Below are 55,485 nucleotides of genomic sequence, written 5' to 3' on the forward strand. Positions count from 1 at the left end.
CCTCGCGACCTATGAAGGCAAGCCGTCGCCGGTGCCGCCCGCCGCGGCGCCGACGCCTCCTCCGCCCGCCCCTGCAACCGCCGCGCCGAAATCCTGACGATGATCACCACCGCCGCCCCCGAATTCGCCGCCCACTTCCCGAACGGCGGCCGTCTCGCGGGCCTCGACGTCGGCACCAAGACCATCGGCGTCGCCTTCTGCGACACGAACTGGAGCTTCGCGACCCCCGACAAGACGATCATCCGCAAGAAATTCTCGGTCGATCTCGAAACGCTGAAAGCGCTCATCGCGCAGCATAATATCGTCGGCCTCGTCGTCGGCCTGCCGCTCAACATGGACGGCACCGACAGCCCGCGCACCCAGAGCACCCGCGCCTTCGCGCGCAACCTCGCCCCACTTGCCCTGCCCCTCCTCCTCTGGGACGAACGCTGGTCGACCGCCGCGGTCGAACGCGCGATGATCGCCGCCGACGTCAGCCGTGCCAAGCGCGCCGAACGCGTCGACAGCGCCGCCGCCGCCTTCATCCTGCAGGGCGCGATCGACGCGCTGATCCGCCAATAGCGCCGCGCGGTTGAACGAATTTATCGTCTATTGGCTGGTCGCGGCGAACCTAATCGGGTTCGCGCTGATGATCCTCGACAAGAAATTCGCCCAAGGCGGCGCGCGGCGCATTTCCGAAACCACCCTGCTCGGCTGGGCCCTCCTCGGCGGCGCCATCGGCACCTTCGCCGCCTCGCGCCTTGTCCGGCACAAGACGCGCAAACAGCCCTTCGCAACGCAGATGATCGCGATCCTGATATTCGAACTCATCATGCTTGCGCTCTGGTCGTCGGGATTATTGCTCCCGTTCGCTACCTCCGCGCTTGCCAGAATCGCCCCGCCTGCGTAGACGCTCGGCTTTAATGACAAGCTCCACACTCCGACCCGCCAGCGACTATCCGCCCGGCGGCGATGCCTTTCGCCATCGCCACCTGATCGGCATCGCCCAGCTCACCCCGTGGGAGATTTCCTACGTCCTCGACGCCGCCGAGGAGTGGGTCGACCTGAACCGTTCGGGCGCGGCCAAGCATGACGACCGGCTCGCGGGCCTGACGATCATCAACGCCTTTTTCGAAAATTCGACGCGCACTTTGCTGTCGTTCGAAATCGCCGGAAAACGCCTCGGCGCCGACGTCGTCAACATGCACGCCGCACAGTCGAGCGTGAAGAAGGGCGAGACGCTGATCGACACCGCGATGACGCTGAACGCGATGCGCGCCGACGCGATGGTGATCCGTCACGGCAGCTCGGGCGCGGTCCAGCTCATCGCCGACAAGGTCGACTGCCCCGTGCTCAACGCGGGCGACGGCCGCCACGAACATCCGACGCAGGCGCTGCTCGACGCGCTCACCATCCGCCGCCGCCTCGGCCGCGTCGAGGGGCTCACCATTGCCATATGTGGAGACGTCCTCCACAGCCGCGTCGCACGCTCGAACATCCTCGCGCTCACCCTGCTCGGCAACGAGGTGCGCGTCGTCGCGCCGCCGACGCTCACCCCGCCCGCGATGGAGCGGATGCACGTGCGCTGCTTCACCGACATGGACGAAGGCATCAAGGACGCCGACGTCGTGATGATGCTCCGCCTCCAGAACGAGCGCATGGACGGCGCTTATCTGCCCAGCGCGCGCGAATATCATGCACTCTACGGCCTCACGCCCAAACGCCTCGAAAAAGCGAAGCCCGATGCCATCGTCATGCACCCCGGCCCGATGAACCGCGGGGTCGAGATCGACAGCAATGTCGCCGACGATCCGGTCCGCTCGACGATCACCGAACAGGTCGAAATGGGGGTCGCCGTGCGCATGGCCTGCCTCGACATCCTGACGCGCCGCAAGCGGGGAGTCGTCGGATGGAACTGAAACCGCTCCACATCGTCAATGCGCAGCTCATCGACGGCGACACGCCGCGTCCGGGCAGCCTGCTCGTCGCGAAAGGCCGCATCGCCGCGCTCGACCCGACCGAAACCCCCGACGGCACCGAGACAGTCGACGCCAAGGGCCAATGGCTCGCCCCCGGTATCATCGACCTCGGCGTCTTCGCGACCGACAAGCCCGCCTTCCATTTCGGCGGCATCACGCGCGCCGCGCTGATGCCCGACAACGGCCCGCTCGACGGCGCCGGGCTTGTCGAACGCGCCGCGAAAGGCGGCAAACCGGACCTCTGGGTCCACCCGCTCGCCGCCGCCACGAAAGGTCTCGCAGGCAGCGAACTCGCCGAAATCGGCCTGATGAAACAGGCGGGCGCGCGCGCCATCGCCACCGGCCGCAGCCGCATCGCCGACAGCGGCGTGATGCGCCGCGTGCTCGCCTACGCCGCCTCGCTCGACCTCGTCACGATCATCCACGCCGAGGACGAAGGCCTCACCGCCGGCGCGGTCGCGACCGACGGCGAAATGGCAACGCGCCTCGGCCTCGCCTCCGCCCCCGCCATCGCCGAGGCGATCGCAATCGCGCGCGACCTCGCGCTCGTCGAGGAAACCGGCGCGCCCGTCCATTTCCGGCAGGTCACCACCGCGCGCGGGCTCGACCTGATCCGCGCCGCCAAGGCAAAGGGCCTGCCCGTCCTCTGCGGCATCACCCCCGCACATCTTTTGCTCTCCGACACCGCGATCGGCGATTTCCGCACCTTCGCGCGCCTGTCGCCGCCGCTCCGCTCGGAGGACGATCGCCACGCGTGCCTCGCCGCGATCGCCGACGGCACGATCGACATCCTCGCCTCGGGCCACGACCCGCGCGGCCCCGAGGACAAGCGCCTCCCCTTCGCCGAGGCGCTCCCCGGCATGGCAGGCGCCGAAACTTTGCTCGCGCTTGGGCTGGGTCTCGTCCGCGACGGGCATATCTCGCCGGGCCGCCTCTTCGAGCTGCTCGCCGGCACACCCGCCTGCCTGCTCGGCGTCGACGCCGGCAAACTCGCGGTGGGCAAGGAAGCCGACCTCATCCTCATCAACGAAGGCGCGCCCTGGCAGGTCGACGCGAAGAAGATGGCCGCATGGGCGGGCAACACCCCCTTCGACGGCATGCCCGTACAGGGGCGCGCGACAATGATGTGGAAGGGCGGCCAGCGCATCCGCTGATCCGGGCTTTATCTCGCTGATTTAATTCGATACCCCTCCCGCGGGGGATCGATAATCAGCGAGGTTGACCCGATGCGCCGTCTTGCCGTTCTCACCGCCGCCCTGCTCGCCCCCGCCGCCGCGGCACAAATGACACCCGTTCAGGGCATCCCTTGTGCACAGGGCCTCCCCTGCAACGCGCCGCCGCCGCAGGTGCTGCAACAAATGTATGGTGACGCACGGCCCCCCGCCCCGCCGGGACAAATCATCCCGTTTGCGCAGGAAAAACAGGATTATGTCGGCGGCTATATGGTCAACAGCTTCGCCGCGATCGCCTTCTGGCGCTCGGCATCGGGCCAGCCCGGCTATAGCTATGGTGCACTGCGCGGCGACAGCCGCGAACAGGCCGAGCAATATGCAATGACGGCATGCCGCGAGGCCGGGGGCCAGGGCTGTGTCGTCGGGCTATGGGGCGGCAACGGCCATTTCGCGATCGCACGCGACAAGGAGGGGCAATATTATGCCGGCTTCGCAGGCACACCCGGCGGCGCGAAGCGCTCGGTGATGGACAGCTGCAAGAGCGCGGGCGCCAAGTGCAAGGTCGTCGAGACGCTCGAAAGCATGCCCTATTTTTTCCGCTTCTGATCGCCGCGGCGCGCGCGCCCAAACAAATGAAGCCCGCCGGCAAAGCCGACGGACTTCAAGAGAGCAAGATGGCCTTGGTTCCACCTTCCTCGGGTCGCACCGCCTGAATGACCGATTCGGTTGATTCTTTCGCTACCCACCTGGGTAGGAGACAGAAAATTTTCATTTTATCGCATTGCGCTTGCCTTCGCGCCCTGGCTCCTATCAAATGAGGGTGCTGCGGGTCTTCTGGGGGGAAGTGCATGCAGAGCGATCAGGGACCGACCTTTCCGTCCGACCATAATGCGCCGGCCGAATGGGAAGTGCTCAATGCGCTGATCGGCGAAATCTACGATTCGGTGCTCCATCCCGAAAGCTGGAACGAAACCCTCGCCCGCATCACCGGCACGCTCTGTCCTCTGAGCTGGGAAGCCGCCTTCATCCTCTGGGAATCGAACAGCCCGCCGAGCGGACGCTTCGTCGCCGCGACCGGCCTCGCTGCCGGGGTGCAGGAAATCTACACCGCCGTCTATGCGGGACACCATCCCTGGTCGCGCAAGCTGATGCGCTACGGCAATGGCAGCGTCGTCGATAGCTACGACATCATGACGCGCGAGGAATTTCTCGAGACCGAATTTTTCCGCAATTTCCTCGCGCCGTGGGGCATAGACCGCATGATCGCCGTCCTCCTCGACAAGCGCGGCAGCGAGCGGCTCGGGCTGATGTTGCCCGGCCCCGGCGACCGCGATGTCGAGCGCCTGAAACGCGGCCTCCGCGTCCTCGCCCCGCATATGCAGCGGGCGATGCGGATCAGCGACCGCATCGCGACGCTCGACTTGGCCGCGGGTGCCGCGCGTGCCGCGACCGACGCCGCGCCCTTTGCGATCTTCAGCCTCGACGACCAGCTCAATATCCTCGCCGCGAACAGCCGCGCCGCGCGCTACGAAAAGGCGGGTTTCATCCGCACCGCGCACGATCGCTTCGCCTTCACCCACCCGCCCAGCCAGAAGCAATTGCTCGATCTGGTCAGGAGCGAGGCGCCCTCCGGGGTCGCCTTCCAGGCGCTCGGCCCCTCGGGCAAGGAATGCCCGGTGCTCGTCGCGCGCGTCACGCGCCAGTCGGCGCAGCAGCTCGGCGGCGTCCGCCTCGGCGCCTCGCTGATCGTCACCCTCGGCAGCGCGCCGGGCGAAACCCCGGTCGTCGAAATCGATCGCGTCGCGCAATGGTTCGGGCTGACCCCCGCCGAAGCCCGCCTCGCCGTCGCGCTCGCCGCGGGCGACACGCTACAGGACTATGCGGCGCTGCGCGCGGTCAGCGTCAACGCCGTCCGCTTCCTGCTCAAAGGTATTTTCCGCAAGACGGGCGCCACGACGCAGGCACAACTCGTCGCACAGCTCGCAAGACTTCCGGCACCGGGCAGCGAGAATTAGGCCGCGGCGCGCAGCGCCCTCGCCCGCGACGCCAGGCGGAACAGCGGCACCGTCAGCGTCGTCGACACCAGCGCCAGTGTGACAAGCACGGCAAAGACCGTCGGCGTAATCAGCCCCGCCTGCACCAATATCGTCGCCGCGACGATCTCCATCAGCCCCTTGCACTGGAGCAGCAGCCCCAGCCGCGTGCGCTCGGACGCGGGCATATCGCGCGCAGGAGGCATCAGATGCACCGCTGCCAGCTTCGACAGGCCCGCGAGCACCAACAGCAACAGCGCAACGCCGAGCGCCCCCGCCGTGACCACCGCACCGTCGATGCTCAGCCCCCGATGCGCAAAGAACAAAGGCGACAACCCGAACAGCGCAATCTTGCCCAGCCCTTCGGGCCGCAGCCGTTCGGCGAGCGGCTTCGGGGTCAGCACCCCAGCGAAATAGGCGCCGAGCAGTTCGTGAAGCCCCAGAACATTCGTCGCCCACGCGCCCGCCGCCAGATAGGCAATCCCGAGCGCGACGGTGATCGCGGCATGATCGGGCAAAGGACGAACCAGACGCCCGCGCAGCATAATCATCACCGCGAACACGCCGACCGCGCCGACCTGCGCCAGCCCGCCCGAAAAGACCGCGCCGCCCTCGGCCCCGTGAAGGAACAGCAAAACCGCCAGCCCGATCCACAGGATCGCATCGTCGAGCGCAGCGATGCGCAGCGACAAATTACCCAGCGGCCGGTCCGCCAGCGGCAGTTCGCGCACGATCCCGACGAGCACCGGCAGCGCGCTGACCGCAAGGCAAAGCCCGATCGCGCCCGCCGACAGCCACGGCGAAACCCCCGCCGGCCGCACCAGCACCGCGTCGATCGTACCCGAAAGCGAAACGAGCAAACCGACGAGAAACGGTAAAGCCAACGCGATCAGCGCCGTACCGACCACCCGCCCATCGAGCGTTGGTGCATGATCGGCGGTCACCCGCGTCTCCAGCCCGGCGCTGAACGCCAGCGCCAGCACGCCCAGCCACCCGATCGTCTCGCCCCATTCGGACGGACCGAGAACCGCCTTGTCGAACCCGAAGCGATCCGCGGCAATCGCCACCGCGAGCCCGGTCAGGATCGGCAGCACCGCCATCGGCACCGCCCCGCGCACCAACCGCCAGCAAAGCACCGGCACGACGAGGAAGCAGAGCAAGTCGATCAGGAACGTCATCGGCACGAAGCTATCCCCCGGACCGGCGCTGGACAAGCGTTATGTGAACGTTCCCTTGTGTAGAGTACCAGTGACGGCCAGGGACCGTTTTGGGGTGGAGAGCTGTCGTTTGAGTAGTGCTCGAATATCCCCTCCCGCCTGCGGGAGGGGCAGCGAGGCTTGCCAGCTTGCTGGCTAGCCGCGCGGGGTGGGCCATCGCAACGTTGCTGCCCACCCCCGACCCCTCCCGCAAGCGGGAGGGGAGATTGCGGCAGTTCCCGGTCGAAAGCAGCCACGTCCTCTTCCCGTTCGTGTCGAGCGAAGTCGAGACACCCATCGACGCAACGCCTAGCCCGAGGGGCATCTCGACTTCGCTCGATGCGAACGGGTTAGGTAGTGGATCGGCCGCAACCGGTCGAAACCCGTCGCAAACCCCATGCATACAAAACATAAAGAGGCGCGGCCCCCCGGCCGCGCCCCTCCCCCTTATCCGGGTTAATTTGTTTAGCGCGAAGCGAGCCGCATCGGGCCGGCTTTCGACGCCCACTGGATCGTCTCGCCGCCGCCCATCGCGCGGACGAAGCAGGTCTGACCCTGCGCTTTCAGCTCGTTGCACAGGCTCGACGCGTCGGCGCGCGTCGCGAGGCCGTTGACCGTCAGGCGATAGAAATTGCGGCCGTTCACCGTCGCGGCGTGGCTCGACGCGGGGAAATTGGCCAGAATGGCGTTGCGCTTTTTCAGGCTGCCCCATTTTTCCTTCGCGATGCCCAGGCTGTCATAGGCGCCGAGCTGAACCGCCCAGCCGGTGGGCTTTTTCGCGTCGAAGCCCATCGCCTTGGGGATCAGCACCGTCGCCAGTTCGATCGCCTGCTTCTGCGCAGGGCGGATACGCCCTTCGCCCGCGACGCGCGGTGCGGCGCGATAGGGCGCGGCATCGGCCAGGATCACTTCGCCCGCTCGTTTCGGCTGCGGCAATTCGGTGACCGGCACGACACCATCGACGCCGCGTTCGGGCATCGGCAGCTCGACGCTGCGGATCGTGCTCGAAGCATCCGCCATGACGGGCGGCGGCGGCGCAAAAGCCGCGACCGGCGCCGGATCGGCGCTGGCGAGTTCTACCGCGGGTTCGGCGGCGGCCATCTGCGTGTCGCCGAAATTGCTAAGCGCGAGGCGCACCGGCATGCCGGCATCCTGCTGCGCCGCCGTGCCGATCAGGCTCGCGATGCGGACCTGCGCGTTCGGCTGCGCGGCCAGCTTCGACCATTCGGCCATCCGCCCTTCGAGCTTGGCCGCCGACAGATCCTGCGACGCGATGATTCGCGCCTGCGCCCAGCGGTCCGACAAGGCGAGCGCCAGCGCAAAATTCTGCCGCGTCCGGGCGTCGGCGCCCTTGGCGCGTGCCGCTTCGTTCAGCACATAGATCGACCCTTCGGCATCGCCCGCGAGCGCGAGGGCCAGCCCCAGGTCCGATGCCGGCACCGTATCGCGATGCTCGGTGAGCAGCGCGATGGCCTGCTGGTTCTTGCCCTGCGCGATCTGCGCCAGCGTCAGCGACAGGATCGTGTTGCTGTCTGCCGCGCCGAGTTCCATCGCCTCGGTCAGCGCCGAGGTCGCCGACGCAAAGCGGCCGTTGTTGAGATAGGCCTGACCCAGCAACGCACGATAGCCGGCGTCGCGCGGGCTGCCCGCCACCGCGGCTTCGGCCAGGCTGACGGCCTTGCTCGGCTTGCCTGCTTCCAGCGCGACGCGCGCGTCGCTCGCCGATTTAGCGGCGACCGCCGGCTTGCCCGCGGCGCGCGACGGCGCATCGGCCATCTTGCCCATGCCGCTGCATCCCGTGGCGGCGCCCAGGACAAAGCCCGAAACAGCCAGTTTCATCAGCATCTTGCGGTTCATGTCTGGGTCCCCCTCTTATGCTTTCAGCGCTGCGTGCGGCGCATCGGGCGCGCGGCGGGCAAACGGCTCGCCATCGCGTCGATTTCGGGCAGCGACGACAGATATTCGTCGAGCAGATCGGTCAGGATCACCTGCGACGACCGGTTCGTCACCGCACTCGCAAGGCGCAAGCGCAGATGGCGCTCGGCGTCGAGACGCAATGTGAACGCCGCCTTTTCGCGGGCGCGGAGGACGCGCGGCGCCTTTTCCTTCTTCGGCGCCGGTTCGGGTCGCGCTTCGACCTTGCGCGCCACCGCGGCGACGCGCTCGATCAGCGATTCCTGCTGGCGGACGATTTCCGGAACTTCGGGTGCTTCGGCCCCAAACTGCTCCGGACCAGACTGGTCGGCGCCATAATCGTCGTTCAGCCCGGCGCGTTCGGCGGCGAACTCGGCGCCATATTCGGGCACGAGCTCATGACCGGCGCTGTCGTCGACCGCATGTTCGGCCTCGACATTGTGCGCCAGCACCGATCCGGTGAGAAGCGGCTTCAGATCGACCAGCCGCGCGGGTTCGGCCGACTGGTCGGGATCGACATCATAGCCCATGTCGTTCCAGCCGAGATCGTCATAGCCCATGCTGTTCATGGTTGCGGGGCCGCTGCCGAGCGGCTGGCGGCGCATGGCGGGACGCGCTCCGCCCTTGCGGGCAAGGAGGCCGGCGCTCAGCGATGCGAGAGGTTTTGGTTCGCCCATGGTTCCCGAGCTCCCCTTCACTGGCCAGCGACGCGGCGGCCGAAGCCACCACCCATCGGGCGAACCGCACCATAATTCCCCTGTGTCGGGGCAGGCGCGGCAAATACGGTCCGGCGGAAATTCTTTTCGAGGCGATCGTTCATATAAGTCCACAACTGGCGGATTTCGTCGGCGGAGCGCCCGTTGGGGTCGACTTCCATCACGGTGCGGCCGTCGATCATCGACGCCGCATAATCGGTACGGTGGTGCAACGTGACCGGCGCGACCGTGCCGTGCTGCGACAGCGCGACAGCGGCCTCGCTGGTGATTTTCGCTTTGGGAGTCGCCGCGTTGACGACGAATACCAGCGGCTTGCCGGCGCGTTCGCACAGGTCGACGGTGGCGCCGACGGCGCGCAGGTCGTGCGGGCTTGGGCGGGTCGGGACGACGATCAGTTCGGCGACCGAAATCACGCTCTGGATCGCCATGGTGATCGCCGGCGGCGTATCGATGACCGCCAGCTTAAAGCCCTGTTGGCGCAGGATTTCGAGGTCGGATGCCAACCGGGCGACCGTGGTCTGGGCGAACGCCGGAAGGTCGGTCTCGCGCTCGTTCCACCAGTCGGCGAGCGAGCCCTGCGGATCGATGTCGATCAGAACGACGGGGCCGGCGCCCGCAAGCTGCGCCTGCACCGCCAGGTGCCCCGACAGCGTGGTCTTGCCCGACCCGCCTTTCTGTGAAGCCAATGCCAATACGCGCACTGCGTTTACCCCCTCGGAAATCCAAAATCCGGCGAAGGGATGCCATGCGGGGCGCTAAAATTGGGTTAACGATGATAAAAAGAGGGTAAACGATTTCCGCATCTTGATGGTAAACGAAACCCCAAGGTCGACTTGTCCCATAACGGATCAAATTCGGCACACCCTATTTTGTCGCTAACGCCGTGTTAGCCTATTGGCGCTATAAAGCATGTGGGGACTGCAGCCGCTCGGTGCGGCGCAAGTCATTGGAGAATAAGATGCGTTCATTCCGCACCGCCGCCCTGCTGGCCTTGCCGCTGGCGATGGCCTCGATGCTGGCGGCGCCGGCCCATGCCGACGTCAAGGATGGCGTTGATGCGTGGCAGGCCGGCAATTACCAGGCGGCGGTCGCCGAATGGCGGCCACTCGCGCTCGCGGGCGATGCCGACGCGCAATTCAATCTGGGGCAAGCCTATAAGCTCGGCCGCGGCGTTCCCGCCGATCTGGCGCAGGCCGAGGCCTGGTATCGCCGCGCCGCGAAACAGGGGCATTTGCAGGCGGAGGATAATCTCGGCCTCGTACTCTTCACCGCGAACCGCCGGCAGGAGGCGATGCCCTTCATCATCAATTCGGCCGCGCGCGGCGAACCGCGCGCGCAATATGTCCTCGGCACCGCGCACTTCAACGGCGATCTCGCGGCAGAGGACTGGCCGCGCGCCTATGCGCTGACCAAGCGCGCGAGCGACGCCGGGCTCGACATCGCGTCGGCGCGGCTTGCGCAGCTCGACAGCCTGATCCCGCTCGACCAGCGCCGCCGCGGGCTCGCGATGATTCCCGAAATCGAACGCAGCGAACAGCAGGCGCGCCTCGCCGCGGTGAACGCCGCCGCGCCCCCCGCCCCCAAGCCCGCACCGGCATCGCCGGTGAAGGTCGCCAGCCTGCCCGCCTCGACCCCCGGCACCAGCTACACGCCGCCGCCGGTGATCGGTACGCCGGCGCCCGCCGCCGTTCGCCCGTCGGCGGTGCCCGAACCGATCCGCAGCGTCGCGGTGCCATCCTCGCCCGTCGCCAGCGCCGCCGCCGCTGCCGCCGCCGAAGCGACCGCCAACGCCGTCGCCGCGACCGGCCAGGCGGGCACGACCCCCGGCACGACCTACGCCGCGCCGCCCGAAAGCGGAAAACTGCCGCCCAAGCCCGAGCCGGCAAAACCCGCGGCTGCCAAGCCCGCCGCGGAAAAACCCGCGCCCGCCAAGGCCGCCCCCGTCGCCACCGCAGCGGCCACGCCGGCGCCGGTCCGGGTCCACAGCGGCACCGCCAGCCCCTGGCGCGCGCAACTCGGCGCCTTCGGGGTCGAGGCGAACGCCCGCAATCTCTGGGCTTCGCTCGAAAAGAAGAATCCCGCCTTCGCCGGCCGCACGCCCTATCTGGTCAAGAGCGGCAAGCTCACCCGCCTCCAGGCCGGCGGCTTTGCGAACAAGGGCGAAGCCGAAAGCTTCTGTGCCGCCGCAAGCAAGGGCGGGCAAGCTTGCATGGTCGTCGACAAATAAACAGGCGGAGCCGCGCTCAGTCGGTCGTGGCACCCTCTTCGTCGACGGCGAAATCGTCGGTTGGCATCATGAAGTTGACCGTTTTGACGCAGCCCGACGCGCCCTGCGGCGAGGGGACGACGCGAGCGCTGCGCACGATGAAGGTCGCCTGCTGGCCGAAATCGGCCGACGGCTGCGCGTCCAGCACCTTCACATTGCCGATCTCGCCCCACGGCGCGACGTCGAACGAAACGATCGCCCACCCCTCAATCGCGCGCTTGCGATAGGCGGGCGGGTAATAGGTGCTCGGCCGGGTCGTCCATTCGATCTTCGTCGGACAGACGGCGTCCGCCGGGCGCATCTGCTCCTCAGCGGGCCGCTTGGGTGGGGCGAGCTTTGCCGCGGCGCGCCAATAGGGATAGAGGCACCCCGTCCGCGCACCGCGGGTAAAGCGTGAAGCCTGCACCGCCTCCACCGCCGCGGCGTCGAGTTCGGCATTGCCTGTGCTGTGCGCGACCCGTGCGTTGATCGGCCGACCCGTATCGTCGGTATCATACCCAACCAGCGACCAGTCGCGACTGCCCGGCGTCGGCGTCACCTTCGAAAAATCGGGATAGCCGCGCATCAGTGTCCCCGGGCGCGGCGTGTCGCGGCAATCGCCGACGACGCCAAAGCGGTCCCACCCCGCCTGCGGCAGTTTCGGACCGGTGGGGTGGATCGAATAGGCGACCAGATCGGCGATCGGCGCGCTCGGTAGCGGAGCGATTTTCGGCGTATAGATTATTTCGCAATTCTCGCGCTTCGGTCCTGCGGGAAAGCGGCTCGCTGCCAGCGAGGGGCCAATATCCTGCCCAAAAGGATGCCCGTCACTATTGTCGCGAACGATAGAGCGCGTCCGCCCTGTCGCATCGATCGCAAAGCGATAGGTCGTCGCCCTCAACCGTTGCGGATCCATTGTCGCCAATTCGGCTGCGGGGTGCTGCATCGCCTCACCCTGAATCGCGGCCCCGTCGCAGCGCACCTCGCCCACACTCCACGACAGCATCTGCGGCGATGGCGCCCCTCCGGGCGGCGCCGGCGGAACCCACACGGCCGACGCCGCCGTGGACAGAAGGAGCGCGCTCAAACCCGGTATCGCCATATGAAAGACCCCGCAATTTCGAGGCGCAGACTAACGCCTTTGCGGGGCCTCACAAGATTGAAAAATAACAATATTGGGGGCTATTTTCCCGCACGCTCTTCGGAAAGCCTCGTCTCCAGCTTCTTGCGCGAGCGGTCGACATAGGCGCGGCACGCGCCCGGCTTATCGTTAAACCGCCCCGTCCCCGCATTGTCGGGATGCGCCGAAATCAGTACATCGCACGGCGTCGCGTCCATCTTGCGATAGCTTTGCTCGAAACCCTTGACGATCGGTGCGCCGGCCTTCGAGGTAAAGCGATAGCCGTCCGCCGACACCGGGTTGAGGCTCGACGCAAAGACAATCGTCTTGCACGCTGTGCCCTCGCATGCCTGCCAGCGCCAGCTCATGCTCCCCATCGTGTGTCCCGGCGTCGCGACCGCGGTGATTGCCGTCTTGCCCAGCTTCAGCACCTCGCCGTCCTTGACGACGCGCAGCCGCGTGACCGCCGGCCAGCTCCCGCCATAGCCGAGCTGCGGGTCGTCCTTCGCATGGCGCCCCGACCGCAGCCCCTCGGCGCCGCGCGCGCTCGCGACCACCGTCGCGCCGGTATCGCGCGCCAGCGCGGCGAGCCCGCCGGCATGGTCCCAATGCGGCTCGGTGCTCAGAATAAATTTGATGTCTTTGGGGTCGAAGCCGAGCGTGCGGACATTGGCGAGGATCGCGGGCGCCGCCTGCGGCAGCGCGCCATCGACCAGCACCAGACCGTCGCCGGTGTCGATCAGCGCGACGCTGAGTCCGCCAAAGCCGACCAGATAGCTGTTCCCGAAGAGCTTCTCCGGCGGCAGCGGCGCCAGCCATTCCTTGGCACGCTCGACCGCCAGCGGCCGCGTCAGCGGGTCGTCTGCCACCGCCCCCGCAACCACCTGCGCGTTCGTCTCGTCAACGAGGGGCAGCGGCACATGGCTCACCCCGGCCAGCCAGGCGGCAATCGTCATCATCGCAATCATCTTCGTCTCCCTTCCCCGCCGGGATGCCAATCGCCGCGCACGGCGACAAAGCATCATTTCTCGACAAAGCCATGAGAATTTCTCATATTCTTCGTCACCCGGACTTGATCCGGGATCCATTTTTCGACGTTGCGTCAGTGGACCCCGGATCAAGTCCGGGGTGACGAGGCATGATAGGTAAAGCGTATCCATGGACCGCGCCCAGCTCCCGCTCAACGCCCTCCGCGCCTTCGAAGCCGCCGCGCGCCACCTCAATTTCACCCGCGCCGCGATCGAGCTTTGCGTCAGCCAGGGCGCGGTCAGCCATCAGGTCGCGCAGCTCGAACGCCGCCTCGGCACGCGCCTTTTCCACCGCCTGCCGCGCGGCCTCGCGCTCACCGACGAGGGGCACGCGCTTGTCCCCGTACTCGCCGAGGCGTTCGACCGCGTCGCCGCGACGCTCGACCAATATACGGGCGGTCGCTTTCGCGAGGCGCTCAAGGTCGGCGTCGTCGGCACCTTCGCGACCGGCTGGCTGCTCCCACGCCTCGACGCGTTCGCGCGCGCCCACCCGTCGATCGACCTGCGCATCTCGACGAACAACAACCGCGTCGACCTCGCGGGCGAGGCGCTCGACTATGCGATCCGCTTCGGCGACGGCGCGTGGCACGGCACCCATGCCGAGCCGCTCCTCGCGGCGCCGATGGCGCCGATCTGCGCTCCCGCGATCGCTGCGCGTCTCAAGACCCCCGCCGATCTGGTCCACGAACGCCTGCTGCGCTCGTACCGCGCCGACGAATGGGCACTCTGGTTCGCCGCCGCCGGCGTCCCCGTCCCGGTGCTCCGCGGCCCCGTCTTCGACAGCTCGGCGCTGATGGCGACCGCCGCTGCCGCGGGTCAGGGCATCGCGCTCGCGCCGCCCACGATGTTCACCCGCGAACTCGCCGCCGAACTGCTCGTCCAGCCCTTCGCGCTCACGATCGACGCCGGCCGCTACTGGCTCACCCGCCTGATGTCGCGCCCCGAAAGCGACGCGATGCAGCGCTTTCGGAGCTGGCTGACCGACGAGATCACCGCGGTATAAGCAGCAGGAAATAGACCATAGTCTACAGAAGCCCGTCATCCCGGACTTGATCCGGGATCCATTTTTCCATGCTTAGTGTTGACATCGTAAACATTATTCCTATCTGGACACCCTCAATGTTAACGTCGTCAACTTAAGCAGGAGAAATATCATGTACCACGCTATCGTCCGCCATCAGGTCCGCAAGATTTTCGACGGCCTCAGCCGCGGCGATTGGGAGTCCGCGCTCGCCGGCATGGCCGACCGGTTCGAACATATTTTCCCCGGCGACCATGCCCTCGGCGGCACCCGCCACACCAAGGCTGGCCTCCGAGCATGGTTCCAGCGCCTGTTCACCGTCCACCCCGTCCTCAAATTCGAGATCAAGCATATCGCATCGAGCGGCACGCCGTGGGACACGACCGCGGTGATCGAATGGCGCGACCGCGCGGTGATGGCCGACGGCGACACCTCTTACGTCAACGACGGCGTCCACATCATCCGCCTCCGCTGGGGCAAGATCGTCAGCCTGCACCCCTATCTCGACACGGCGAAATATGCGGCGGCGCTGAAGCGGCTTGCAGATACGGGTTTTGCCGAAGCTGGCGCTGCGCCGATCGAGGATTAAGGGCTGCATTGGGGTGGGGAGCGGCCGTTGCAGGAGCGAGCTGATTTCTCCTCCCGTCTGCGGGAGGGGCAGCGAGGCTTGCCAGCTTGCTGGCTAGCCGCAGCGGGGTGGGTCATCGCAACGTTGCTGCCCACCCCCGACCCCTCCCGCAAGCGGGAGGGGAGAAGAAACGTCGCCTACCGATCGAAACCCGCCGTCACCCGCGCAAGATCTTCTCCATCTTCTTGCCCCTCGCCAATTCGTCGATCAGCTTGTCCATATAACGCAGCTCGCGCATCAACGGCTCTTCGATATTCTCAACGCGGATGCCGCAAATCACCCCGGTGATCAGCTCGCGCGCCGGATTGAGCTTCGGCGCCGCCGCAAAGAAATCCTCGAAATTCGTTCCCTTCGCCAACTCGCTCTCCAGCGCCGCCTGACTATACCCCGTCAGCCAACGAATAATCTCGTCGACCTCGGCCTTGGTCCGCCCCTTCTTCTCGGCCTTGGTGATATAATGCGGGTAAACGCTCGCGACGCTGATCGAATAGATGCGGTGCTTGGTCATCCGTACCTCACTCGTTATGCGCCACGGCAACGCTATCGCACGACGCAAGGTTGTCGATCGACTTCATCGCAAGCCGGAAAGGTGAAGTCGGCATAAAAAGCGCCTGCGCAAAGGATGGCGCACAGCGGCGCCAGTAGCAGCCATGGCGCCAAATGAAACCAGAACAGCCCCGCCCGCTTATCGCGACTTATCGGGGCCCTTCCTGACCACATCCGGAAAAAGCTGGTGGGCTGAGCGTCGCCCGAGCGCAAGCTTTTCCAGACTGCCAGAGACGCGACCCAAGCTGCCACGGCCAGAACGATCGCGACAACGATCATCACCCCAGCACCCAGCTCCGCCGCGAATAACCCTGCGCCCACAAAAGCGCCGTCAGATCGTGATGCCGGATCACCGCCGCCGCGGCTTCGCCCGCCGACGGATGCGGATAATAGCCGATCCCCAGCCCGGCGCTCGTGATCATCGGAATATCGTTCGCGCCGTCGCCGACCGCCAGCGTCTCGGCGAGCGGCAGGCCATGCTTTGCCGCCTCGGCCTTCAGCGTTTCCAATTTCGTGGCGCTGTCGACGATCGGCTCGCGCACCGTGCCGGTCAGCTTGCCGCCTGCAATCTCCAGTTCGTTCGCGATCACCTTGTCGAACCCGATCGCCTCGCCCACCGGCCCGGCAAAGGCGGTAAAGCCACCGGACACCAGCACCGTATAGGCGCCGTGCGCCTTCATCGTCTGCACCAAGGTCCGCGCGCCGCGTGTCAGCTTCACGCGTTCCATCCGGCACTCAACCAAAGTCGATTCCGGCATGCCCGCGAGCAGCCCGACGCGCTCTTCCAGCGCGGCGCGGAAATCGAGTTCGCCCTTCATCGCGCGTTCGGTGATCGCCGCAATCTGCGGCTTCAGCCCGGCATAATCGGCCAGCTCGTCGATGCACTCGACGGTAATCATCGTCGAATCCATGTCGGCGATAAACAATTTCTTCGTCCGGTCGCCCAGCGGCTGCACGACGATGTCGAGCGAGCCATGGTCCATGAGCGCCAGTTCCTTGCGCGCGCTCACCAGGCTGCCGTGAAAGACGATATCCGCCGCGTCATGCTCGTCGATCCAGTGCGGGGCGCCGACATCGTGCCCCGTCGCCGCAAGCCGGTCGATCCCCTCGCGAACCACCTCGTCGGTCAGCTTTCCTGCTGCTATCAGCGTCGCGACGAACATGGCATCTCCTTTTATCTCGACCGCCAATGCGCGGCTGCCCGTGGCACTTATCGCCGGACCCACCGCCAGCGGCAAGAGCGCTTTGGCGGTCGCGCTCGCAAAAACGCTCAAAAACGGGATCGTCGTCAACGCCGACGCGAGCCAGGTCTATGCCGACCTCGCCATCCTCTCGGCCCGCCCGTCCGAAGACGAGATGGAGGGCGTGCCCCATCGTCTTTTCGGGCACATCGACGCCGCCGACGCCCATAACGCAGTACGCTGGGCGGAAGAGGCGCGTGCCGTGATCGCCGAAGCGCACGCAGCGGGGCAAATCCCGATCCTCGTCGGCGGCACCGGCCTCCACATGCGCACGCTGCTCAACGGTATCGCGCCGGTGCCCGAGATCGACCCCGGCATCCGCGAGGCGGTCCGCGCGCTCCCCGTGGCCGACGCGCACGCCGCACTCGCCGCGGCCGACGCGGCGGCCGCCGCGCGCCTGAACCCCGCCGACACCACGCGCGTCGCGCGCGCGCTCGAGGTCGTGCGCTCGACCGGCCGCACCCTCGCCGACTGGCAGCAAGCCATCGCGGGCGGGATCGCGGACGAAATCACCCTCGCCCCGCTGATCCTCCTGCCCCCGCGCGACTGGCTACGCGATCGCTGCGACGACCGCCTCGTCCAGATGTTCGACCGCGGAGCAGTCGAAGAAGCCGAAGCCCTGCTCGCGCGCGGCCTGAACCCCGATCTCCCCGCGATGCGCGCGATCGGCGTTCCCCAGATCGCGAGCTACCTTCGCGGCGACATCAGCCGCGCCGAAGCGCTCGAACAGACGCAGGCGGCGACCCGCCAATATGCAAAGCGCCAATATACGTGGTTCCGCAACCAGCCGCCCGGCGAATGGGCACGCCACACAAAATCACTAAACATCGATTCTATCAAGGAATTAGCAATAATATTACGTGATAAGCTGTTGACAGGATAGAATCATACACCTATTGCCCGCACCCTGTTGCAGCGCACAAGCGCTGCCCTTTTTGTATTTGGAAGGAGTTTCGTCGTGACGGAAATGAGTGGTGCCGACATGGTGGTTCAGGCGCTGGTCGACCTCGGGGTCGACACGGTGTTCGGCTATCCGGGCGGCGCGGTCCTTCCCATCTATGACGCGCTCTTCAACCATCCCTCGATCAAGCACATCCTCGTCCGCCACGAACAGGCGGCGACGCACGCGGCCGAGGGCTATGCGCGCTCGACGGGCAAGCCCGGCGTCGTGCTGGTCACCTCGGGCCCCGGCGCGACCAATGCCGTCACCGGCATCACCGACGCGCTGCTCGACTCGATCCCGATGGTCGTGCTCACCGGTCAGGTGTCGACCGCGCTGATCGGCACCGACGCCTTCCAGGAATGCGATACCGTCGGCATCACGCGCCACTGCACCAAGCATAATTATCTGGTGATGGACCCCGATCGTCTCGGCCCGATCATGCACGAGGCGTTCCATATCGCGACGCACGGCCGCCCCGGCCCCGTCGTGATCGACATCCCCAAAAATGTGCAGGTCGCGACCGGCGAATATGTGGTGCCCGAAAAGATCGCGCACAAAAGCTATCGCCCGCAGGTCGAACCCGACGCCGACGCAATTGCTGAGGCCGTAGCGATGATCGCCGCGGCCGAGCGCCCGGTCTTCTACACCGGCGGCGGCGTGATCAACGCCGGCCCCGATGCGAGTGCGGCGCTGCGCCAGCTCGTCGCGCTCACCGGTGCGCCGATCACCTCGACCCTGATGGGCCTCGGCGCCTTCCCGTCGGACGACGGTAAATGGCTCGGCATGCTCGGCATGCACGGCACCTATGAAGCGAACATGGCGATGAACCGCGCCGACCTGATCATCGCGGTCGGCGCGCGCTTCGACGACCGCGTGACGGGCCGTCTCGACGCCTTCTCGCCGGACTCGAAGAAAATCCACATCGATATCGACCGCAGCTCGATCAACAAGATCGTCCCCGTCGACCTCGCGATCGTCGGCGACGCCGGGCGCGCTCTCGATGCGATCATCGCGGGTTGGCAGGCAGCGGGCCACAACGGCCGCGACCTTGGCGAATGGTGGCGCCGCGTCGACGGCTGGCGCGCGACGCGCTGCCTCGACTTCCCCGAAAAGAAGGAAGCCGACGCCGACATCATGCCGCAACGCGCGGTGAAGGCTTTGTTCGACGCGACGCGCGGGCTCGACCCGATCATCACGACCGAGGTCGGCCAGCACCAGATGTGGGCCGCGCAGCATTTCGGCTTTTCGGCGCCCAACCGCTGGCTCACCAGCGGCGGCCTCGGCACGATGGGCTATGGCTTCCCCGCCTCGGTCGGTGCGCAGATCGCGCACCCCGACCGCCTCGTCATCTGCATCGCGGGCGAAGCCAGCCTGCAGATGAATATCCAGGAAATGGGCACGGTCAGCCAGTATCGCTTGCCGGTGAAGATCTTCATCCTCAACAATGAATGGATGGGGATGGTCCGCCAGTGGCAGGAACTCACCTATGAAAGCCGTTATTCGAACAGCTATTCGGACAGCCTGCCCGATTTCGTGAAGCTCGCCGACGCCTATGGCTGGACGGGCCTGCGCATCGACAACCTCGGCCAGCTCGAGGATGGCATCAAGAAGATGATCGAGACCCCGGGCCCGGTGATCGTCGACTGCCGCGTCGCGCAGCTCGCGAACTGCTTCCCGATGATCCCCTCGGGCGCCGCGCACACCGAAATGCTTCTCCAGCCGAGCGACGTGACCGGCACGATGGACGACGAAGCGAAAGCACTGGTCTAAAACATATGAAAATCAAAACCGAAGCCGGCGAGCGCCATGTGCTCGCCATCACCGTCGACAACGAGGCCGGGGTGCTCGCCAAGATCACCGGGCTGTTCACCGCGCGCGGCTATAATATCGAAAGCCTGACGGTGGCCGATATTACCGCCGACCACGCCCTGTCGCGCATCACCATCGTCACCTCGGGCCCGCCGCCGATCATCGACCAGATCATCGCGCAGCTCGACCGGCTCGTGCCCGTGCACAAGGTCGTCGACCTCAACGACGCGGGCGAGGCGCATGTCGAGCGCGAAATCGCGCTCGTAAAGGTCGCTGGCACCGGCGACAAACGCATCGAGGCGCTGCGCATGGCCGATGTCTTCCGCGCCAAGGTCGTCGACACGACGCTCACCAGCTTCATCTTCGAAATCACCGGGACGAGTGACAAGGTCGACCGCTTCATCGCGCTGATGCGCGAATGCGGGCTGGTCGAAGTCGGCCGCACCGGCGTCGTCGCCATCGCCCGCGGGTCGGAGGCGCTCTAGAGTTTTAACAGGAATGACGGTCCAACCTTCGTCACCCCGGACTTGATCCGGGGTCCATGGATGCCGGGTCAAGCCCGGCATGACGAAAGAAAATAGGGAAGAAGAACATGCAGGTTTATTACGATCGCGACGCCGACCAGGATCTGATCAAGGGCAAGAAGGTCGCCGTCGTCGGCTATGGCAGCCAGGGCCACGCGCACGCGCAGAACATGCGCGACAGCGGCGTGCGTGAAGTCGCGATCGCGCTCCGCCCCGGTTCGGCGACGGCGAAAAAGGCCGAAGCCGCGGGCTTCAAGGTGCTTTCGAACAAGGAAGCCGCCGAATGGGCCGACGTGATCATGATCGCCGCCCCCGACGAGCATCAGGCCAAGATCTACGCCGACGACATCGGCCCGAACATGAAGCCCGGCGCCGCGCTCGCCTTTGCCCACGGCCTCAACATCCACTTCGGCCTGATCGACGCGCGTCCCGACATCGACGTGTTCATGGTCGCGCCCAAGGGCCCCGGCCACACGGTGCGCAGCGAATATCAGAAGGGCGGCGGCGTCCCCTGCCTGATCGCGGTCGCGCAGGAAGCACAGCGCGCGGGCGCATCGGGCAACGGCTTCGCCAAGGCGCTGGCGCTCAGCTACGCATCTGCAGTGGGTGGTGGCCGCAGCGGCATCATCGAGACGACGTTCAAGGAAGAGTGCGAAACCGACCTCTTCGGCGAACAGGCGGTGCTCTGCGGCGGCATCACCCACCTGATCCAGGCGGGGTTCGAAACGCTGGTCGAGGCGGGCTACGCCCCCGAAATGGCCTATTTCGAATGCCTCCACGAAACCAAGCTGATCGTCGACCTTCTCTATGAAGGCGGCATCGCGAACATGCGCTATTCGATCTCGAACACCGCCGAATATGGCGACATCAAGACCGGCCCGCGCATCATCACCGACGAAACGAAGAAGGAAATGAAGCGCGTCCTCGCCGACATCCAGTCGGGCCGCTTCGTCAAGGACTTCGTGCTCGACAACCAGGCCGGCCAGCCCGAGCTGAAAGCGAGCCGCAAGGCCGTCGCCGCGCACCAGCTCGAAAAGACCGGCGCGGAACTCCGCGCAATGATGCCGTGGATCGCGAAGAACCAGCTCGTCGACAAGTCGAAGAACTGATCCGACACCCCCTAATTTCGTCATCCCCGCGAAAGCGGGGACCCAGCGCAAAAAAGAAGCTCACCCGCCGGGTGGCAATCTGAACGCAACGGCTGAACTGGGTTCCCGCTTTCGCGGGAATGACGATATAGGGGCTGCATGGTAAACTCTTCCGTCGACGCCCACGACACCGATCTCTCCTTCGCCTGCGACTGCGGAACCGTCACCGGCGCGATGCGCGTCGTATCGGGCGAGGGCGACCATGTCGTCTGCCATTGCACCGATTGCCAGAACCTCACGCATCATCTCGGTCACGCGCAACTGCTCGACGCGCACGGCGGCACACCGCTCTACCAGACACGCTGCGCACGGATGCGGATCGAGACCGGCCGGGAGCAGCTCGCCTGCCTCCACCTCACCGACGCGCCGACGCTGCGCTGGTACGCCGCCTGCTGCCGCACCCCGCTGTTCAACACGTTCAAGAACGGCAAGCTCCCCTTCGTCACAATCCTGACCGCCGCCTGCGATCCCGCGCGGCGCGAAAGCGCATTCGGCGCGCCGCGCGGCCATCTCTTCACGCAAGACGCGATCGGCGACGCCAGCCACATACCCAAAATGGGCACGCCGACGCTGATGCGGCGCTTCTTCGTCCGCGCGATCAAGGACATCGTCTCGGGCGAGCGGCGGCGATCGCCGCTCTTCGACGCAAAAACCCTCGCCCCCATCGCCAAACCTCACCGATTGACCGACGAAGAAAAGCTTGCCCTGCCCCATCGCTGAGCCGGCACGCGCGGGTTTGTCATTTTCATCGGATGCCCTAAGGGAACCCCGATGCCGGGTCCCTCTCCCTTCGCCGCGCACCACGCCGATCTCGCGGCGCTCGCGCATGACAGCCGCCGCCGCACCCTCGCGCCGCGCGCGGGCCGCGATTTCGCCTCGAACGACTATCTCGGCCTCGCCGATAGCGAAGCGCTCCGCTCCGCGCTGGCCGCAGGCATCGAACGCGGCCTTCCCGCAGGCTCGGGCGGCTCGCGTCTGCTTCGCGGCAATCACGCCGAGCATGAAGCGCTCGAAGCGCACGCCGCGCGCCATTATGGCAGCGAGGCCGCACTCTTCTTCCCCACCGGTTTCGCCGCCAACGCCGCACTGTTCGCGACGCTCCCGCAGCGCGGTGACCTCGTCATCCACGACGCGCTGATCCACGCAAGCGCGCACGACGGCATGAAGCTCGGCCGCGCCAGCACCATCGCCGCCGCACACAACGACGCGCAATCCTTCGACGATGCCATCACCCACTGGCGCGCAAGCGGTAACACCGGAACGCCGTGGATCGCGGTCGAAAGCCTCTACTCGATGGACGGCGACCGCGCCCCGCTCGCCGATCTCGCCGCCGTCGCCGACCGCCACGACGCCATCCTCGTCGTCGACGAAGCCCACGCGACCGGCGTCTTCGGCCCCGGCGGCGCAGGCCTCGCGCACGCCCTGCCGCGCCGCGACAACCTCATCACCCTCCACACCTGCGGCAAGGCTCTGGGCGCCGAGGGCGCGCTGCTCTGCGCCCCCGCGATTGCCACCGACTTCCTCGTCAACCGCGGCCGCCCCTTCATCTTCTCGACCGCGCCGTCGCCGCTGATGGCGTGGCTCGTCCGGCAGGCTATCGAGATCGTCGCGAACGAGCCCGAGCGGCAGGCGCGTCTCCACAGCCTCGTCCGTCACGCCGCCGAACGCCTCGTGCCGCTCGGCATCCCCGCCAGCGGCACCCAGATCCTGCCCGTGATCATCGGCGACAACGACCGCACGATGCGCATCGCGGGCAGCCTGCAGGACGCGGGCTTCGACATTCGCGGCATCCGTCCGCCGACCGTGGCACAGGGAACCGCCCGCCTGCGCATCGCCATCACGCTCAATGTTGACGAGGATAACATCGACGACATGGCGGCCGCGCTCGCCGAAGCCATGGCCGCGGCATGACGCGCTTCGTCGTCACCGGCACCGACACGGGCATCGGAAAAACCATCTTTTCCGCTGCTTTGGCGCAAGCGACCGGCACGCCCTACTGGAAACCGATCCAGTCGGGCCTCGAAGAGGAAACCGACAGCGAGACCGTCGCGCGCCTCGCCGGCGTCCCGATCCGCCCCGAAGCCTACCGCCTCATCACCCCCGCCTCGCCGCATCTCGCCGCCGAAATTGACGGCGTTAACATCGACGTCGAAACGCTCTCCCCACCCCCCGGCGACCTGATCGTCGAAGGCGCCGGCGGTGCGCTCGTCCCGGTGACGCGCACGACGCTTTACGCCGACCTCTTCGTGAAATGGCAGGTCCCGGTGATCGTCTGCGCGCGCACCGCACTCGGCACGATCAACCACAGCCTGCTCACGATCGAAGCGCTCAAGGCGCGCGGCGTCCCGATCCACGGCCTCGCCTTCCTCGGCGACGCGGTGGAGGACAGCGAGGCGATCATATCCGAGATTTCGGGCGTCCGCCGCTTGGGCCGCCTGCCGATCATCGATCCGCTGAACAGCGAAACCCTCTCGAAGGCCTTCGCCGCCGGTTTCGATCGCACGGATTTCGCATGACATCCCCCGTCTGGCACCCCTTCACCCAGCACGGCCTCGGCGACCCCATCCCGCTGATTTCGCATGCCAAAGACGCCAAACTCTACGCGCCCGACGGCCAAAGCTGGATCGACGCCATCTCGTCATGGTGGGTCACCACCCACGGCCACGCGCACCCGCGCATCATGGCCGCAATCCGCGCCCAGACCGAAAAGCTCGACCAACTCATCTTCGCCGGCTGGACGCACGAGCCCGCCGAGACTCTCGCCGCCGAACTGGTCCGCATCACCCCGGACCCGCTGACGCGCGTCTTCTTCTCGGACTCGGGCTCGACCAGCGTCGAGGTCGCGCTCAAGATGGCGCTAGGCTATTGGTACAACATCGGCGAGCCGCGCAGCCGCATCCTCGTCCTCGAACATAGCTATCATGGCGACACGATCGGGACGATGTCGGTGGGCGAACGCGGCGTCTACAACCGCGCCTGGCAGCCTTTGCTCTTCGACGTCGACACCATCCCCTTCCCTTACGAAGGTTTGGAGCAAGCCACGCTCGACGCGCTCGAAGCCGCCTGCTCGGCCAAACCCGCCGCCTTCATCGTCGAACCCTTGATCCTCGGCGCCGGCGGCATGCTGATCTACCCCGCGTGGGTGCTGGCCGAGATGCGCAGCATCTGCGCGCGCCACAATGTCCTCTTCATCGCCGACGAGGTGATGACCGGCTGGGGCCGCACCGGCACGCGCTTCGCCTGCGATCAGGCCGGCGTCATCCCCGACATCGTCTGCCTGTCGAAGGGCCTCACGGGCGGCAGCCTGCCGCTCGCGGTCACACTCTGCATCGAGCCGATCTTCGCAGCGCATTTCTCGACCGACCGCGCCAAGACCTTCTATCATTCGTCGAGCTATACCGCGAACCCGATCGCCTGCGCCGCCGCGAACGCGAACCTCGAAATCTGGCGCGACGAGCCCGTCCAGCAACGCATCGACACCCTCGCCGACGCGCAGGCGGCGCACCTCTCGCTCCTCAGCCACGACCCGCGCGCGCAAAACCCACGCCGCCTCGGAACAATCGCCGCACTCGACATCGTGGTTCCGGACAGCGGCTATCTCTCGAACCTCGCCCCGCGCCTGATCGCCTTCTATCGCGACCACGGCGTCCTCCTCCGCCCGCTCGGCAACACGCTCTACGTCATGCCGCCCTATTGCATCACGCCGGACGAACTCGCGCAGGTGTGGAGCGCCATAAAGGCATCGCTCGACGCCGTGTAAAGCGAGGCTAGGAAGCCAGCGCGCTCGCGATCCGTGCGACGAGCGCTTCGGCGCCCGCCTGATCGGCGGCGGCGAAGCGTCCGGCGACCGGGCTGTCGAGGTCGAGCACGCCGACCAGCCGGTCGCCCGCGATGACCGGCACGACGAGCTCGCTGCGGCTGTCGGCGTCGCACGCGATATGGCCGGGAAAGGCGTGGACATCGTCGACGCGCTGCGTCGCGCGAAGGCGCGCGGCCGCCCCGCACACGCCCTTGTCGAGCGGAATGCGGATGCACGCCGCCTTGCCCTGGAACGGCCCGAGCACCAGCTCCTGCCCGTCGAAGCGGTAAAAGCCCGCCCAGTTGAGATCGGGGATCGCCTGCCAGATCAGCGCCGCGATGTTCGCCATATTGGCGATGCCGTCGGGCTCGCCCGCGACGAGCGCCGCGGCGGCGTCGCCCGCCTCGGCCCACAGCGCAGCGGGATCGGTGGCGGAGAAGGACAGCGCATAGCTCATTATTCGACGCTCAGCCCCGTCCACTTCGCCGCAAAGGCATATTTGTCGGCCGCCTCGGCGATGATCTTGTCGGTCGGCTTGCCGCTGCCATGGCCCGCGCGCGTCTCGACACGGATCAGGTGCGGTTTGTCGCCCGCCTTCGCATGCTGGAGCGCGGCGGTATATTTGAAGCTGTGCCCCGGCACGACGCGGTCGTCGGTGTCGGCGGTCGTCACCAGCACCGCCGGATAGGCCGTGCCATCCTTGATATTATGATAGGGCGAATAGGCGAGCAAATTCTTGAAATCGCCTTCCTTCGACGGATAGCCATAATCGTCGACCCAGTAACGCCCCGCAGTGAAGCGGTCGAAGCGCAGCATGTCCATCACGCCAACCGCGGGCAGCGCCGCGGCGAACAGGTCGGGGCGCTGGTTGGTCACCGCGCCGACGAGCAGCCCGCCGTTCGACCCGCCCTCGATCGCGACCTGGCCCTTGCCCGCAATGCCTTGGGCAATCAGATATTCGCCCGCGGCGATGAAGTCGTCGAAGACATTCTGCTTCTTGTCGAGCCGCCCGGCGTCGTGCCACGCCTTGCCATATTCGCCGCCACCGCGCAGGTTCGCGATCGCGAGCACGCCGCCCTTGTCGACCCACGCGAGGCGGGTCGGCGAGAAGGCGGGGGTCATCGAGACGTTGAAGCCGCCATAGCCGTAAAGCAGCGTCGGCGACCCCTTGCTACGGTCGAGCCCCTTCTTCATCACGACGAACATCGGCACTTCGGTGCCGTCCTTCGATTTATAGAAACGCTGTTCGACCGAGAAATCCGACGGTTTGAACGTCAGTTTCGGCTCGGCGAAAATCTCGCTCTTCCCGGTCTGCGTGTCGAAACGATAGATCGTCGTCGGGCGCGCATAGCTCGAAAAGCTGTAGAAGGTTTCGGGGTCGCTCGACTTGCCGCCGAACCCCGTCGCCGCGCCGATGTCGGCGAGCTTGATATTGGCGATCGGCTTACCGTCCAATGCCACCATCCGCGCCTCCGACTTCGCATCGCCGAGGTAAGAGAGGATCAGGCGATTGCCGACGCGCGACGCGCCGACCAACGTCGCCTCATTCTCGCCGACCAGCTGCGTCAGCTCGCCGGGCTTCCGGATATCCAGCGACACGATGCGCCCGCGCGGCGCCCCCTTGTTGGTGACAAAGGTGAAGCGCGTGCCCTCGTTGGTCACATATTCCCAGTTGTTCGCGAAATCGTCGACGAGCACGATCGGCTTCGCGCCGGGCTTGCCCACCGGATGCAGCGTCAGCCCAAATCGTTCGTCGGTGCCTTCGGACGAGACGACGAGCAGATATTTGCCGTCGTCGGTGACGACCGCGCTGTTGTTGAGCTTCGGCTTGTCGGGGGTCGCGTGGATCAGCACATCGGCGCTCTGCGGCGTCCCGAGCTTGTGGAAATAGACGCTGTGGTTTTCGTTCAAGGACTGGAACGCCGCGCCCTCGGCGGGCTCGGGGAAGCGCGAATAATAAAAGCCGCTGCCGTCCTTCGCCCAATCGAGCGCCGAAAACTTCACCCAGCGCACCTCGTCGGACAGATCCTGCCCGGTCGCGACATCCTTGACGCGCACGATGCGCCAATCGGTGCCGCCGTCTTGCACCGAATAGAGGAGATACTTGCCATCCTCCGACGGATTCCATTCGCCAAGCGCGGTGGCGCCATCCTTGGCCCAGCTATTGGGGTCGATCAGCACGCGCCCTTCGCCCTTCAGCCCCTCACGGACATAGAGCACCGACTGCGGCTGCAGCCCGTCATTGCGCGTATAGAAATAACGCGTCCCGGCCTTGGTCGGCAGCCCGAAGCGCTCGTAATTGTATAGCTCGGTCATCCGCTTCTTGAACATATCGCGGCCGGGCAGCGTCTCCAGATAGCTGTCGGTGACCTTGTTCTGCGCCGCGACCCAGTCGGCGACCTTCGGATTGACGCGGACGTCATCCTCCAGCCAGCGATAGGGATCGGCGACGTCGACCCCGAACTGCGGATCGACCGTGTCGCCGCGTGCCGTATCGGGATAGGCCAAGGCCTTGGCCGTCGCCGATGCCGCCGCGGCATCGGCCGCCTGCGCTGCACCCGGAATCATCGTCAGGAGGGCCAGCGCCAGCGGCGCGGACGGGGTTTTACGGGGCATGGCAAGGCGACCTCTTTTCTGGGGAAATTTTCGTGCGCCGATATGTAAGCATCGGCAAGAGACGGGCAAGGGGATTTGATGGCGGCCCGAACGGCAGGCGTGGGCTTCTCTGAAGTACGTGTCGGCCGCCTTTACCGAATCTCCGTCGAGAAGAGTCGTTTGAAATCGCCGAGCGGTATGCCCTCGGCCCGGAAACGAAGTTTCCGGCGGATTTTCTGAAAGTTGTTCAGCCACGGCAATCGCGTGCCAATGCCCTTCGTCACGCGGTCTCTCGTCAAATGGATTGCGACGCTCTTAACCGCGTGCCCGGGACCGAATGTCGCGGAAAAATCGTCAGGCAGGACGCGCCGGATCGAGGCCGGATCCGCTGTATCACCGAAGACCGCAATGATCGGATATTCGGCCGGGGCAATTTCGGCCGACTCCAGAACATTCCTTCGGCGGGCAATTCTTCGTGCACTCTCGACGATATCGCTCCGAAAAGCCGGATCGAGCGCCAGCATCGACATTCCTGCTAGGTCACCATAAATATTTCCGGTCTTCAGAAGAGCAAAGAGGGTTGCGCCACTCGGCAGATCGACCATCAGTGCTTCACCGCGGACATCCCAGACATGATTCTTTCCCGAAGGATTTATTCCGAGCCGGTAAAACGCGCGCACTTCGTACACCGACGTGCCGGCCCAGGGTCCGGACGGCGTATCGACCTCTACAGTCATGCGAAAACGATAGGCGGAGCCGGTGCCGATATAGCGAAGCGAAAGGACCGGGAGGATCACGGCAAGTGCTAGAAGATTCAATAAGCTGCGCCAGCGCATTGCAATCATTCTCCTTCTGCGACGTGCTGATCAATGGACGCCACAAGCTTTGGATCAACCACTTCCTTGCGCACGAATAATCCGGTTGTATGCGATGAAGTTTAACGTCCGCTTCCCACCCCTTTTGCGGCCATTCGCTCAATGACCGGAAGCAACCAATTGCGGACATCGGTTTTGGATGTATCCTCCGCTAGATGTTTGGGGGAGCGACCGATGATCGGCAGGCGAAAGGCAATCACAGTAGCGGCGTGCGCGACGTTTATGCCGGGAACGGCACTGTCTTGTCAGATATCATCGCCTCGCCCCAACCCTGTATTTGATAGGCAGGCGCAAGAAAAACGTTTGAGATTAGTCGAAAGCTTTTTTGAGAAGATCGATCGGGCAAGGTCGTTCGAAGAAATCGAGCGCTCGACCGCGAGCATGCGACGGGCCAGTTTTCGGTGGCCCGCTCCGCAACCAACCCGACTGTTGGAAGCCATTCCAGTGGGCGATCTGGTGATTGCTCGCGCGCGAGGTATTGAAGCGACGCCCGAGAATGAGTGCAATCCGTTCGTCACGGTCCACGCTTACTACTCGTTCCATTTCGACCAAGACCAGATCGCTCTGATGAATACGATTAGCTATGGCGCTCTCTGGCCCGCCCCGGAGCTACCGGAGGCTATTTCGCTGAAACGAGACTAAGTCGCTCTTGAGCAGCCGCCTCCAGCATCCGCTTTCCACCCCATACCCGCCCATCCGCCGCGAGCCACAGCATAAGGCCTTGGCTTTTCCCGCTCGATACCCATTTGAAGGCCATCGGCCCGCCAGCCCGCTCTCGCCCCCCCCCTTTCTCGCCCCGCGCGGAGGGCTCGCAAGACAGGTTCGGCTTAGGTTCATCTGCGCGCGCCAATCTGCGTCGCGGGGATCCGGGGCCTGGGAATGCGATTGATAATGAAGAATAAAGCCGGCCTCCTCCTCCCCCTCTTCGCGGCGCTCGCCTTCGCCGCCCCCGCGCTCGCGCAGAACGACAGCTCGCTCGCGCAGTCGGGCGAGCCACCGCAACGCACCTCGGTCCTCTACACCTATGGCGACGAACCCTGCCCCGAACCCAAGGGCGACGAGATCGTCGTCTGCGCGCAGCAGCCCGAAACCGAACGCTACCGCGTGCCCAAGCAATTGCGCGAGGAAATCAAGGACGATGTTCCCGCCGGCGGCGGCAGCTGGGCCTCGGCGGTCGAGGGGTATGACAATGTCGCCCGCGCCACGCGTCCGGGTAGTTGCTCGCCCGTCGGCACCTACGGCTTCACCGGCTGCGCCGCCGCCGCGATGCGCGAGTGGTTCGAGGCGCGCCGCGCACCCTGACGCTTGGCGCTATGCGTTGTGAAAGGCGCAACTCCCGATCGAACTCGGCTCGTCGCATATACCCCGCGCGGGGTATGCCGCCTTCGTAAATCGCTGATATCGGGCCCGTCGGAGGGATTTGATTGTGTGGGGGCAATCGAAAACCGGGCGTGGTCACACCCGTGGCACTGACGTCCGGCTGGGGGATATCGGCGGCTAGCGACCCGCCGTCGGTATCCTTTCCCCACCACTCCTTTTCCCCACCACTCCTAACGCAGCAACCGGTTCACCAGCGCCGTCAGCTCCGCCTCGCGGGCGACATCGCTCTTGCGCAGGATCGACTTGATCTGCGTGCCCAGCGTCTGCGCGCTCGTGCCGCGATGGGCCGCGATCGCCTCGCGCGCTTCGCCGTTCGCCAAACGCAGCGCGATCGCCGCCTCGGCCTCGGTCAGGCCCAGCGCCGCGCGCAGCGGTGCGATCCGCATCATCGGGATATCCGCCGCGCGCCGCGCGACGACCAGCAGGCGCGGATCGAAACCGAAATCCCATTCGCGCCGCGGCAGGCGAAAGATTTCGCAGAGGACACCGCCCTCCCCCTCATGCGGCGACCCGATCCAATGTTGCTGCATCGCTTCACCGTCGAGCGCCCGGCCGAGCGCCGCCTGCAACACCCCATCGGCATCGCGCCGCGTCGTGCCCAACCGTCCGCGGCGCAGGCGCAGCGCCCCGCCCTCGCCGACGATCGCCTCGGCCGCCGCCGACAGCGCCGCGACCGCGCCATGCCGGTCGATCAGGAACGCCGCGACGCCGATCGCATCGAACGCCCCGACGGTCATTTGGGCGCCGCGCCGCGCCATCGCCTGCTGCATCCTGACCGCCGCCAGCGCATAGCTCGCGCCCGCCGCGAACAGCTTTTGGTCGCGCTCTTCGCTCCGCCCCTCGCGCTCGGAGCGCAGCGCCGCCAGCCCGACGAGCAGCCCCTCGCCCTCGACCAGCACCGTCTGACAGCCGTGCACCCCGTCCCAGCGGCGGATATGCTCCTCATAATCGTCGGTGCCGCTGTGCTGGCGGACGATGTCGTAATGCGTCTCGGTCAGTATCTCGAGCGGGCGGCCGCTCGCGGCGACGCGCCAGTTGACCTCGGGCCGCCACCCCTCGATTTCCAGGAATTCGCGCTGATAGGCGGGATCGATGTCGGGCATGAAATTGAACAAAGTCGCGTCGTCGCCGAGCCCCAGCAATTGCGTGCGCGACGATCCGGTCCGCCGCGCGAACAGGCGCAGCGCCGCGTTCCAGCCATCCTCCTCGAACGGCGCCGCCAGAAAGGCATTTTCAACCTCGCCCGCTTCCCGGGCGAATAAGCTATCCATCGACGTCGGCCCCCCAGCCTTCGTGCTCAGCTTTCCTTGCTTCGCTGCGTTGCAGCATGAAACCGCGCGCGGCACAAGCGCCTTGCGACGACATGCTTGCGGCAACCGCATCCGAAACGCTGCGTTTCTCCAGCGCTTATTGACGCCGTCCCGCCGCATCGCCTAGCTTCGCGGCTTCCCCAACAGGAGATTTCCCATGCGCCGCATCCTCCCCTACGCCGCCGCCGCGCTCGTCGCCGTCGTCGCGACCCCGATCGTCCTCGCGCAGGGCGGCGCCGCCCCCGGCGCCCCCGACAAGACGCGCGTCACCGCGGGCACCTACGCCGCCGACGCGGGCCACACGATGGTCGTGTGGGAAGTCGATCATCTCGGCTTCAGCAAATATACCGGCATCTTCGGCGACGTGACCGGCACGCTCGTCATCGATCCGAAGAACCCCGCCGCAGCCAAGGTCGATGTGACGATCCCGGTATCGAAGGTCACGACCGCCAGCGCCGGCCTCACCAGCCACCTGCTCCGCGCGGGCAAGGACGGCGGCAAGCCCGACTTCTTCGGCGCCGCGCCTGCCGACGCCAAATTCGTCTCGACCAGCGTCGTCGTCGACAGCGACGGCGACGAAGCCAAGGTCACGGGCAATCTCACGCTCAACGGCGTGACCAAGCCCGTCACCCTCGACGTCGATTTCCACGGCGCGGGCGTCGGCATGAACAAGAAGGAAACCGTGGGCTTCGAGGCCGAAACCACGATCAAGCGCAGCGACTTCGGCATCAACATGGGCATCCCCTATGTCAGCGATGCCGTCGAACTCGAAATCCACGCCGCGTTCGAAAAGCAGTAAGCGCGCGCCAATCTGTCACATGCGCCGCGTATGAACGGGGCGGGATCTTCGGGTCCCGCCCCTTTTCGTACAGGAGCCATGTGATGAGCGAACTGGTACGCGAAATTGTCGAAGTGAACGCCTCGATCGACGGCGACGAGGAAAATCCGCTGCTGGTCGTCGAGGTCGAGGGCCTCGCCGCCACCGCGGGCTGGACCAACGTCCGGCTCGAACCGCATGTCACCATCACCCCGCCCGACGACGGCGTGCTGGATTTCGACCTCGTCGGCGACCGTCCTTCCGACGCCGCCGAAGTACTCAGCGAAGTCGAGGCCGCATGGGAAGGCGCGCTCGAGGACTGGTGCATCGGCGTCCGCGTCCATGGCATCGACAACCTCATCGAAGACGAGATTTTCGAACCCTGGGACGAGGACGACGAGAGCGAAGCCGCCTGACGCTCGCTTCCCGACGATCCCCTGCACTGCGCCGGGCCGCCGCCGATCGCGCGGCCCGGCGCCATTTTCGGTTCATCGCAGAGCCAGCAAAAGCGGCGTAGCCTCCCGTCATTCAAGGGAGGATCACCATGCGCACCCTGCTTCTCGCTCTAGCCGCCCTCGCCGCCACTCCAGCACTGGCGCAGGCCAACCCGCAAATCGACTATCCCGGCTTCCAGGCGCTCACCGCCAGCGTCGCTCCCGCTCGCGAAACGCGCCTGATCCCCTTCGACGCCTTCAAGGCCGAGGCCGCGAAACCCGGCACCCTCCTCCTCGACGCGCGCTCGAAAGACGCCTTCGCGCGCGGCCATATCAAGGGCGCGGTCAACCTGCCGCTCACCGACTTCACCGCCGAGAGCCTCGCCGCGGTGATCGGCGCCAACGCCGGCCGCCCCATCCTCATCTATTGCAACAATAATTTCTCGAACCACCGCAGCCCCGTGCCGCTCAAATCGGCGCCGCTCGCGCTCAATATCCAGACCTTCATCAACCTCGTCGGCTATGGCTATCCGAACGTCCTCGAACTCGCCGACGTCGTCGATTTCAACGATCCCAAGGTCGAGTGGGTGACGGGCTGACCCCGCACCCCGCGCAATTTTCGCACTCCCCTCTTGCCAAGCGCGACATTTTGCATCACTAGGGCGGCCATGCGCGGCAACGCCCTTCTTCTTCTGCGACTTACACGCCCTTGGGCGTGACACTGGCTGCGCGCTAGTCGCGGCCACCCGCTCAAGGGTCCGATCGACAAGCACTCGCAACCACCAGAAGAAGTTTTCAGACCATGACCATGCTCCGCGACCCCTCGGTCAAATATAGCGCCTTCCCGCAGGTTCCCTTGGCGAACCGCGAATGGCCCGGCCGCGTCACCACGACTGCGCCGATCTGGCTCTCCACCGACATGCGCGACGGCAACCAGTCGCTGATCGACCCGATGGATGCCGAGAAGAAGGCCCGCTTCTTCGACCTGCTCGTCCGCTGCGGGTTCAAGGAGATCGAGGTCGGCTTCCCCAGCGCGGGCGCGACCGAGTTCGACTTCATCTCCGGCCTCGTGAAGAACGGCCGCATCCCCGACGACGTCACGCCCCAAGTCCTGACCCAAAGCCGCGCCGACCTGATCCGCACCAGCTTCGACAGCCTCGAAGGCGCGAAGACCGCGATCGTCCACGTCTATAACGCGGTCAGCCCCGCGTGGCGCAAGATCGTCTTCGGCATGGAGATGGACGAGATCAAGGGCATCGCGATCGAGGGCGCGAAGCAGCTCCGCGACAATGCCGCGCGCCTGCCCGGCACCGACTGGCGCTTCGAATACAGCCCCGAAACCTTCTCGACCGCCGAGCTCGATTTCAGCATCGCCTGCTGCGAAGCGGTGATGGACATCCTCCAGCCCACCGCCGACAAGCCGATCATCCTCAACCTCCCCGCGACGGTCGAAGCTTCGACGGCGAACATCTACGCCGACCAGATCGAATATTTCTGCAAGAACCTCTCCAACCGCGACCGCGCGATCATATCCTTGCACACCCACAACGACCGCGGCACCGGCGTCGCGGCGGCCGAGCTCGGCCTGCTCGCGGGCGCCGACCGGGTCGAGGGCTGCCTGTTCGGCAATGGCGAGCGCACCGGCAACACCTGCCTCGTCACCATCGCGCTCAACATGTACACGCAGGGCGTCGACCCGGAACTCGACTTCTCGAACATCGACGAGGTCATCCAGACGGTCGAATATTGCAACAACCTGCCCGTCCACCCGCGCCACCCCTATGGCGGCGAGCTCGTCTACACCGCCTTTTCGGGCAGCCATCAGGACGCGATCAAGAAAGGCTTCGCCGCGCGCGAGCGCCAGAATGACGAGCGCTGGGAAGTCCCCTATCTGCCCATCGACCCCGCCGATCTCGGCCGCAGCTATGAAGCGGTGATCCGCGTCAACAGCCAGTCGGGCAAGGGCGGCGTCGCATGGGTGCTCGAACAGGACAAGGGCCTGAAACTGCCCAAGAAAATGCAGGCGAGCTTCAGCCATGTCGTGCAAGCACTCGCCGACCAGACGAGCCGCGAACTCGGCGCCGAGGATATCTGGCACGCGTTCGAGGGCCAGTATCTGACCACCGAAGCCAAACGCTTCCAACTCGTCGACTGGTCCGAAACCCATTCGGGCGCCGACCGCATCTTCGCCGGCGAACTCACCATCGACGGCACCCCGCGCAGCGTCAGCGGCCGCGGCAACGGCCTGATGTCGAGCGTCATCGCCGCGCTCAGCGAAAGCGGCGGCCCGGTGATGGACATCGTCGACTATAGCGAGCACGCGATCGGCCAGGGCAGCAATGTGCAGGCCGCGGCCTATGTCGAATGCCGCACGCCGGACGGGAAAAGCCTGTTCGGCTGCGGACTGGATACCGACGTCGCGACGGCGAGCGTGCGGGCGATTTTGTCGGCGGCTAATGGGGTCTAAATCTCGGTCGCTGTTAAGTATCCGATTTCTAGATGACGCCATCGCTACGTCGTCATAGGATAGAGGACAGAAACTAGAAGGATGTCCAAAATGCCGTTCTCGCCATCTGAACAAGACATGTGGGACAATGACCCCGGTGAACGACCTGAAAGGCCCGACGACCGCGCAATCAACGAGCGCTACGTGCGCGGCGAAGGACGAATTGTGATTGAATCAAATCGTGAAAAGCTTCCCGGTTTTATCAATCAGCTCAAGGATCCGGACTACATGGATTTGCGGCCATTTTATCAGCGACGACCGCGGTGGGACGCCAAGACGCAAAGCCTTCTAATTGAATCTTTCATAATGAATATACCCGTTCCTCCCGTATTTTTATACGAAAGGGATTATAACTCGTACGAAGTTATGGACGGCCAGCAGCGCATTACTGCTATAAAGGATTTCTACGCCAACAACTTTAAACTAAGAGGTCTTGAGACTTGGCCAGAACTTAACGGCAGAACATATGCAACGTTGCCTGAAAAAATTAGGGCCGGCATCGACAGGCGATCAATAACCTCGATTGTACTATTAAAAGAATCGACGGAAAGCGAAGAGGAAGCATCGCTTCTTCGCGAGACGGTATTTGATCGCCTAAACACGGGCGGCATCAAACTGGAACGTCAGGAGATCAGGAATGCGCTCTACCGGGGGCAGTTCAATGATATGCTCCACAAAATCACCCGCTCCGACCGATTTAGAGAAATATGGGGTCTACCGCGCTGGGTGGAGGGAGAGATCGAAACAAATCCGGCACTAGTTTCCGACCCCTTTTTCGCAAAAATGGGCGACGCAGAGGTCGCTCTACGCTTCTTTGCTCTTAGGCACGTGGACCACTACCGACGCGGAATGCAAGGGTTCTTAGATATATACATGAGGCGCGCCGCCAAGTTTGACGAAATTGACGTTGAGAGGCTGGAAGAATTGTATCTAGCCACTCTCGCGCTCGCACATGACGTGTATGGCGAACATATTTTCCGCCCGTTTCAGCCAGCTGCGAATGCCTGGGACGCGAAGCCACACAGAGCATTCCAAGACGCGGTTATGATCGGCCTTTCTGAGCGCCTGGTCGATAGCCAAACCCTGCGAGATCGACGAAATGAGATAATTGCAGCCACCAAAGCCTTGTTCGCAAGCCATCCGGATGGGACATTTACGGGCCGGGGCAATACAAAACAGGACATAAAGAACAGAATTGATCTTTATCGGAACATGCTTTCGAGTATCATCGGTTAACGATGTACAATCCATTTCTCGAGCGCACCAAAAGCGCCATATCGGCGCTGATTAAACACGTCCATACTTCAGAGAACTTCCGTACAGCTCTTTTGGACAACGCCCTTCGTTGCGCGGCAGAGACTCCATGCTTTGACTTAGGCATTGGAGCGGAACAGGCGCCCGATCGAGTGGCGTGGAGGGTAATCGACCATTGCGCCGTCGTTACTCGCATATATGCCATTTACGAACAATTTTGCAGTGAGATGATCCGCGAGCATCTAGGATTGCTTCAATCAAGAATCCCGTTTTCTCAACTTCCCGACGAAATCAAAGCATCGTATAGACTGGGGATATCGAAAATCCTCGAAAAAAAGGATGGACCGAGGTTCGGTGATATCGACCTAAATAGGCTCGTAGAAGGATATCATGCCGCGCTCTCTGATAGCAAATACACTATCGAGCCGCGAGCCATGCTTATGCAGGAGCAAAATCTACGGCTTCCAGAATTGCAGCGATATATGAAGTCGTGTGGCATAGAAAATATGTCGAGCTGGATAGAAAAACATAGAGCTGTTTTGGCATTTTTCGAAACCGGAGATCGATTGACGGCGTCTGCCGAGAGCGAGCTTAGTGAAATAATTAAATACAGAAATGACGCAGCGCATGGGAGTTTGGATATTAGTGACATTCTGCATGTCAACGTACTAGTGGAGTTTTGTGAATTTATCTCGGCGCTTTGCGAAGCGATATCGGAAAGAGTTCAGCTCTCTGGTTTGCTCTTACTCAAAGACAAAGGCTTTGTAGAGAAGAGAGGAAAATTAACAGAATCCTTGAGAGATGGCACTGTTTTCATTGGAAAAATGACAGGGGGTTTTGAGATAGGGGGAACAGTTTACCTCTGTGGAGAGAGCTACTGCGTCGAGCGGATGGTTACAAGTCTACAGATTGAAGGACAACCTCATGACCGGGTTCTTCTCGAAGAGGCTGCTGAGCTTGGCATGATGTTCGACATACCGGCAAAAAAGAACGTCGTGCTATTCCGCTTTAACGAGGCGCCCCCGGTCCCAGAACAACTCGTCGTGGCTCAAATGGCTGACGAATCTCCGACTGCGGAAGTTTAATCTTTCCTACATTTCACCCATATGGTTCATTCTATCGGTTTCACCCAACCGAAAGGACAAATCGATGGACGACTCCCCGCACGATCCCGCGTTTATCCCCGCCCCCGGCAGCTATCACTGGACGCCGCGGCTCCAGCGCGAATTTCTGGAGGCGTTCGCCACCAACGGGTCGGTGAAGATTTCGGCGGCGAAGGTCGGCATGTCGCCCGGCGCCGCCTATCAGCTCAAGCAGCGGCCCGAAGGCGCGGCGTTCCGGCTCGGCTGCGCCGCGGCGCTGCTGATCGCGCGCGGGCGGCTCGTCGACGAGCTGCTCGACCGCGCGATCTGGGGGCATGACGAGCTGACCACCGTCTATCGCGAGGAGGACCGCAGCCTCTACAAACGCCGCCGCATCGACAGCCGCCTCGGCCTCGCGATGCTCGCGCGGCTCGACCGCATGGTCGAAACGCGGGCGCGGGCGGGCGAAGAGATGCTCGCGCAGGTCATCGCCGGCGACTGGCCGGGCTTCCTGTCGCTGTTCGACGCCGCCGAAGCCGCGCGCACATCCATCGACGCCGGAACGGCATCCGGAGACGCGCCCGAAGACGCCGAGGCCGGCCCCGCCGCCAGCGAGGCGCCCGGCATGTCCGCCGCCCTCGCCCTCTGGCTCGCCGGTCGCGACAACCGCGCCAACCCCCTCGCCACCCTGTGGCGCGGCACCGCGATCGCGAATGAAGTTACGCAGTTTTCCGCCATTTCGGACGCCGATCCCGAACACGCCGACGCGGAGGGGCCGACCCCCGAGGAAGAGGCGGATGCGATGACCGTGTGGCACGACGACGCCACCGGCGAGCTGCGCACCAACTTCCCCCCGCCCGACGACTTCATCGGCATCGAGGAAGGCCAGTTCGGCCATGACGATTACGAACGCACGCTCGATGCCGAGGAGGAAATCGCGTGGGAGGCCGCGCTGGCCAGGGTCTATGCCCCCTTGCGCAAGGCCGGCGAAGCCGCCCGCCGCGCCTTCTTCGCGCTGCCCGACCCGGCGAACGATCCCGCGCTGGAAGGCGGAAAGGCGCGGAAATCGGCGAGTGGTTGAGCCTTTGTGCACCCCGGTGAAAACCGGGGCCCAGCGCGGAAAGAAGCGATGCGGCGGCCTCGCGCCTCATGGGTCCCGGCTTCCGCCGGGATACACTAGAGCGTCCTAAACCGCCGCCACCCCCATCGCCGCCGCCCCGCGCAGCCGCTCGGCATCGCGCGACGGCGGCAGGCCGAAGGCGCGGGCATATTCGCGGCTGAACTGCGACGCGCTCTCATACCCGACCGAGTAAGCCGCGCGGCTCGCCTCGCTGCCGCCGGCGAGCAACCGCCGCGCCGCATGCAGGCGCAGCGTCTTCTGGAACTGCAGCGGGCTCATCGCGGTCGCTGCCTTGAAATGCCGATGGAAGGAGGCAACGCTCATCCCGGCAATCTCGGCCAGCGCCGACGTACGCAGCATCTCTTCATAATGCTCGTGCATCCACAGGATCGCGCGCCGCACCCGCGACAGCCGGCTGTCCTCCTGCGCGATGGCGCAGAGTTGATGTCCGAGCGGCCCTTGCAACAGGCGATAGAGGATTTCGCGCTCGCGCATCGGCGCCAGCATCGCGACGTCGCCCGGCCGGTCGAGCAGCCCGAGCAGCCCTGCCCACGCCTCGACCAGCTCCTCGGTCACCGACGCGACGGCAAAGCCCGCGAGGTCGCCCGGCGGCGTGTGGCCGATGGCGGCGGGGTCCATGCTGGCGATCAGGTCGGCGAGCGCGCCGCGGTCGATGCGCAGCGCCGCGGCGACATAGGGCTTGTCGGGGCTCGCCTCGACCACGCGGCCGACCGCAGGCAGGTCGAGCGAGGCGACGAAATAGCTCGATGCGTCGTATCGCAGCACCTGGTCGCCGATCACGACCTGCTTCGTCCCTTGCAGGATCAGGCAGGTGACGGGTTCATAGACGGTCGCGATCCCGCTGGTCGGCGCACATTGCGTCGCGACGACCAATCGCGGCACCGGCGTCTCATAATAGGGGGAAACCGCGTGGCGCAGCACTTGTTGGCATATCGAGTCGAGCCGGTCTTGCATGATCCCAACATCGGACGCCGCGCGCCCGCGCGCAAGGGACGGCTTCCTCGCCGCCACCGCATTGAGAGGAATAGGCAAGCAGATGCCATGATCGGGCAGCGCGGCGGCGGGCGCAGCGCCTATCTTGACCGGGTCAGGGCAATCCCCTCCGCCCTGCTTCATCCAAGGAGCTTAGCATGACCCAGTTCAACGCGAAATCGACCACCGACGACGTCCTCGCCGGGGTCGACCTGTCGGGCAAGCGCTTCCTCGTCACCGGCGTCTCGGCCGGGCTCGGCGTCGAAACCGCCCGCGCGCTCGTCGCCCACGGCGCCGATGTCGTCGGTGCCGCGCGCGACCTGACCAAGGCCGAAGGCGCCACCGCCGCCGTCCGCGACGCCGCAGCACAGGGTGGCGGCAGCTTCGAGCTGATCCAGCTCGACCTCGCCTCGCTCGCCAGCGTCCGTGCCGCCGCCGATGCGCTGATCGCCGACGGCCGCAAATTCGACGTCGTCATCAACAATGCCGGCGTGATGGCCGCGCCCTTCGGCAAGACCGAGGATGGCTTCGAAACTCAGTTCGGCACCAATCACTTGGGCCACTTCACCTTCGCGAACCGCATCGCGCCGTTGATCAAGGACGGCGGCCGCCTCGTCAGCCTCGCCTCGTCGGGGCACCGCTTCTCGGACGTGAACCTCGCCGATCCGAACTTCGACAATGGCGATTATGAACCGTGGATCGCCTATGGCCGTTCGAAGACCGCGAATATCCTCTTCGCCGTCGAGTTCGACCGCCGTCACAAGGACCGCGGCGTGCGCGGCATCGCGCTCCACCCGGGCGGCATCCACACCGAACTCGGCCGTCACCTCGACGAAGGCGCGATCGAGGCGCTCGTCGAACAGCTCAACGCCAATGCCATTGCGGCGGGCGAGCCCGTGTTCGAGTTCAAATCGATCCCGCAGGGCGCCGCAACCTCGGTCTGGGCCGCCGCGGTCGCCGATCCGGCCGAGGTCGGCGGGCGCTATCTCGAGGATTGCCACGTCGCCGAGCTCGCGAATGACGAGGGCCTGCGCGCCGGCGTGCGCTCCTATGCGATCGATCCCGACAACGCCAAGGCGCTGTGGGCGAAGAGCGAGGAGATGGTCGGCGAGCGTTTCTGACGCCTCGATGACGACAAGGGAGCGGGCGGCCGTGCGCCGTCCGCTCCGCATCGTCCCGAACCGCCCGCTAGTCGACGACCCAATAGTCGGCGGCCCCGCCCGGCTCGAAGCCGCGGCGGCAAATCACATTTCCGTCCTGCGTCAATTCGGCCCACGCGCCGATCGTCTCGCGCTCCATCATCACCAGCGCCGCGGCGACATCCTCGGCCTCGAACGCAACGCGCTTTTCCATCCCGAACCAAGCATCCTGATATCGCAGGACAAAGGTGGTCAGCACGGCGACGTCAGCCGGGATTTCGGGGCGCGGCAAACACTCGCATTCGCCGTCGCTGGAGCCGCTGGAATAGTCTTGGGGGAGCTTCATGGGGGAGAGCCTTCGGTGGGGGAAACGAAGGGGGCAGTCCCGCCGGCCTGTTCAGCCGCGACCGCCGCCAGGGCGAAAGGATTTGGTCGGCAATGCATCTCCTGCGCCCCGCGGGCGTGCGGACGGCACCGCGAAAGGCGGCGCAAGGTGTCCGAAAACTATGCTATATCATTGCCATACGCCTTGGTATCGGCCCCACCCCGTTCGACGGGCCGCCCGTTCGAATCGACAAACGACTTGACGTTTGCATGGCATACGAAGGCACCAGGGCGTCATATAAAGAATTCTTTATATGACTATTGACAAGCCCCGCCGCTGCGTTATGTTTCAGCCTGTCGAGGTTCTCTGCGCCGCTTGCGCTGCGTGGAGCTAAGACGGGAAGCCGGTTCAAAGCCGGCGCTGCCCCCGCAACTGTAAGCGGTGAGCGATGGTCGCTACGTGTCACTGGTCCGGCAAGGGACCGGGAAGGCCAGACCACCGCGTCGATCCGTGAGCCAGGAGACCTGCCTCGTCAGATACGTCCTCCGGCGGGGTGTCCGGTCAGGCCGCATGCATGGCTGCGCCCGACCTTGCTTCACGGGCGCGGACTCGTGCCTGCTCGTCTGCCCGGCGCCTTGCCCCTTGCAAGGTGTTTGAAAATGACTGTCAGCGTCGCCACCCTCGGCTTCCCCCGCATCGGCCTCCGCCGCGAACTCAAATTCGCGCTCGAAAGCTATTGGGCGGGCAAGTCGACCCTCGCCGAACTCCAGTCCGCCGCAGCGGGCCTCCGCGTCGCCAACTGGGCGCGCCAGAAAGCGCTCGGCGCCGACATCCTGCCCTCGAACGACTTCTCGCTCTACGACCATGTCCTCGACACCAGCGCGCTGATCGGCGCCGTCCCGCCCCGCTACGACTGGAGCGGCGAGACGGTCGATCCCGACCTCTATTTCGCCATGGCGCGCGGCGCGCAGGGCCCCGCCGCCTGCGGCCACAGCCACGACACAACAGCGCAGGAAATGACCAAATGGTTCGATACCAACTATCATTTTATGGTCCCCGAACTCACCGCGGGCCAGACCTTCCGTATCGCCTCGACCAAGATTTTCGACGAATTTGAGGAAGCCAAGGCGCTCGGTTATTCAACCCGCCCCGTCCTCCTCGGCCCCGTCTCCTATCTGATGCTCGCCAAGGGCAAGGCGGTCGAACCGCTCGCGCTCCTGCCGCAGCTCCTCGACACCTACGCCGAAATTCTCGCCCGCCTCGCCAAGGCCGGCGCGGAATGGGTCCAGATCGACGAGCCGTGCCTCGTCCTCGATCTCAGCGCCGAGCAACGCACCACCTTCGAGCGCGCCTACGCCCGCCTCGCGACTCGCGGGCCCAAGCTGATGCTCACCACCTACTTCGGCGGCCTCGGCGACAACCTCGACCTCGTCGCTGACCTCCCCGTCCACGGCCTCCACCTCGACCTCGTCCGCGCGCCCGACCAGCTCGAGCCCGCGCTCGCCAAGCTCCAGCCACACGTTCTCCTATCGCTCGGCGTGATCGACGGCCGCAACATCTGGCGCGCCAACCTCCCCGACCTCTATTGGCGTCTCAAGGAACTCGCCGGCAAACGCGACCTCATCCTCGCCCCGTCCTGTTCGCTCCTCCACGTCCCGGTCGACCTGACACTCGAAACCGGCCTCGATCCCGAAATCGCCCAGTGGCTAAGCTTCGCGGTGCAAAAGATCGAGGAACTCGCCGCGCTCGCCAAGGCGCTCAATGAGGGCGAGGATGCCAGCTTCGCCGCCTTCTCGGCCTCGCGCATCGCCGCGGTCGCGCGCCAGACCTCACCGAAAATCCACAACCCGGCAGTCGCCCAGCGCCTCGCCGCCCTCGACGAAAGCGCGACCCACCGCACCTCGCCCTTCGCCGTGCGCCGCGACGTCCAGCAACAGCGCCTCGCCCTCCCCGCTTATCCCACCACGACGATCGGCAGCTTCCCGCAGACTCCCGAGGTCCGCAAAGCCCGCGCCGCGCATATCAAGGGCGAAATCGACGATGTCGCCTATGACCAGTATCTGCGCGTCGAAACGCGCGCCGCGGTCAAATGGCAGGAGGAAATCGGCCTCGACATCCTCGTCCACGGCGAATTCGAACGCAACGACATGGTGCAATATTTCGGCGAGCAACTCGCCGGCTTCGCCTTCACTCGCGCCGGCTGGGTGCAAAGCTACGGCTCGCGCTGCGTCCGCCCGCCGATCCTCTATGGCGACGTCTCGCGCCCCGCGCCGATGACCGTCGACTGGTGGCGTTATGCGCAGGACCAGACCGACCGCCCGATGAAGGGCATGCTCACCGGTCCCGTCACCATCCTCAACTGGTCCTTCGTTCGCGACGACCAGCCGCGCGAGGCAAGCTGCCGCCAGATCGCGCTCGCGATCCGCGACGAGGTGCACGATCTCGAAGCCGCCGGCGCCGCGATCATCCAGATCGACGAAGCCGCGCTGCGCGAAGGCCTGCCGCTCCGCCGCAGCGAATGGCAGCATTATCTGGACTGGGCGGTCGAAAGCTTCCGCATCGCATCATCGGGCGTCCGCGACGACACGCAGATCCACACCCATATGTGCTATTCGGAGTTCAACGACATCATCCGCGCGATCGGCGCGATGGACGCCGACGTTATTTCGATCGAGACCGCGCGCTCGCAGATGGAGCTGCTCGACGCCTTCGCCAGCTATGCCTATCCGAACGAGGTCGGCCCCGGCGTCTACGACATCCACAGCCCCCGCATCCCGGCCGAGCGCGAGATGACCGACCTTCTCACCCTCGCCGGCCAGCATGTCTCGCCGCAGCAGATCTGGGTGAACCCCGATTGCGGGCTCAAGACGCGCAAATGGGATGAGGTGCGCCCGGCACTCGTCGCGATGGTCGCCGCAGCCCAGGCGATGCGGACCAAAGCCCGCATCAAGGAAGCCTATGATGCAAACTGACGCGATCATGCCCGACGGCCAACCCGCCGTCCGCGTCACCGCCATGCCCGTGAACGCCAATGTCTATGGCGACATCTTCGGCGGCTGGCTGATGGCGCAGATGGACCTCGCGGCATCGTCCGTGGCCTCACGCCACGCACGCGGCCGCGCGGTGACGATCTCGGTGGAAGGCATGTCCTTCCACCGCCCCGTCTTTGTCGGCGACGAGGTGTCGGTATTCGGTCGGCTCGTCAAGGTCGGCCGCACCTCGATGCACGTCGAGGTCGAAGCCTGGGCGCGCGACCGTCATGCCGACGAGGATAACAAGGTCACGCAGGCGGTCTTCATCTTCGTCGCGGTCGGCCCCGACCGACGCCCGCGGACGGTGAAGCCGCTCGAAACCTGATCGTCAGGCGGCGTCGCCCGACTTTGCCCGGCGACGCCGCCACAGGATCAACCCGCCGACGCCCAGCCCGAACAGCCCGACCATCCCCGGCTCGGGTATCGGCGTCGCGCCACCGCCGGTCGAACTGTCGCCGCCGCTCGATCCGCCACCGGGCGGCGACGTCGTATAGCCGCCCTTGAACGTCCCGATATGCATCTCGCCATTCTGCTTGAGATTGCCGAACACCGCCGACCCCTGAATATAATTACGCGTCTCGGCATCGGCGAGCGGCGCGAGCACCGATCCGCCCCATGCAGTGCTCAGCTTCAGCGTCTCGGCCTCGGGGAAATTCCAGATCACCCGCTCGCCAAGGTTGTTCGTGCCGCCCAGGAAATTGTCGTTGAGGTTGATCGACCGGCCGCTGACATTGACGATCGCGGTGTCGGCGCCGTTCAGGTTAAACTGGATCTCGCCGATCTTGTCGAGGTTCGCCGCGGTAATGTTGAACACCGCCAGCCCCTGAGCATTCGGCTGCGCGGTAAAGGTGCCGCGATTGCCCTGCACCGTCAGCTGGCTGTTCGATTTGAGCGTGCCCATCTCGAACGACAGGCTGCCCATGCTGCTCTTCAGATCGGTTTTCTGCTGTTGCAGCGCCAGCCCGAATGCGGGATTGCTCCTGTCGAGGTTGGAAATGACGGTATTCTGATTGACGTTGGTGTTGCTGATCGTCCCGCCGACCTTCACAGTCTGGTTCGGGCCATTGAGGTTAAAACCGCTGGTCACGTTGCCGCCGACGACCGCACCCGAGCCATTGTTGAGATTCTTGTGGCTCCCGGTCACGTTTCCGACAACGGTCAGGCCCGGCTGGCCGTTCGGTGAGGTCGTAACGCGGATGCCGTAGTTCGACGAATTGCCAACAAGATTGCCCCCGACGAAGGTCCGCCCCTCGACTTCGGAAGCGGATTCGAGGTTGCCGAGCACGACGAGATTCCACTCGCGCAGCGCGTCGACGCCCGTGATCGTCTTGCTCTGAGCAAAAGCGGGTAGCGTCAATGCGGTCGCTACGATCGCGACGGGGAACAGAATGCGGGTCGAGAAGAGCACAGTTATCGTCCGGTTTTCAATGGCAAGGCGCGGGCGCCCATAGGCTGTTCGTCGCCCCTCTTACACCGAAGTGCGACGGACCGTTGTCCCGTTCCGGAACAGCGATCCAAAACCGTCGTACAGCCGTGCCGAAATCGCGGCGGGCGCGCTTCAACCTATGGAGAAGAAGCCGGTCACCGTCAGCCGCCCGTCGCCGGCGCTTGCGGATAGCGCATTGTCCGGTGAAATCGCCCCGCTGTGAAGATTCCAGCTGCGATAGAGCAGCGCGCGATTGTAGCGCGCGGACTTGGTGGCAATGCATTCGAACAATGGCGTATCGCCCAGCAAATAGCCGGGCGGCGGCGCCCCCCCATGACGCAGTTCGGTGTCGAGGTGGCGAAAGAAGAGGTCGCGCCGCCGCTCGTCGATCGTCTCGAACCCCGTCGCGCGGTGGCGGAAGAAGGCGGTGCCGTCGCCTCCCTTGGGCGACAGGTAATGGACGAGCGCGATGCGATCCTCGGTGAAGGCGTCGATATGCGGAAGGCGCTGCGGGATCGTGAGTTCGCCCGCCGGGGTCGAGACAATCGAAAAGCTCGCATCGACGACCCTGATCGGCCCGGTCCGCCCAAACGCGGCAGCCGCAGCTGCTGCAATGACCGGTAGCTGGGTCGCGAGATAGGACGGCGGGAGATCGGCTCGAACGCCGGGATAATGATTGAGCGCCGGCGCGAAATCGGCTTCCGTTGCAAAACGCCGCAAGCCATCGGGATCGGGTGCGAAATCGTCGAGGATGACGAGGGGCTGCGCTTCAACGCCGATGCTCTCGACCGCGACTGTCGTCATTCGGCGCACGCCGCGGCGCGCGCCAGCAGGAAGTCGCGCTCACGCTCGTTGCTCGACAACACAGCCGCGGCTTCAAACTCCACCTTCGCTTCGCCCCGTCGCCCCGCTCGCAGCAAGAGATCCCCACGAGCAGCAGGCAGCGGCGCATAGTTGCGGAGCGCAGCGGCCTCGGCAATCTCGTCGATCAACTGCAATCCGGCCTCTGGACCGAAGGCCATGCTGTACGCCACCGCGCGATTGAGCTCGACCACCGGCGACGGCATCACCTGACCCAGCCGGTCGTAGAGCGCGGCGATACGCTGCCAGTCGGTGTCATCCGCCGACCGCGCCCGCGCATGGCATGCAGCCAGCGCCGCTTGCAACGCATAAGGCCCATCGGCCCCGCCCAGCGCCCCGGCGCGATCGAGTGCATTCAGCCCGCGGCGGATCAACAATTGGTCCCATCGCGCGCGATTCTGCTCGGTCAATGGCACGAACCGCCCGTCGGGCCCGGCCCGCGCCGCCAGCCGCGACGCCTGGATTTCCATCAGCGCGAGCAGCCCCAGCACCTCGGGCTGTTCGGGCATCAACCCCGCCAGAATGCGCCCCAGCCGCTGCGCCTCGGCGCACAGCGGCGGGCGGACGAGCGACGGCCCCGCGGTCGCGGCATAGCCTTCGTTGAAGATGAGATAGACGACCTCGAGCACCGACCCCAGCCGCGCCTGAAGCTCCGCCCCGCGCGGTACTTCGAAAGCCACGCCCGCCTTGGCGATCGCCTTCTTCGCCCGCGTGATCCGCGCCGCGATCGCCGCCTCGTTCGACAGGAACGCCCGCGCAATCTCCTCGACCGTTAGTCCGCCGACCAGCCGCAGCGTCAGCGCCGCGCGCGCCTCGGGCGAAATCACCGGATGGCAGGCGGCAAAGATCAGCCCGAGCAGTTCGTCGCCCAGCAGATCGTCGAGCGCTGCCTCGACGGCCTCCGCGCTCATGTCGCGCTCCTCGTCCAGTTCGCGCGCGATTTCGGCATGTTTCCGCTCCCGCATCGCATGGTGCCGCACCCCGTCGATCACGCGCCTTTTCGCCGCCGCGGTCAGCCAGGCACCCGGATTATCGGGCACGCCCGTCTTCGGCCATTCGGTGAGCGCGATCAGTAGTGCCTCCTGCGCCAGTTCCTCGGCCCGGTCGACATCGCGCGTCATCCGGGCGAGCGCGGCGATCAGCCGCGCGCGCTCGATCCGGAACACCGCTTCGATCGCCCGATGGGTTTCGTCCTTCGCCATGCCTGCCTTCTCGGGCAAGGGAACCGGGGAGGCAAGCATGGCAGTGGACATCGCTTATTCGCCGCTCAGTCGCTCGCGCAGCTTCTGTTCCTGCTCGGCAAGTTCGGGGGTCAACGCCTCGCCAAAGTCTTCCATTTCATAGAAGGGCCGGATTTCGAGTTCGCTCGGCCCCGGCATCGGGTTCGGACAGCGCTTCGCCCACGCGACCGCCTCGTCCATGTCCTTGACCTCCCACACCCAATAGCCCGCGACCAGTTCGCGCGTTTCGGCAAAGGGTCCGTCGATCACCGACCGGCTCGCGCCATCGAACGCGATCCGCTTGCCGAACGACGAGGGCTTGAGCCCGTCGCCGTCGACCATCACGCCGGCGTTGACCAGTTCCTCGTTGAACTTGCCCATCGCCTCGAACATCGCGGTCATGTCCTCGGTCGGCGGCAGGCCCTTTTCGCTATCCTCGGTCGCTTTGACAAAGACCATTACACGCATCGTTCATCTCCTTTTCGATCGGGCCAACAGCGGCTCCTGCCAACACGACGAACGAGCGTTCACCGAATCGACACGAGCCACGAAAAAAACTTCAGGCGACCTCCGCCAGCGACTGCGGCGTCGAGAAACGCTGGCGATATTCGTGCGGCGACAGCCCGATCAGCCGGTGGAACAATTTGCGGAACGCTGCCGCATCCTCATATCCGACACTCCACGCAATCTGGTCGACCGTCCGCTTCGTAAACTCCAGCAGCTCGCGCGCCTTACCGACGCGGATATGCTGGACATATTCGACCGGCGTCATCCCCGTCGCCGCCTTGAAGCGCCGTTGGAAGGTCCGCTCTTCCATCCCCGCCTCGCCCGCCATCTCGGGCACCGCCACCGGCCCCGCGCCCTTGGCTTGCAGCCAGTGCTGGACCTTCAATATCGCCTCGTCGCCATGGTTGAGCCTCGGCGCAAAGCTCGCATAATTTTTCTGCTCGCGCCCCGACGGATCGATCAGCAGGAAGCGCGCGGTCTCCATCATCACCGTCGGTCCCAGCAACCGCTCGACGATCCGCAGCCCGAGGTCGGTCCACGCCATCAGCCCGCCCGCGGTGACGATATCGCCGTCATCGACCACCATCCGGTCGGCCTCCATCCGCACGTCGGGAAAGCGGCTCCGGAACTCCTCGGCAAAGAACCAGTGCGTCGTCGCCGGCCGCCCCGCTAGCAATCCCGTCGCCGCCAGCGCGAACGCGCCGCCGCAATTCGACGCGAGCACGGTGCCCTGCGCGTGCCGGTCGAGCAGCCAGCGCGCATAGGGCTCGACCTCGCCCGGCTCGAGCAACTTATGGAGGCTGCCCGGCGCGATCAGCACCGCGGGCGAATTGGCGGCGCGTTCCTCGGCATGACTGTCGTAACAGCGGGCAAATCCCCCGCCCTCCTGCAGCCGCCAATGGCTGACGCGGATCGGGCGGCGCCCATGATCGACCGCGAAACGGCCGGCGACATGGAACAGGTCGGTGATGCCATGGACCATCCCGGTCTGGCAGTCGGGGTACAGCATCATCCCGACCTCGACCAATGCGGGCGGAGCGTCCGGCACCTTCAACTTGGGCATCTCGCCTCCCCCCGATTGCGCATATGTCGGAATCGGCCCGCATAATGTCGGGTCCGCCAATCCCGCGCAAGATCGTCGCGGCCTATTTCCCAATCACCGGGACGGCGACCCCGCCCTTCAAGCCGAAAGGAACCATATCATGACCACCATCACCACCAGGGACGGAACCAACATCTTCTTCAAGGATTGGGGCCCGAAGGACGCCCAGCCGATCGTCTTCTCGCACGGCTGGCCGCTCAGCGCCGACGCGTGGGACGCCCAGATGGTCTTCTTTGCCAACCAGGGCTTCCGCACCATCGCCCATGACCGCCGCAGCCACGGCCGCTCGGATCAGGTCTGGGACAATAACAATATGGACCAGTATGCCGACGACCTCGCCGAGCTGATCGAACAGCTCGATCTCAAGGACGTCATCCTCGTCGGCCACTCGACCGGCGGCGGCGAAGTTACCCGCTATATCGGCCGCCATGGCACGAGCCGCGTCGCCAAGGTCGCGCTGATCGGCGCGGTCCCCCCGCTGATGCTCAAGACCGAAGCCAACCCCGACGGCCTGCCGATCGACGTCTTCGACGGCATCCGCAAGGGCACCTTCGACAACCGCCCGCAGTTCTTCAAGGATCTGACCCTCCCCTTCTACGGCTATAACCGCGACGGCGCGGCGGTTTCGGAAGCGGTGCGCGATGAATTTGTGCGGCAGGGCATGAACGGTGGTCTCAAGGGCCTGCTCGACAGCATCCGCGCCTTCTCGGAAAGCGACTTCAACGAAGATTTGAAGAAGTTCGACAAGCCGACGCTCGTCCTCCACGGCGACGACGACCAGATCGTGCCGATCGGCGCCGCGGCGCTCTCGACGGTCAAGATCGTCAAGCAGGCGGTGCTCAAGGTCTACAAGGGCGGCAGCCACGGCCTCACCGTCACCGAGCAGGACCGCTTCAACGCCGATCTTCTCGACTTCATCAACAACTGATAAGGAAGAGGCGCGGGCCCCCGACCGCGCCTCCTCTTTTCCGAAAGGAGACGTGCCATGATCCTCGGTTTGACCATCCCGCAATTCACCACGCTTCACGTGCTGATCAGCTTCGTCGGCATTATCGCCGGCCTCATCGCCCTCCCCGCCTTCGCTCGCGGCCGCCTCCTGTCCCGCACGAACGTCATCTTCCTCTGGTTCACGCTCCTCACCAGCCTCACGGGCTTCCTCTTTCCGATCGTCGCCTTCACCCCCGCGCTCGGCACCGGGATCGTCTCGACGCTGGTGCTCGCGGTCGCTTTCTGGGCCTGGTACGCCCGCAAGCTCGCCGGCCGCGCCGCACCGGTCTATGCGGTTACCGCGACGATGGCGCTCTGGCTCAACCTGTTCGTGCTCGTCGTCCAGTCCTTCCTGAAGGTGCCCGCGCTCAACGCGCTCGCCCCCAACGGCACCGAACCGCCCTTCGCGGCGGCGCAGGGCGCGTTGCTGATCGCCATGGTCGGCCTCGGCTATCTGGCCGTGAAGGCCAGCCGCCGGCCGCGCTCGACCTGACCGGCCCCATTTGCTCAAGGGGCGGCCCGAAGGCCGCCCTTTTTGCGTTGCACGGCATCAAGCGGCTCATCGCCGCTTGCACAGCTTTCCGTTTACGTTAAGGTCAGTTTCAAACTGCTACCGGAGAGTGATTCATGGCCCTTCCCCCGATTTTCGACCGCCTGCGCCTGCCCGTGATCGGCTCGCCGCTGTTCATCGTGTCGGGTCCAGAGCTTGTTATCGCCCAGTGCAAGGCCGGCGTGGTCGGCAGCTTTCCGGCGCTGAATGCGCGTCCGCAGTCGCTGCTCGACGAATGGCTCCACCAGATCACCGAGGAACTCGCCGCGTGGGATCGCGACAATCCCGACCGCCTCTCGGCGCCCTATGCGGTCAACCAGATCGTCCATAAATCGAACGACCGGCTCGAACAGGACATCGCGACCTGCGCCAAGTGGAAAGTGCCGATCACCATCACCTCGCTCGGCGCGCGCGAGGAGCTCAATCAGGCGGTGCATAGTTGGGGCGGCATCACGCTGCACGACGTCATCGACGACCGTTTCGCACGCAAGGCGGTCGAAAAGGGCGCCGACGGCCTGATCCCCGTTGCTGCGGGCGCTGGCGGCCACGCCGGCCGCCAGTCGCCTTTTGCGCTGGTGCAGGAAATCCGCGAGTGGTTCGACGGCCCCGTCGCGCTGTCGGGCGCGATCGGCCACGGCCGCTCGATCCTCGCGGCGCAGGCGTGCGGCGCCGACCTCGCCTATATAGGCAGCGCCTTCATCGCGACCGCCGAAGCCAATGCCGATGAGAGCTACAAGAACGGCATCGTCGAAGGGCGCGCGGCCGACATCGTCTATTCGAACCTCTTCACCGGCGTCCACGGCAACTATCTCCGCCAGTCGATCGTCTCGGCGGGCATGGACCCCGACAACCTGCCCGAGGGCGATCTCAAGACGATGAATTTCGGATCGGGCGGCAATACCAAGGCCAAGGCGTGGAAGGATATCTGGGGCTCGGGCCAGGGCATCGGTCCGGTCACTGCCGTGCGCCCGGTCGCCGAATATGTCGCCGAACTCGAAGCGCAATATCTCGCCGCGCGCCGCGAACTCGAGGCCAAGGTCAGGCTGTAGCGAACAACCGGTCGATCGCCTCGTCGAGATAAGGGCGATCAACGAACAACCGCATCGGGTCGCGCCGATTAAGCCAGAATCCCGCACCGTGCCGATCGGTCAGCGCGCGGCGTGTCGTGTCCTGCAACAAGCGCAGCCGCATCACCGCGGTGCGCCGTGCCGCTCGCAGATCGGCTGCAGCGTGGAGCGCGAAATGCGCCCCGATCGCCTCGACCCGCGCCGCGAGGACGTCGCTATAGCCATGATGCGGCCCGCGGTGCAGCGCGTGGCCGGACCGCAGCGCGACGGGTTCGCAGGCGGGAAGCATCAAACCATTGCGCCCGAAATGCGCGAGCGCGAATCCTTCGCCACGCAGTTGATCGAACATCGCCGCCATTTGCGGGCGACGCAGCAGCGCGATGGGAATGAGGTGATGGCGCTGGAACCCGGTTTGCGGCGCTGGTGCACCTTGCCAACCGCGTCCCGGCATCAGCTATCGCGGCCGAACTCGACGACGACGGTCGATCTCTGGCCCGTATTGCGCAGCGGCGGAAGGATCTCGATCCACTCGCCCGCCTCCAGGCCACGCATCGTACGCGCATATTGAACCGGACCGTTGAGCATCATGTCGAGCGCCAGCCTCGAAAGCCGGCGAACCATCTCGGCGACCGTCCAGCCGCCCGGTATGCGTGCCTCCAATTCCTGCCCGGCGAAGAGCGCGAGCCCACGGGTGCCGATGCTTGCTCCGTCGCCGACGTCCTTGCGCCGGAACGCGACAAGGTGAAGCACCGGCGGCATCCCGCTCGACAGCATTTCAGCAATCGACGCGCGAAACTGCGGCGCATCCGACCACAGCCGCGCGGGCGACCAGAAAATATGGCTGGCATTGAACAGGTCGATCAACAGCACCATCATCTTGAAAAATTCGCGCATCCGCGTCGGCTGCTCGGTCGATGATGCCGACACCCCATCCTGTTCAGGATCGCGCTCGGGGATAAACACCCAGCACGCGCCGCTCTCGCGCCATTGCCGCGGCAGGCTGGCGGCGAGCAGGCTGGTCGACGGATGGTCGGGATCGGCGAGATCCAGCGCGGCATCGGCCGCAGGGCCGGCCAGAACCGAAACCGAGCCGAACGTCAGGCGAAAACGCGGGGCGGCGATCCGCGCCGCGACGTCGCTCCCATCAATCCGCTCGGGCTTCAACCCCATGCGGCGCAGCGACCCTTCGACCGCCTCGCTCGAACCGCCCTTAATCGCCGCCGCCCCGACGATCAGGGCAAAGGGTTCCGGCGGAACCGGCAGGATCAAAGCGTCGCGATTGCCGACATCCATAGTTGCGCGGCCTTTATTGGGTCCCCCCTGCATCGCAAGACCCGCCCCGATGTTCAAACGCTTATTGCAACATGTCGCAAAGTTAACCTCCGCCGCCGCGTCAAATCGCGACCTGGCTGCCCAGCTCGACGACGCGGTTGGTCGGCAGGCGGAAATATTCCATCGCACTTTCCGAATTGCGGAGCATCCATGCGAACAGCTTTTCGCGCCATATCGGCATGCCCGGCTTGCTCGCCGCGATCAGCGTCTGCCGCGACAAGAAAAAACTCGTTTCCAGCATCTTGAACTCGCCGCCGCAGCTTGTCACGCGGGTCAGCGCCTCGGGCACGTCGATCGGCTGCATGAAGCCATAGTTGAGCACCAGCCGGTGGAAGCCCTGCCCCAGATCCTCGAGCAGGCAGAATTTCTCCTCGGGCACGAACGGTACGTCGGCGATCTTGATGGTCAATAGGATAATCCGCGCGTGCAGCACCTTGTTGTGCTTGAGGTTGTGGAGCAGCGCGTGCGGCACGCCGTCGCTGCTCGACGTCATGAACACCGCCGTCCCGGGGACGCGCGTCGCGCTGTTTGCCGCCGATTTGACGAACACCGGGATCGGCATCGCGCCTTCGGCCATTTCCTGCTGCATCAGCTTGCGCCCGCGCGACCAGGTTGTGAGCAAGGTGAAGATGGTGAGACCGATCGCCAGCGGCACCCAGCCGCCGTCGGGCACCTTGATCAAATTTGCACCGAAATAGGCAATATCGACGATGAAAAAGACCGCAAGGATCGGCAGCGCCTTCCACGCCGGCCATTTCCACAGCGTGAACAGCACCACGCTGAGCAGGCAGGTATCGATGAACATCGCCCCCGTCACTGCAATGCCATAGGCGGCGGCAAGGTTGCTCGACGATCCGAAGAAGAGGACGAGGATGATGACCATCACCATCAGCCCCCAATTGACCATCGGGATATAGATCTGCCCCGCCGCCGACGCGCTCGTATGCTCGACGCGCAGGCGCGGCATGAAGCCGAGCTGGATCGCCTGCTGTGTCAGCGAGAAGGCGCCCGAAATCACCGCCTGGCTCGCGATGATCGTCGCGGCCAGCGCGAGCAGCACTACCGGAATCTGCCACGCTTCGGGCATCATCTGGAAAAACGGATCCTGGATCAGCTGCTCCGTCGGCGCGACCTCGCCCGCAAGCACCATCGCGCCCTGCCCCATATAATTGAGCATCAGCGCGGGCAGCACAAAGACGAGCCACGAAAGACCAATCGGCCCGCGTCCGAAATGCCCCATATCGGCATAAAGCGCCTCGGCACCGGTCACAGCAAGCACGACCGCGCCGAGTGCGATGAAGGCGGTAAAACCGTCGAGATAGAAGAATCGCAGAGCGTTCAGCGGGTTCAGCGTCTCGAATATGATCCCCGGATTGCCGACGATATGGATCAGGCCGAGGATCGCGAGCATGGTGAAATAGGCGAGCATGATCGGCCCGAAGAGCATCCCGACCTTTGCCGTCCCGCGCGCCTGGATCGCAAACAGCCCGATCAGGATCGCGAGCGCGATCGGTACAATATAGGGCTCGAACCCCTTGTTCACATATTCGAGCCCCTCGGTCGCCGAGAGGACCGACATCGCCGGGGTGATCATGCTGTCGCCGTAGAAAAGCGCGGTCGCGAACACGCCGAGCAGGATAATCGGCCATGTCCAACGCTTCTCGCCCGACGACCGGCTGATCAGTGCGAGCAGCGCGAGGCTGCCCCCCTCGCCCTTGTTGTCGGCCTTCATGATCGTCAGCACATATTTGAACGTGACGACGAGCATCATCGACCAGAAGACGAGGCTCAGCACGCCGTAGATATGCAGCGGATCCGCCTCGATCCGGTGGTGCCCGGCAAAAGTCTCACGAAACGCGTAAAGCGGGCTGGTGCCGATGTCGCCGAACACGACGCCGATCGCGCCGACGGCAAGCTTCAGCCTGCCATCGCTATGATGTCCGTGCCCGTAATGGGCCGTTTCGGCGGCGGCAGTCGCGGCGCTTGGCGCACCGCCCGCCGCCTGTTGCGACTCAGCAGTCATTGCGGGCCTTTAGACGAGCCCGCGCCTTTGTAATAGGTTTCAATTTGGGACGTCCGCGGGCGGCACGTCGGCCGATGTTTCGGCGGGCAGCCCAAGCGCGTCACGTAATCGCGCCAACCGCATTTCCAGATCGGGGCGCCACGGTGCATCGGCGGGGCTACGTGCCAGCAGCTGGCTCCATACCGCCTCGGCGCCTTTGAGGTCTCCGCCCTGCGCCATCGCTAGCCCGGCAAAGAAAGGCGGCGCGGGATGCGACGGATCGCGCTTCGCCGCCTCGTCGAACGCCAGCGCCGCTGCGGGCGACATCGCCCCGCCGCCATGCTGCGCCAGCGCATTGCCAAGCCCGACCCACAGGTCGACATTGTCGGGATATCGCTCCAGCCCTTTTTCCAGCGTCTTCGCCGCGAGCTCGGTCTTGCCGGTGCGCGCGAAACCATCGGACATGCCGAGCCATTGCGCCGCGGCGCCGAAGCGTTCGGACATGCCTTGCCGCTGGTCGGTCAGCGC

Annotated in this window: 55 protein-coding genes, 1 pseudogene and 1 riboswitch (2 of these 57 cut by a window edge); of the genes and pseudogenes, 33 read left to right on the forward strand and 23 right to left on the reverse strand. The window is 65.2% G+C overall.

Annotated features, from left to right (window positions below; genetic code table 11):
• The 7 genes from GGC65_RS05080 to GGC65_RS05110 all read left to right on the forward strand — a co-directional run.
• Positions 1-97, forward strand: the end of a protein-coding gene (locus GGC65_RS05080) for a DUF3089 domain-containing protein (protein ID WP_192646168.1). Its footprint begins 1,187 nt before the window's first position; the window shows 97 of its 1,284 coding nt (coding positions 1,188-1,284); its start codon lies beyond the left edge, outside the window; it ends in the stop codon at positions 95-97.
• Positions 98-99: 2 nt separating this feature from the next.
• Positions 100-561 carry a Holliday junction resolvase RuvX gene (gene ruvX, locus GGC65_RS05085; protein WP_192646169.1) on the forward strand — a complete coding sequence of 154 codons (462 nt, stop codon included), beginning with the start codon at positions 100-102 and terminating at the stop codon, positions 559-561.
• Positions 562-571: 10 nt separating this feature from the next.
• Entirely contained in the window at positions 572-889 is a 318-nt protein-coding gene (locus GGC65_RS05090) for a DUF1294 domain-containing protein (protein WP_225940680.1), read from the forward strand.
• Between the two features lie 13 nt (positions 890-902).
• The gene (locus GGC65_RS05095) at positions 903-1,898 is read left to right on the forward strand and encodes an aspartate carbamoyltransferase catalytic subunit (RefSeq protein WP_192646170.1); all 996 of its coding nucleotides are present in this window, start codon (positions 903-905) and stop codon (positions 1,896-1,898) included.
• Positions 1,889-3,112, forward strand: coding sequence for a dihydroorotase (locus GGC65_RS05100; protein WP_192646171.1), 1,224 nt, complete (start codon positions 1,889-1,891; stop codon positions 3,110-3,112). Before GGC65_RS05095 ends, GGC65_RS05100 begins: the two co-directional genes overlap by 10 nt.
• A gap of 72 nt (positions 3,113-3,184) precedes the next feature.
• The gene (locus GGC65_RS05105; protein WP_192646172.1) at positions 3,185-3,736 is read left to right on the forward strand and encodes a DUF4189 domain-containing protein; all 552 of its coding nucleotides are present in this window, start codon (positions 3,185-3,187) and stop codon (positions 3,734-3,736) included.
• Between the two features lie 242 nt (positions 3,737-3,978).
• Positions 3,979-5,145 (forward strand): helix-turn-helix transcriptional regulator, encoded by a 1,167-nt coding sequence (locus tag GGC65_RS05110; protein ID WP_192646173.1) that lies wholly within the window; start codon positions 3,979-3,981, stop codon positions 5,143-5,145.
• On the opposite strand, the gene GGC65_RS05115 is transcribed toward GGC65_RS05110, so the two are convergent.
• The 4 genes from GGC65_RS05115 to GGC65_RS05130 all read right to left on the reverse strand — a co-directional run bounded on the left by GGC65_RS05115 (position 5,142) and on the right by GGC65_RS05130 (position 9,690).
• Positions 5,142-6,341, reverse strand: a complete 1,200-nt coding sequence (locus GGC65_RS05115) for a cation:proton antiporter (protein WP_192646174.1) — start codon at positions 6,339-6,341, stop codon at positions 5,142-5,144. The genes GGC65_RS05110 and GGC65_RS05115 overlap by 4 nt on opposite strands.
• A gap of 483 nt (positions 6,342-6,824) precedes the next feature.
• Positions 6,825-8,216: an SPOR domain-containing protein gene (locus tag GGC65_RS05120; RefSeq protein WP_192646175.1), complete on the reverse strand. Its 1,392-nt coding sequence runs from the start codon at positions 8,214-8,216 to the stop codon at positions 6,825-6,827.
• A 23-nt stretch (positions 8,217-8,239) separates the two neighbouring features.
• Positions 8,240-8,950, reverse strand: coding sequence for a hypothetical protein (locus GGC65_RS05125; protein WP_192646176.1), 711 nt, complete (start codon positions 8,948-8,950; stop codon positions 8,240-8,242).
• Between the two features lie 17 nt (positions 8,951-8,967).
• A complete protein-coding gene (locus tag GGC65_RS05130; RefSeq protein WP_192646177.1) occupies positions 8,968-9,690 on the reverse strand; it encodes an AAA family ATPase in 723 nt (240 codons plus the stop codon).
• Between the two features lie 257 nt (positions 9,691-9,947).
• Here GGC65_RS05130 and GGC65_RS05135 point away from each other — a divergent pair, with 257 nt between their 5' ends.
• Positions 9,948-11,216 (forward strand): SPOR domain-containing protein, encoded by a 1,269-nt coding sequence (locus GGC65_RS05135; protein ID WP_225940682.1) that lies wholly within the window; start codon positions 9,948-9,950, stop codon positions 11,214-11,216.
• Between the two features lie 16 nt (positions 11,217-11,232).
• Here the strand turns inward: GGC65_RS05135 and GGC65_RS05140 are convergent, their stop codons facing one another.
• Both GGC65_RS05140 and bla read right to left on the reverse strand, forming a co-directional pair.
• A complete protein-coding gene (locus GGC65_RS05140; RefSeq protein WP_192646178.1) occupies positions 11,233-12,321 on the reverse strand; it encodes a TonB family protein in 1,089 nt (362 codons plus the stop codon).
• 95 nt (positions 12,322-12,416) lie between these two features.
• The gene (gene bla / locus GGC65_RS05145) at positions 12,417-13,322 is read right to left on the reverse strand and encodes a subclass B3 metallo-beta-lactamase (protein ID WP_192646179.1); all 906 of its coding nucleotides are present in this window, start codon (positions 13,320-13,322) and stop codon (positions 12,417-12,419) included.
• A 190-nt stretch (positions 13,323-13,512) separates the two neighbouring features.
• On the opposite strand from bla, the gene GGC65_RS05150 reads away from it, so the two are divergent.
• Together GGC65_RS05150 and GGC65_RS05155 are read left to right on the forward strand one after the other, a co-directional pair.
• The gene (locus tag GGC65_RS05150; protein WP_192646180.1) at positions 13,513-14,385 is read left to right on the forward strand and encodes a LysR family transcriptional regulator; all 873 of its coding nucleotides are present in this window, start codon (positions 13,513-13,515) and stop codon (positions 14,383-14,385) included.
• Positions 14,386-14,536: 151 nt separating this feature from the next.
• Positions 14,537-14,992 carry a nuclear transport factor 2 family protein gene (locus GGC65_RS05155; RefSeq protein ID WP_192646181.1) on the forward strand — a complete coding sequence of 152 codons (456 nt, stop codon included), beginning with the start codon at positions 14,537-14,539 and terminating at the stop codon, positions 14,990-14,992.
• Positions 14,993-15,188: 196 nt separating this feature from the next.
• Here the strand turns inward: GGC65_RS05155 and GGC65_RS05160 are convergent, their stop codons facing one another.
• A complete protein-coding gene (locus tag GGC65_RS05160; RefSeq protein ID WP_192646182.1) occupies positions 15,189-15,539 on the reverse strand; it encodes a DUF2200 domain-containing protein in 351 nt (116 codons plus the stop codon).
• A 316-nt stretch (positions 15,540-15,855) separates the two neighbouring features.
• Entirely contained in the window at positions 15,856-16,740 is an 885-nt protein-coding gene (gene serB, locus GGC65_RS05165) for a phosphoserine phosphatase SerB (RefSeq protein WP_192646183.1), read from the reverse strand.
• On the opposite strand from serB, the gene miaA reads away from it, so the two are divergent.
• The 8 genes from miaA (at position 16,739) to GGC65_RS05205 (ending at position 25,002) form a co-directional block, all read left to right on the forward strand.
• Positions 16,739-17,701: a tRNA (adenosine(37)-N6)-dimethylallyltransferase MiaA gene (miaA, locus tag GGC65_RS05170; protein ID WP_192646184.1), complete on the forward strand. Its 963-nt coding sequence runs from the start codon at positions 16,739-16,741 to the stop codon at positions 17,699-17,701. The two genes, serB and miaA, sit on opposite strands and share 2 nt — an antisense overlap.
• 75 nt (positions 17,702-17,776) lie before the next feature.
• Complete coding sequence (ilvB, locus tag GGC65_RS05175; RefSeq protein WP_192646185.1) at positions 17,777-19,531, forward strand: biosynthetic-type acetolactate synthase large subunit; 1,755 nt, start codon at positions 17,777-17,779, stop codon at positions 19,529-19,531.
• Between the two features lie 5 nt (positions 19,532-19,536).
• On the forward strand, positions 19,537-20,055 hold the full coding sequence (ilvN, locus tag GGC65_RS05180; protein ID WP_062179052.1) for an acetolactate synthase small subunit: 519 nt from the start codon (positions 19,537-19,539) through the stop codon (positions 20,053-20,055).
• 107 nt (positions 20,056-20,162) lie between these two features.
• Complete coding sequence (gene ilvC / locus GGC65_RS05185; protein ID WP_192646186.1) at positions 20,163-21,203, forward strand: ketol-acid reductoisomerase; 1,041 nt, start codon at positions 20,163-20,165, stop codon at positions 21,201-21,203.
• Positions 21,204-21,341: 138 nt separating this feature from the next.
• Positions 21,342-21,962, forward strand: a complete 621-nt coding sequence (locus tag GGC65_RS05190; RefSeq protein ID WP_192646187.1) for a DUF6151 family protein — start codon at positions 21,342-21,344, stop codon at positions 21,960-21,962.
• A 51-nt stretch (positions 21,963-22,013) separates the two neighbouring features.
• Positions 22,014-23,153 (forward strand): 8-amino-7-oxononanoate synthase, encoded by a 1,140-nt coding sequence (locus GGC65_RS05195; protein ID WP_192646188.1) that lies wholly within the window; start codon positions 22,014-22,016, stop codon positions 23,151-23,153.
• Positions 23,150-23,758 (forward strand): dethiobiotin synthase, encoded by a 609-nt coding sequence (bioD, locus tag GGC65_RS05200; protein ID WP_192646189.1) that lies wholly within the window; start codon positions 23,150-23,152, stop codon positions 23,756-23,758. The genes GGC65_RS05195 and bioD overlap by 4 nt, the downstream gene beginning before the upstream one ends.
• The gene (locus GGC65_RS05205) at positions 23,755-25,002 is read left to right on the forward strand and encodes an adenosylmethionine--8-amino-7-oxononanoate transaminase (protein WP_192646190.1); all 1,248 of its coding nucleotides are present in this window, start codon (positions 23,755-23,757) and stop codon (positions 25,000-25,002) included. The genes bioD and GGC65_RS05205 overlap by 4 nt, the downstream gene beginning before the upstream one ends.
• Positions 25,003-25,009: 7 nt before the next feature.
• On the opposite strand, the gene GGC65_RS05210 is transcribed toward GGC65_RS05205, so the two are convergent.
• The 3 genes from GGC65_RS05210 to GGC65_RS05220 form a co-directional block, all read right to left on the reverse strand.
• On the reverse strand, positions 25,010-25,498 hold the full coding sequence (locus GGC65_RS05210; RefSeq protein WP_225940683.1) for a GAF domain-containing protein: 489 nt from the start codon (positions 25,496-25,498) through the stop codon (positions 25,010-25,012).
• On the reverse strand, positions 25,498-27,657 hold the full coding sequence (locus GGC65_RS05215; protein WP_192646191.1) for a prolyl oligopeptidase family serine peptidase: 2,160 nt from the start codon (positions 27,655-27,657) through the stop codon (positions 25,498-25,500). The genes GGC65_RS05210 and GGC65_RS05215 overlap by 1 nt, the downstream gene beginning before the upstream one ends.
• 131 nt (positions 27,658-27,788) lie before the next feature.
• A complete protein-coding gene (locus GGC65_RS05220; RefSeq protein ID WP_192646192.1) occupies positions 27,789-28,472 on the reverse strand; it encodes a hypothetical protein in 684 nt (227 codons plus the stop codon).
• A gap of 213 nt (positions 28,473-28,685) precedes the next feature.
• Between GGC65_RS05220 and GGC65_RS05225 the strand changes: the two genes are divergently transcribed.
• Positions 28,686-29,153 (forward strand): hypothetical protein, encoded by a 468-nt coding sequence (locus tag GGC65_RS05225; RefSeq protein WP_192646193.1) that lies wholly within the window; start codon positions 28,686-28,688, stop codon positions 29,151-29,153.
• Positions 29,154-29,402: 249 nt separating this feature from the next.
• A complete protein-coding gene (locus GGC65_RS05230; protein WP_192646194.1) occupies positions 29,403-29,813 on the forward strand; it encodes a hypothetical protein in 411 nt (136 codons plus the stop codon).
• 248 nt (positions 29,814-30,061) lie between these two features.
• On the opposite strand, the gene GGC65_RS05235 is transcribed toward GGC65_RS05230, so the two are convergent.
• Positions 30,062-31,162, reverse strand: a complete 1,101-nt coding sequence (locus GGC65_RS05235) for a helix-turn-helix transcriptional regulator (protein WP_192646195.1) — start codon at positions 31,160-31,162, stop codon at positions 30,062-30,064.
• Positions 31,163-31,358: 196 nt separating this feature from the next.
• On the opposite strand from GGC65_RS05235, the gene GGC65_RS05240 reads away from it, so the two are divergent.
• From GGC65_RS05240 to GGC65_RS05270, 7 genes are all read left to right on the forward strand, one after another.
• Positions 31,359-32,000, forward strand: coding sequence for a YceI family protein (locus GGC65_RS05240; protein WP_192646196.1), 642 nt, complete (start codon positions 31,359-31,361; stop codon positions 31,998-32,000).
• An 83-nt stretch (positions 32,001-32,083) separates the two neighbouring features.
• Positions 32,084-32,434, forward strand: a complete 351-nt coding sequence (locus GGC65_RS05245) for a hypothetical protein (protein ID WP_192646197.1) — start codon at positions 32,084-32,086, stop codon at positions 32,432-32,434.
• Between the two features lie 128 nt (positions 32,435-32,562).
• Entirely contained in the window at positions 32,563-33,051 is a 489-nt protein-coding gene (locus tag GGC65_RS05250) for a rhodanese-like domain-containing protein (RefSeq protein WP_192646198.1), read from the forward strand.
• 203 nt (positions 33,052-33,254) lie between these two features.
• Positions 33,255-34,919, forward strand: a complete 1,665-nt coding sequence (gene leuA / locus GGC65_RS05255; RefSeq protein ID WP_192646199.1) for a 2-isopropylmalate synthase — start codon at positions 33,255-33,257, stop codon at positions 34,917-34,919.
• Between the two features lie 90 nt (positions 34,920-35,009).
• Positions 35,010-36,194 (forward strand): DUF262 domain-containing protein, encoded by a 1,185-nt coding sequence (locus GGC65_RS05260; protein ID WP_192646200.1) that lies wholly within the window; start codon positions 35,010-35,012, stop codon positions 36,192-36,194.
• A gap of 2 nt (positions 36,195-36,196) precedes the next feature.
• Positions 36,197-37,297, forward strand: coding sequence for an MAE_28990/MAE_18760 family HEPN-like nuclease (locus GGC65_RS05265; protein ID WP_192646201.1), 1,101 nt, complete (start codon positions 36,197-36,199; stop codon positions 37,295-37,297).
• A gap of 64 nt (positions 37,298-37,361) precedes the next feature.
• The gene (locus GGC65_RS05270) at positions 37,362-38,375 is read left to right on the forward strand and encodes a hypothetical protein (RefSeq protein ID WP_192646202.1); all 1,014 of its coding nucleotides are present in this window, start codon (positions 37,362-37,364) and stop codon (positions 38,373-38,375) included.
• 105 nt (positions 38,376-38,480) lie between these two features.
• Here GGC65_RS05270 and GGC65_RS05275 read toward each other — a convergent pair whose 3' ends face one another.
• Positions 38,481-39,389: an AraC family transcriptional regulator gene (locus tag GGC65_RS05275; protein WP_192646203.1), complete on the reverse strand. Its 909-nt coding sequence runs from the start codon at positions 39,387-39,389 to the stop codon at positions 38,481-38,483.
• Between the two features lie 176 nt (positions 39,390-39,565).
• Between GGC65_RS05275 and GGC65_RS05280 the strand changes: the two genes are divergently transcribed.
• Positions 39,566-40,528, forward strand: a complete 963-nt coding sequence (locus tag GGC65_RS05280) for an SDR family NAD(P)-dependent oxidoreductase (RefSeq protein WP_192646204.1) — start codon at positions 39,566-39,568, stop codon at positions 40,526-40,528.
• 67 nt (positions 40,529-40,595) lie between these two features.
• Here GGC65_RS05280 and GGC65_RS05285 read toward each other — a convergent pair whose 3' ends face one another.
• Positions 40,596-40,892 carry a hypothetical protein gene (locus tag GGC65_RS05285; protein WP_192646205.1) on the reverse strand — a complete coding sequence of 99 codons (297 nt, stop codon included), beginning with the start codon at positions 40,890-40,892 and terminating at the stop codon, positions 40,596-40,598.
• Between the two features lie 321 nt (positions 40,893-41,213).
• Positions 41,214-41,418, forward strand: a riboswitch (cobalamin riboswitch).
• A gap of 112 nt (positions 41,419-41,530) precedes the next feature.
• Between GGC65_RS05285 and metE the strand changes: the two genes are divergently transcribed.
• Both metE and GGC65_RS05295 read left to right on the forward strand, forming a co-directional pair.
• Entirely contained in the window at positions 41,531-43,843 is a 2,313-nt protein-coding gene (metE, locus tag GGC65_RS05290) for a 5-methyltetrahydropteroyltriglutamate--homocysteine S-methyltransferase (RefSeq protein WP_192646206.1), read from the forward strand.
• Positions 43,830-44,228 carry an acyl-CoA thioesterase gene (locus GGC65_RS05295; protein WP_192646207.1) on the forward strand — a complete coding sequence of 133 codons (399 nt, stop codon included), beginning with the start codon at positions 43,830-43,832 and terminating at the stop codon, positions 44,226-44,228. The genes metE and GGC65_RS05295 overlap by 14 nt, the downstream gene beginning before the upstream one ends.
• 3 nt (positions 44,229-44,231) lie before the next feature.
• Here GGC65_RS05295 and GGC65_RS05300 read toward each other — a convergent pair whose 3' ends face one another.
• From GGC65_RS05300 to GGC65_RS05320, 5 genes and pseudogenes are all read right to left on the reverse strand, one after another.
• Positions 44,232-45,311 carry a choice-of-anchor A family protein gene (locus GGC65_RS05300; protein WP_413052715.1) on the reverse strand — a complete coding sequence of 360 codons (1,080 nt, stop codon included), beginning with the start codon at positions 45,309-45,311 and terminating at the stop codon, positions 44,232-44,234.
• Positions 45,312-45,461: 150 nt separating this feature from the next.
• The gene (locus GGC65_RS05305) at positions 45,462-46,133 is read right to left on the reverse strand and encodes a DUF6445 family protein (protein ID WP_192646208.1); all 672 of its coding nucleotides are present in this window, start codon (positions 46,131-46,133) and stop codon (positions 45,462-45,464) included.
• The gene (locus GGC65_RS05310; RefSeq protein ID WP_192646209.1) at positions 46,130-47,392 is read right to left on the reverse strand and encodes an RNA polymerase sigma factor; all 1,263 of its coding nucleotides are present in this window, start codon (positions 47,390-47,392) and stop codon (positions 46,130-46,132) included. The genes GGC65_RS05305 and GGC65_RS05310 overlap by 4 nt, the downstream gene beginning before the upstream one ends.
• Before the next feature lie 135 nt (positions 47,393-47,527).
• Positions 47,528-47,878, reverse strand: a pseudogene (locus GGC65_RS05315) (YciI family protein); the annotation flags it as partial.
• Between the two features lie 91 nt (positions 47,879-47,969).
• Entirely contained in the window at positions 47,970-48,980 is a 1,011-nt protein-coding gene (locus GGC65_RS05320) for a GlxA family transcriptional regulator (protein ID WP_192646211.1), read from the reverse strand.
• A 139-nt stretch (positions 48,981-49,119) separates the two neighbouring features.
• On the opposite strand from GGC65_RS05320, the gene GGC65_RS05325 reads away from it, so the two are divergent.
• The 3 genes from GGC65_RS05325 to GGC65_RS05335 all read left to right on the forward strand — a co-directional run bounded on the left by GGC65_RS05325 (position 49,120) and on the right by GGC65_RS05335 (position 51,605).
• Positions 49,120-49,947: an alpha/beta fold hydrolase gene (locus tag GGC65_RS05325; RefSeq protein ID WP_192646212.1), complete on the forward strand. Its 828-nt coding sequence runs from the start codon at positions 49,120-49,122 to the stop codon at positions 49,945-49,947.
• Positions 49,948-50,004: 57 nt separating this feature from the next.
• A complete protein-coding gene (locus GGC65_RS05330; RefSeq protein ID WP_192646213.1) occupies positions 50,005-50,499 on the forward strand; it encodes a hypothetical protein in 495 nt (164 codons plus the stop codon).
• A gap of 134 nt (positions 50,500-50,633) precedes the next feature.
• A complete protein-coding gene (locus GGC65_RS05335) occupies positions 50,634-51,605 on the forward strand; it encodes an NAD(P)H-dependent flavin oxidoreductase (protein WP_192646214.1) in 972 nt (323 codons plus the stop codon).
• Here GGC65_RS05335 and GGC65_RS05340 read toward each other — a convergent pair.
• The 4 genes from GGC65_RS05340 to GGC65_RS05355 all read right to left on the reverse strand — a co-directional run.
• The gene (locus GGC65_RS05340; protein ID WP_192646215.1) at positions 51,595-52,074 is read right to left on the reverse strand and encodes an AHH domain-containing protein; all 480 of its coding nucleotides are present in this window, start codon (positions 52,072-52,074) and stop codon (positions 51,595-51,597) included. The genes GGC65_RS05335 and GGC65_RS05340 overlap by 11 nt on opposite strands.
• Positions 52,074-52,916: a hypothetical protein gene (locus GGC65_RS05345; RefSeq protein ID WP_192646216.1), complete on the reverse strand. Its 843-nt coding sequence runs from the start codon at positions 52,914-52,916 to the stop codon at positions 52,074-52,076. The genes GGC65_RS05340 and GGC65_RS05345 overlap by 1 nt, the downstream gene beginning before the upstream one ends.
• Before the next feature lie 100 nt (positions 52,917-53,016).
• Positions 53,017-54,978: a potassium transporter Kup gene (locus GGC65_RS05350; protein ID WP_192646217.1), complete on the reverse strand. Its 1,962-nt coding sequence runs from the start codon at positions 54,976-54,978 to the stop codon at positions 53,017-53,019.
• 39 nt (positions 54,979-55,017) lie between these two features.
• Positions 55,018-55,485, reverse strand: the 3' portion of a protein-coding gene (locus tag GGC65_RS05355; protein WP_192646218.1) for a tetratricopeptide repeat protein. The gene runs 198 nt beyond the window's last position; 468 of the gene's 666 nt are visible here — the last part of the coding sequence; its start codon lies off the right edge, out of view — the gene reads right to left on this strand; its stop codon occupies positions 55,018-55,020.

The organism is Sphingopyxis sp. OAS728 (assembly GCF_014873485.1).
GTDB lineage: Bacteria > Pseudomonadota > Alphaproteobacteria > Sphingomonadales > Sphingomonadaceae > Sphingopyxis.

Excerpts from the sequence above, each read along its gene's own strand:
- ruvX (WP_192646169.1), top strand. The coding sequence starts at position 100 with ATGATCACCACCGCCGCCCCCGAATTCGCCGCCCACTTCCCGAACGGC.
- GGC65_RS05095 (WP_192646170.1), top strand. The coding sequence starts at position 903 with ATGACAAGCTCCACACTCCGACCCGCCAGCGACTATCCGCCCGGCGGC.
- GGC65_RS05100 (WP_192646171.1), top strand. The coding sequence starts at position 1,889 with ATGGAACTGAAACCGCTCCACATCGTCAATGCGCAGCTCATCGACGGC.
- GGC65_RS05105 (WP_192646172.1), top strand. The coding sequence starts at position 3,185 with ATGCGCCGTCTTGCCGTTCTCACCGCCGCCCTGCTCGCCCCCGCCGCC.
- GGC65_RS05110 (WP_192646173.1), top strand. The coding sequence starts at position 3,979 with ATGCAGAGCGATCAGGGACCGACCTTTCCGTCCGACCATAATGCGCCG.
- GGC65_RS05115 (WP_192646174.1), bottom strand. The coding sequence starts at position 6,341 with ATGACGTTCCTGATCGACTTGCTCTGCTTCCTCGTCGTGCCGGTGCTT.
- GGC65_RS05120 (WP_192646175.1), bottom strand. The coding sequence starts at position 8,216 with ATGAACCGCAAGATGCTGATGAAACTGGCTGTTTCGGGCTTTGTCCTG.
- GGC65_RS05125 (WP_192646176.1), bottom strand. The coding sequence starts at position 8,950 with ATGGGCGAACCAAAACCTCTCGCATCGCTGAGCGCCGGCCTCCTTGCC.
- GGC65_RS05135 (WP_225940682.1), top strand. The coding sequence starts at position 9,948 with ATGCGTTCATTCCGCACCGCCGCCCTGCTGGCCTTGCCGCTGGCGATG.
- bla (WP_192646179.1), bottom strand. The coding sequence starts at position 13,322 with ATGATTGCGATGATGACGATTGCCGCCTGGCTGGCCGGGGTGAGCCAT.
- GGC65_RS05150 (WP_192646180.1), top strand. The coding sequence starts at position 13,513 with ATGGACCGCGCCCAGCTCCCGCTCAACGCCCTCCGCGCCTTCGAAGCC.
- GGC65_RS05155 (WP_192646181.1), top strand. The coding sequence starts at position 14,537 with ATGTACCACGCTATCGTCCGCCATCAGGTCCGCAAGATTTTCGACGGC.
- GGC65_RS05160 (WP_192646182.1), bottom strand. The coding sequence starts at position 15,539 with ATGACCAAGCACCGCATCTATTCGATCAGCGTCGCGAGCGTTTACCCG.
- miaA (WP_192646184.1), top strand. The coding sequence starts at position 16,739 with ATGGCATCTCCTTTTATCTCGACCGCCAATGCGCGGCTGCCCGTGGCA.
- serB (WP_192646183.1), bottom strand. The coding sequence starts at position 16,740 with ATGTTCGTCGCGACGCTGATAGCAGCAGGAAAGCTGACCGACGAGGTG.
- ilvN (WP_062179052.1), top strand. The coding sequence starts at position 19,537 with ATGAAAATCAAAACCGAAGCCGGCGAGCGCCATGTGCTCGCCATCACC.
- ilvC (WP_192646186.1), top strand. The coding sequence starts at position 20,163 with ATGCAGGTTTATTACGATCGCGACGCCGACCAGGATCTGATCAAGGGC.
- GGC65_RS05190 (WP_192646187.1), top strand. The coding sequence starts at position 21,342 with ATGGTAAACTCTTCCGTCGACGCCCACGACACCGATCTCTCCTTCGCC.
- GGC65_RS05195 (WP_192646188.1), top strand. The coding sequence starts at position 22,014 with ATGCCGGGTCCCTCTCCCTTCGCCGCGCACCACGCCGATCTCGCGGCG.
- bioD (WP_192646189.1), top strand. The coding sequence starts at position 23,150 with ATGACGCGCTTCGTCGTCACCGGCACCGACACGGGCATCGGAAAAACC.
- GGC65_RS05205 (WP_192646190.1), top strand. The coding sequence starts at position 23,755 with ATGACATCCCCCGTCTGGCACCCCTTCACCCAGCACGGCCTCGGCGAC.
- GGC65_RS05210 (WP_225940683.1), bottom strand. The coding sequence starts at position 25,498 with ATGAGCTATGCGCTGTCCTTCTCCGCCACCGATCCCGCTGCGCTGTGG.
- GGC65_RS05215 (WP_192646191.1), bottom strand. The coding sequence starts at position 27,657 with ATGCCCCGTAAAACCCCGTCCGCGCCGCTGGCGCTGGCCCTCCTGACG.
- GGC65_RS05220 (WP_192646192.1), bottom strand. The coding sequence starts at position 28,472 with ATGCGCTGGCGCAGCTTATTGAATCTTCTAGCACTTGCCGTGATCCTC.
- GGC65_RS05225 (WP_192646193.1), top strand. The coding sequence starts at position 28,686 with ATGATCGGCAGGCGAAAGGCAATCACAGTAGCGGCGTGCGCGACGTTT.
- GGC65_RS05230 (WP_192646194.1), top strand. The coding sequence starts at position 29,403 with ATGAAGAATAAAGCCGGCCTCCTCCTCCCCCTCTTCGCGGCGCTCGCC.
- GGC65_RS05235 (WP_192646195.1), bottom strand. The coding sequence starts at position 31,162 with ATGGATAGCTTATTCGCCCGGGAAGCGGGCGAGGTTGAAAATGCCTTT.
- GGC65_RS05240 (WP_192646196.1), top strand. The coding sequence starts at position 31,359 with ATGCGCCGCATCCTCCCCTACGCCGCCGCCGCGCTCGTCGCCGTCGTC.
- GGC65_RS05245 (WP_192646197.1), top strand. The coding sequence starts at position 32,084 with ATGAGCGAACTGGTACGCGAAATTGTCGAAGTGAACGCCTCGATCGAC.
- GGC65_RS05250 (WP_192646198.1), top strand. The coding sequence starts at position 32,563 with ATGCGCACCCTGCTTCTCGCTCTAGCCGCCCTCGCCGCCACTCCAGCA.
- leuA (WP_192646199.1), top strand. The coding sequence starts at position 33,255 with ATGACCATGCTCCGCGACCCCTCGGTCAAATATAGCGCCTTCCCGCAG.
- GGC65_RS05260 (WP_192646200.1), top strand. The coding sequence starts at position 35,010 with ATGCCGTTCTCGCCATCTGAACAAGACATGTGGGACAATGACCCCGGT.
- GGC65_RS05265 (WP_192646201.1), top strand. The coding sequence starts at position 36,197 with ATGTACAATCCATTTCTCGAGCGCACCAAAAGCGCCATATCGGCGCTG.
- GGC65_RS05270 (WP_192646202.1), top strand. The coding sequence starts at position 37,362 with ATGGACGACTCCCCGCACGATCCCGCGTTTATCCCCGCCCCCGGCAGC.
- GGC65_RS05275 (WP_192646203.1), bottom strand. The coding sequence starts at position 39,389 with ATGCAAGACCGGCTCGACTCGATATGCCAACAAGTGCTGCGCCACGCG.
- GGC65_RS05280 (WP_192646204.1), top strand. The coding sequence starts at position 39,566 with ATGACCCAGTTCAACGCGAAATCGACCACCGACGACGTCCTCGCCGGG.
- GGC65_RS05285 (WP_192646205.1), bottom strand. The coding sequence starts at position 40,892 with ATGAAGCTCCCCCAAGACTATTCCAGCGGCTCCAGCGACGGCGAATGC.
- metE (WP_192646206.1), top strand. The coding sequence starts at position 41,531 with ATGACTGTCAGCGTCGCCACCCTCGGCTTCCCCCGCATCGGCCTCCGC.
- GGC65_RS05295 (WP_192646207.1), top strand. The coding sequence starts at position 43,830 with ATGATGCAAACTGACGCGATCATGCCCGACGGCCAACCCGCCGTCCGC.
- GGC65_RS05305 (WP_192646208.1), bottom strand. The coding sequence starts at position 46,133 with ATGACGACAGTCGCGGTCGAGAGCATCGGCGTTGAAGCGCAGCCCCTC.
- GGC65_RS05310 (WP_192646209.1), bottom strand. The coding sequence starts at position 47,392 with ATGGCGAAGGACGAAACCCATCGGGCGATCGAAGCGGTGTTCCGGATC.
- GGC65_RS05320 (WP_192646211.1), bottom strand. The coding sequence starts at position 48,980 with ATGCCCAAGTTGAAGGTGCCGGACGCTCCGCCCGCATTGGTCGAGGTC.
- GGC65_RS05325 (WP_192646212.1), top strand. The coding sequence starts at position 49,120 with ATGACCACCATCACCACCAGGGACGGAACCAACATCTTCTTCAAGGAT.
- GGC65_RS05330 (WP_192646213.1), top strand. The coding sequence starts at position 50,005 with ATGATCCTCGGTTTGACCATCCCGCAATTCACCACGCTTCACGTGCTG.
- GGC65_RS05335 (WP_192646214.1), top strand. The coding sequence starts at position 50,634 with ATGGCCCTTCCCCCGATTTTCGACCGCCTGCGCCTGCCCGTGATCGGC.
- GGC65_RS05340 (WP_192646215.1), bottom strand. The coding sequence starts at position 52,074 with ATGCCGGGACGCGGTTGGCAAGGTGCACCAGCGCCGCAAACCGGGTTC.
- GGC65_RS05345 (WP_192646216.1), bottom strand. The coding sequence starts at position 52,916 with ATGGATGTCGGCAATCGCGACGCTTTGATCCTGCCGGTTCCGCCGGAA.
- GGC65_RS05350 (WP_192646217.1), bottom strand. The coding sequence starts at position 54,978 with ATGACTGCTGAGTCGCAACAGGCGGCGGGCGGTGCGCCAAGCGCCGCG.